The sequence below is a fragment of the Pantoea sp. E956-1 genome, from assembly GCF_982223955.1.
In genome coordinates this window covers 459,901-517,322 of record NZ_CEUYZP010000001.1, presented here as the reverse complement: position 1 = coordinate 517,322, position 57,422 = coordinate 459,901, and the positions used below count along the sequence as shown (strand labels likewise).

Below are 57,422 nucleotides of genomic sequence, written 5' to 3'. Positions count from 1 at the left end.
ACAACTTCACCCTGATGTGCCGCGATCTCTCTGAGCTGTCGGTCTATTCGCAGGTGGGCAACTCAGCGTTTCGCCTGCTGAAAAACAATACGCCAGGCAACTACACCTTTATTCTCAAGGCGACCAAAGAGGTGCCGCGCCGCCTGATGAATGAAAAACGTAAGACCATTGGTCTGCGCGTGCCCTCTAATCCCGTGGCGCTGGCGCTGCTGGAAGCACTGAATCAGCCGATGATGTCGACCTCATTAATCCTGCCGGGCAACGATTTCACCGAGTCCGATCCGGAAGAGATCCAGCACAGCATCGGCAAGCTGGTCGATCTGATTATCGACGGCGGCACGCTGGGCCAGCAGCCGACCACGGTGGTTGATCTGACCACCGATGCGCCGGAAATTGTGCGTGAAGGGGTGGGCGATACCCGCCCGTTCCTGTAAGCCCTCAGGCTCAGGCACCGCGTGTCGGTGTCTGGGCCAGATTCGACTCTAACCAGCTTTTGAACTGGCCGTAAGGAATATAAAGTGAGACATCTTTCAGGATCACTTTGTTATTACGCCCATTTTTAATTGAGTCAGAATAGCCAACAATCACGCCGCCCAGCGTATCATCACGGTTATAAACGCCGCCGCCCGACATTCCCTGAACAACGCCTGCATTGGAGGCCATGGCTATACAGGGACTTTTATTCCAGTTATTCCGAATTGCCGTGCGGGCTAAATTAACCCCGGTCGATTCAACCGGCATCGCTGAAATAAAACTGTAGCCATACATTTTAACCGGATCGCCGATGTCGCTACTGCGGAACTTAGTCAGCGTGCTGGCGTCATTCTTGTGATAAATAATCGCAAGGTCGCAATAAGGGTGATAAGACTTAACGCGCTGCACGGCGGTTTTGGCAACGTGCGCAGCCGTCAGGCTATATTCAGGCGTCAGAGGAATGCTGGTACCCAGTGTGCCGAGACCGAGGATCGTCGGAATGCCAGTCACGCTCATATCTACGTGCTGCATCGCCGTACGACTGTACTCAGTATGGCCCACGGAACACCCGCTCAGCACCAGTGCAGCAAGCACCGGACACAGCAACAGGTTTCTCATGATGGATTTCTTTATTCAGGCATGTCGGGAAATCCCTGGTGAAGATTTTTGACATGCAAGCAAGGTTCATCACTGAACCGTATTAACGCAACAACTCCGGATGCGCCGGTTTATTGGATTAATGTAAAAAAACTATTTTTTAAACGAATAACAAAAGCCAGACTTCAGTTTCGCAAGACCCCTCTATTGTGAGTCCTGCTTTTTATTGTGCTACAGGAATAAATTATATCAGCTTAATAGTGTCGTACAATTTATTAAAGCTAATAAGAATCAAATGTTATGGAAAATAAGGTTTTAAATAAATCCTCCTTAAGAATAATCTGACTTTTTTATATTTACCGACCTTTTGTGATGGATAAAATCAACCTGGCAGTCATTTATGCTGACTTTAATGTTTTTTAAAGAAGATTAAAAGCAAGGGTGAATCTGTGGAAGTGTAAGATAGTGTTATGGTTTTCATTACCAGAACATGATTTTGATCCGCCTGGAGTGGTAAGAAAATTTAATTGTCATCTGCTATAAAGTTTTCAATAGATGCATTTTATTAATCAAAGGTCTTGTCAGATGATCGCGCGTTATTCAGAAGCGTATTATGGATTAATAGAGTTAAGACTATTTGAGGCCAACTCTTCTTTATTGGCTATTAACCCATTCATAAAGCGCGTTACTTCAGGATTAAATGCCTGTATAATGGGCCCAAATTAATAGGATAACCTGTTGATTCAGAAAGAATTATCACCCTACCGTGACGCCTGGGAAGGCGACAAAGAGGAAGCTCAATGAGCGAAAAGTTACAGAAAGTTTTAGCGCGTGCTGGTCATGGCTCGCGTCGTGAAATCGAATCAATGATTGCCGCTGGCCGTGTCAGCGTCGACGGTAAAATCGCCACCCTTGGCGACCGCGTCGAAAGCAGCAAATCCCTGAAAATCCGTATTGATGGCCATCTGGTCTCGATTGCTGAATCAGCAACCGAAGTTTGCCGCGTGCTGGCTTACTATAAACCAGAAGGTGAACTCTGTACCCGCAGCGATCCTGAAGGGCGCCCAACGGTATTTGACCGTCTGCCGCGTCTGCGCGGTTCACGCTGGATTGCCGTGGGCCGTCTGGATGTGAACACCTGCGGTCTGATGCTCTTTACCACTGACGGTGAACTGGCGAACCGCCTGATGCATCCCAGCCGTGAAGTGGAACGTGAATATGCGGTGCGCGTGTTTGGTCAGGTCGACGATGATAAGATTCGTCAGCTGAGCAAGGGCGTTCAGCTGGAAGATGGCCCGGCTGCCTTTAAAACCCTGAAATTTGGCGGTGGAGAAGGCATTAACCAATGGTACAACGTGACCCTGACCGAAGGACGTAACCGTGAAGTGCGTCGTTTGTGGGAAGCGGTCGGCGTGCAGGTCAGTCGTCTGATGCGTGTTCGCTACGGCGATATCACCTTACCAAAAGGCCTGCCACGCGGTGGCTGGACCGAACTGGATCTTCCTGCGGTTAACTACCTGCGTAACCTGGTGGAAATGGATGATGAAACGGTCACCAAACTGGTGGTCGAGAAAGATCGTCGTCGCACCAAAGCGAACCAGATTCGTCGTGCCGTGAAACGTCACAGTAAAGTGAGCAGCACCCCACGTTCACCACGCCGCAATCCGGGCAGCAAACGTAACTCCGGTTAATCACGTTGCCCGATCGCTAAAAACGCAGCCCCAGGGCTGCGTTTTCTTTTTCTGTTACCAGTCAATTCCCTGCTGAGCCTGTATCCCGGCATCAAAAGCGTGCTTAACCGGCCGCATCTCAGTCACCGTATCCGCCATCTCAGTCAGGCTGCGATGACAGCCACGTCCGGTAATGATGACGCTCTGATGCGCCGGTCTCTGTTGCAGGGCCGCTATCAGCTCTTCCAGTGGCAGATAATCCATGCTGACCATATAGGTGATTTCGTCGAGCACCACCAGATCCAGCTGCTCATCGGCCAGCATCCGTTTTGCATGCTGCCACACCGCCAGACAGGCGGCGGTATCCGTTTCGCGGTTCTGGGTATCCCAGGTAAAGCCGGTTGCCATCACCTGAAACTCAACACCGTGCTGTTCCAGCAGGTTTCGCTCGCCATTTGGCCAGTCGCCTTTAATAAACTGGATAGCCGCCGCGCGTTTGCCATGACCGGTGGCGCGGAGTGCCGTGCCAAAGGCCGCAGTGGTTTTGCCTTTGCCATTGCCGGTAAAGACCATCAGGATGCCACGAACCTCCGTGGCTGCAGCAATACGCGCATCAACCTGTTCTTTTAACCGCTGCTGACGCTGTTGATGACGATCGTCAGCCATTACTCAGCGGCTCCCGGTTTTCTGCCTGGCTGGGCATCAAAGCTGATCCCGGTTTTGCGACGGCTGTCATCACCCATCAGATAAAGGTAGAGCGGCATCAGATCGGCAGGCGTTTTCAGCTTATTGGCATCTTCCTGCGGAAACGCGCTGGCACGCATTTTGGTTCGCGTCCCGCCCGGATTAATACAGTTCACCCGCAGCGACTGGTTCTTATACTCATCAGCCAGTACCTGCATCATGCCTTCAGTAGCAAATTTAGAAACGGCGTAAGCGCCCCAGCCCGCGCGTCCGGTGCGGCCCACGCTGGAGGTGGTAAACACCAGTGAACCGGCATCCGATTTTAACAGCAACGGCAACAGCGCCTGCGTCAGGAAGAAGGTGGCGTCCAGGTTGATGTTCATTACCTGCTGCCAGACCTGTGGGTCGAGTTCAGCCAGCGGCACAATCTCCCCGAGGATACCGGCGTTATGCAGCACGCCATCAAGGCGCGGGAACTGCTGTGCCAGTTGTTCTGCTATCTGCTGGCAACGTTCCGGTGCCGCGTCGGCCAGATCGAACACCAGAATGTGAGCAGGGTTTTGATTAAGTTGATTGATTGCCTGCTCGACCTGCTGAAGCTTCTCTGGATTACGGCCCATCAGGATCACTTCTGCGCCATAACGGGCATAAGTCAGCGCAGCTTCCCGGCCGATGCCATCTGAAGCGCCAGTGACCAGGATAATACGATGATGGAGCAGGTCACTTTTCGGTTGATAGTGCACGGTGGGGTCCTCCAGCGAAAACAGCATGATTCCGCTTTATGCCTGAATTTACGAATGGGTGCAATCGCCAACCTGCGCATTCTGTGCCAGCTGCTGGCATTTCAGGCGACGAAGCAGGGTAAAACGGCTAAACTGACCAACTGTTTTTGATTCTCTGTTTACTAAGGCGACCTATGGATTTTATTTCAACGTATGGACTGTTTTTAGCGAAAGTGGTGACACTGGTGGTTGCCGTCGCTGTGATTGTCATGATTGTGATGAATGCCGCGTTACGGAAACGGGCACAAAGCGGTCAGCTTCGTCTGACCCATCTGGATGATGACTATCAACAGATGAAAGAGGATTTGCAGCTGGCGAAAATGAAACCTCAGGCACAAAAAGTCTGGCTGAAAAATCATAAAAAAAGTGAAAAACTGAAAGCCAAAGCGGAAAAGCAGGCGGCGAAGCAGGGGCAGACAGACAGTGCGAAACCCACGCTCTATGTCCTCGATTTCAAAGGCAGCATGGACGCCAGTGAGGTGACCTCACTGCGTGAAGAGATTTCAGCCGTGCTGGCCGTAAAGCAGCCTGGTGATGAAGTGCTGCTACGTCTTGAAAGCCCTGGCGGCGTGGTCCATGGCTATGGTCTGGCGGCCTCGCAGTTGCAGCGTCTGCGCGACCAGGGGCTGCGCATTACTGCGGCCGTGGATAAAGTGGCCGCCAGCGGCGGTTACATGATGGCCTGTGTGGCCGATCGCATTGTGGCGGCACCGTTTTCGATCATTGGCTCCATCGGCGTGGTTGCGCAGATCCCCAATTTCAACCGCCTGTTGAAGCGTAATGATATTGATATAGAACTCCATACCGCCGGACAGTACAAGCGCACACTGACGCTGTTTGGTGAGAATACCGAAGAAGGACGTGAGAAATTTCAGGAAGATCTCGACGAAACGCACCTGCTGTTCAAGCAGTTTGTCCACCAGATGCGCCCGACGCTCGATATTGACCGGGTGGCAACCGGCGAACACTGGTATGGCCGTCAGGCGCTGGATCTCGGCCTGATTGACGAAATCGGCACCAGCGATGACCTGATCATCCGTCAGATGGATCAGTTCAGCGTGCTCGGCGTGCATTATGCCCGCCGCCGTAAAATGATGGATCGCTTTACGCAGAGCGCCGGCTCGGTGGCAGAGCGATTGCTGCTGAAACTCTGGCAGCGCGGCGAAAAGCCACTGCTCTGATGATGCGAAACCCGGCCTGCGCCGGGTTTTTTCATTCCAGGTGGTAGAGCGGCGACAGCACCACGGCAAGGTGTTTAAACACGTTAAACACCGCCGTGGTTTTTGCGGTCGGCAAGCCATCGGCGTCGAGAAAAAACGGTCCGCGAAAGACCAGCACATCCCCCTGCTGAATCACCTCATCCGCCTGCATTCCCGCTAAATAATCATCATGTTCTTTGATTAGCGAATTGGCCTTTTCCAGCAACACCTGGCGGGAAATAGCCTGAGTCGATCTCTGCATTTATTCACTCCTGTTTGACAGCACTCTCATCCTTTCTATATTACTGGCGAGCCATGCAGTGTGACAAATCGGTGTAATCGATGAAAACCTGGCGTAAGTCCGGGCTGAGTGCTAATTAAGTTGCGTAACAGATTTTATCAGGTAGAGTGTGGGCGATTCCGATTTCAGGGATTTTGCACCGGGATGTGCGATGAGTTCAGATGGAAAAAGCACTCTTTATCATGCAGTTGCATAACGCCACATCATCTGATCTGAGATTGACCCCTCCGCCTTGAAATGTTAAACAGGCGCAGCAATATTGAACCCAATGGGTTTTCGGGCATCCAATCCTCTCCCGTTAAGCAGGATGTTTTCATTAGATAAAGGTAAATATGGGTAAAGCACTCGTTATTGTTGAGTCCCCGGCAAAGGCTAAAACAATCAATAAATACCTGGGCAGTGACTACGTGGTTAAATCCAGCGTTGGTCACATCCGGGATCTGCCGACCAGTGGTTCAACCGCAAAGAAGAGTGCTGACGCCTCGACAGATAAGAAAGCCAAAGACGCTTCGACTGACAAGAAAGTCAAAAAAGTTAAAAAAGATGAGAAGGCCGCACTTGTCAGCCGCATGGGTGTAGACCCGTATCACGGCTGGGAAGCGGATTATCAGATTCTGCCTGGCAAAGAGAAAGTCGTTGCCGAACTGAAGGCGTTAGCCGCCAATGCTGACCACATCTATCTCGCAACCGACCTTGACCGCGAAGGGGAAGCCATTGCCTGGCACCTGCGGGAAGTGATTGGTGGCGATGACTCGCGCTTCAGCCGCGTCGTGTTTAACGAAATAACCAAGAATGCGATTCGTCAGGCGTTTGAAAAGCCGGGCGAACTGAATATTGATCGGGTGAATGCTCAGCAGGCGCGTCGCTTTATGGACCGCGTGGTGGGCTACATGGTTTCGCCACTGCTGTGGAAAAAGATCGCCCGTGGTCTTTCTGCCGGACGTGTGCAATCCGTTGCCGTTCGCCTGGTGGTGGAACGTGAACGTGAGATTAAAGCCTTTGTTCCCGAAGAGTACTGGGAAGTTAATGCCGCGCTGACCACGCCGAAAGGCGATGAGCTGTCGATGGACGTGACGCACAAAGGCGATAAGGCCTTCCGTCCGGTCAACCGCGACGAGACGTATGCTGCCGTCGCGCTGCTGGAAAAAGCGCGCTATGAGATCGTGGATCGTGAAGATAAGCCGACCAGCAGCAAGCCGGGAGCGCCTTATATCACCTCGACCCTGCAGCAGGCTGCCAGCACCCGTCTCGGCTTTGGCGTCAAGAAGACCATGATGATGGCCCAGCGGCTGTACGAAGCGGGCCACATTACCTATATGCGTACCGATTCTACCAACCTGAGTCAGGATGCGGTCGCCATGGCGCGTGGCTATATCGAAAGCAATTTCGGTAAAAGATATCTGCCTGAAAACGCCATAACTTACGCCAGCAAAGAGAACTCCCAGGAAGCGCACGAAGCGATTCGTCCTTCTGATGTGGAAGTGGTGGCGGAAAAGCTGAAAGATATGGAAGCGGATGCGCAGAAACTCTATCAGCTGATCTGGCGTCAGTTTGTTGCCTGTCAGATGACACCAGCAAAATATGACTCCAGCACTATTACCGCCGCCGCCGGTGATTTCCGGCTCAAAGCGAAAGGCCGTATTCTGCGTTTCGACGGCTGGACCAAAGTGATGCCTGCGCTGCGTAAGAATGATGAAGATCGTACGCTGCCTGCGGTCAGTGTGGGTGATGTTCTGGACCTGCAGCAACTGCTGCCTGGTCAGCACTTCACCAAGCCACCGGCGCGCTTCAGCGAAGCGTCACTGGTGCGTGAGCTGGAGAAGCGCGGAATTGGTCGTCCATCTACCTACGCCGCCATTACCTCGACGATTCAGGATCGTGGCTACGTACGGGTTGAAAACCGCCGTTTTTATGCGGAAAAAATGGGTGAAATCGTCACCGATCGTCTGGAAGAGAACTTCCGCGAACTGATGAATTATGATTTCACCGCCCGCATGGAAAGTAACCTTGACCAGGTTGCCAATAACCAGGCGCAATGGAAAGCGGTACTCGACCACTTCTTCACCGATTTTACCCAGCAGCTCGAACTGGCTGAGAAAGATCCTGAAGAGGGCGGGATGCAGCCGAACCAGATGGTGCTGACCTCGATTGACTGTCCGACCTGTAGCCGTCCGATGGGGATTCGAACGGCCAGCACCGGCGTTTTCCTGGGCTGCTCCGGCTATGCGCTGCCGCCTAAAGAGCGCTGCAAACAGACCATCAACCTGATCCCGGAAAATGAAGTTCTCAATATTCTGGAAGGGGATGATGCTGAAACCAACGCCCTGCGTGCCCGTCGTCGCTGCCAGAAGTGTGGCACGGCCATGGACAGCTACCTGATCGATAACGAACGTAAACTGCATGTCTGCGGTAATAACCCGGAGTGTGATGGTTACGAGATTGAGAAGGGCGAATTCCGCATCAAAGGCTATGACGGCCCGGTGGTGGAGTGCGAGAAGTGTGGTTCGGAGATGCACCTGAAGATGGGACGCTTTGGTAAGTACATGGCGTGTACCAATGAAGAGTGCAAAAACACCCGTAAGATTCTGCGTAGTGGAGAAGTCGCACCGCCGAAAGAAGATCCGGTTCCGCTGCCAGAGCTGGCATGTGAGAAGTCGGATGCTTACTTCGTGTTGCGTGACGGCGCGGCGGGTGTTTTCCTCGCGGCCAACACCTTCCCGAAATCACGCGAGACGCGTGCGCCGCTGGTGGAAGAGCTGCAGCGCTTCAAAGAGCGTCTGCCTGAGAAGCTGAAATATCTGGCCGACGCGCCAGCAGCCGATCCGGAAGGCAACAAAACGCTGGTGCGGTTTAGCCGCAAGACCAAACAGCAGTATGTCTCCTCAGAAAAAGAGGGCAAGGCAACCGGCTGGTCCGCCTTCTATATAGATGGCAAATGGCAGGAAGCGAAAAAGTAATCCCTGAAGGCCAGCGCTCGCTGGCCTTTTTCTGAGCCTTATATCAATCCGTTCTACTCTCTCTCTTAAACTGATATAGTTGTTATAGCATTTCCGACCTTTCCTGATGCATAGCCTTTTTTAACCTCGCGACTATACGTCAACCGGGGATGCGACTCTGTAACTTACCGGGATGGAATAGATATGAAATTACAGCAGTTGCGCTATATCGTTGAAGTGGTCAATCACAATCTCAACGTCTCTTCGACGGCGGAAGGTCTCTACACCTCTCAACCCGGCATCAGTAAACAGGTGCGCATGCTGGAAGATGAACTGGGCGTGCAAATCTTTGCCCGCAGCGGTAAACATCTCACCCAGGTCACGCCTGCAGGGGAAGAGATTATCCGTATAGCGCGAGAAGTTCTCTCCAAAGTGGATGCGATAAAATCGGTAGCCGGTGAACACACCTGGCCTGATAAAGGCTCTCTCTATGTCGCAACCACGCACACTCAGGCTCGCTACGCGCTGCCTGGGGTGATTAAAGGCTTTATTGAGCGCTATCCTCGCGTCTCTTTGCACATGCATCAGGGCTCTCCGACCCAGATCGCCGAAGCCGTCTCCAAAGGTAATGCGGATTTTGCCATCGCCACCGAAGCCCTGCATCTCTATGACGATTTAATCATGCTGCCGTGCTACCACTGGAACCGGGCGATTGTGGTGACTGCCGACCATCCGCTGGCTGGAAAAGGGCAGGTCACCATTGAGGAGCTGGCCGAATATCCGCTGGTGACCTACACCTTTGGCTTTACCGGACGTTCAGAGCTGGATACGGCCTTCAATCGTGCAGGATTAACGCCACGCATCGTCTTTACCGCGACCGACGCCGACGTGATCAAAACCTATGTCCGCTTAGGTCTGGGGGTTGGCGTTATCGCCAGCATGGCGGTGGATCCGGTAGCCGATCCTGACCTGATTCGCATTGAAGCCGCCGATATCTTTACCAACAGCACCACTAAGATTGGTTTCCGCCGCAGCACCTTCCTGCGCAGCTATATGTATGATTTTATCCAACGTTTTGCGCCACACCTGACGCGCGATGTGGTAGATACCGCGGTTGCGCTGCGCTCCAATGAAGACATTGAGGCGATGTTTAAAGATATCAAACTGCCGTTTAAATAGAATTTAACCTCCCCGCGTAAACATAAGGCTGCCTGGTGCAGCCTTTTTTGTCTCCTGGCTTTAGCGCCAAATGAGAATCAAAAGTTTTTATGATTTTTTTGTAAATGAAACATTGATCACATGTTTCTCCATCGGTCTTTCTTAAATGCGAATTACAACACATTTTTAACTATGTTACTTTGCGGCTTGCCAGGATTATTCCCATACTCCAGTTAAGAGCCGATGTGGGAAGCCAGTAAACATAAGGTTCTTAAGTTGTCTCTATAGTTTTAAGTGGATCTGTTTTTAAATTAACTCAAATTTTTAAGCGGGTCTTTTAATTAAATATTAGTTCCGGGATTAATGATTTCTTACGTTATCTGAGCTCATTGATTAATACCGTTAATCGTTTTACTCAATAAAAATAACTGGATTTTTGGCCTTAAGGCGTTTAGGATTCCTCCTAAATCTTAATCGATGTTATCAATCATTTTGTTGAGAGTGATTATCAAAAACTATGAATACACGACTGACTGTACAACCGGGTTTCCCGGCAAAAAGCACCAAGGTTGAGCGTACCGGCAACACGCGTCGCAAAGCCTGGTTAACCGTATTCGCTGCCTCTGCGCTGTTTTGGGTAGTTGTCGCGTTAATGATTTGGCGTATCTGGGGCTAAAGCCATGTGGGCAAATACACTCAGTCATAAACGTTCCCTGACCTCAGGTCAGCACAAGACGGTCTCCTGTAAAGGAAAAGAACCCCTTGCAAAGGACGAAAAAGTGTCTATCCCCGATTCGTGGGATTTGAGTGATAACCAGCGACTTTTTATTGAGTCATTTCTGGACCCTAAAAACAAATAACGTTGTCAGACCATATAATAGTCACTGTTCTTTTATAGCCGGATTTTCCGGTGGGCGTTTAAATGCCCTTCACCACATCCTGTACGACCAAAGGGTGTCGCCTCTATAAGGCGACCGCAAAAACTTTTACGCCCGATTCCGGCGAAGGAGTGAACCAAATGAATATCATTAAAATGTCCTGGCTCAGCGCGTATGCATTCTCCTTTGCGTTCTGGTCTGCGGCGGTGTGGATAACCCTGTAATTTGAATTAAAACACCTTTTTATGATGCCTCGTGACTTCACGGGGCATTTTCGTTTGCGAGCGATTGTAGCAATTTGTGTTGTAATCAAAACGTTAACGAATTTGTGGTCTATCTTTAACATAAACCTTTGTCTCTCTAAGGTTTAAAGACCATGAATGAAAGGAGGAGCTATGTCGTCTACCCTACGCGAGCAGAGTCAGGAAATACTGCAGGTCGACACCAAAAAATATCACATCTTCAGTCTTCCCCATGCTGCTCAACACCTTGGCAATATCGATCGCCTGCCAAAATCGCTTAAAGTCCTGCTGGAAAATTTATTGCGCTATCAGGATGGTGACTCTGTTACGGCGGAGGACATCCAGGCGCTGGTTGACTGGCAGAAAGATGCCCATGCCGATCGAGAAATTGCCTACCGGCCAGCCCGCGTACTGATGCAGGATTTTACAGGCGTGCCGGCGGTAGTTGACCTTGCTGCGATGCGAGAAGCCGTGAATCGGCTAGGCGGCGATGTGGCGAAAGTCAATCCGTTGTCACCGGTTGATCTGGTCATCGACCACTCGGTTACTGTTGATCATTTTGGCGATGATGACGCCTTTGAAGAGAACGTCCGGCTGGAGATGGAGCGAAACCATGAGCGCTATGTCTTTCTCCGCTGGGGCCAGAAAGCATTTGATAAATTCCGCGTCGTGCCGCCGGGTACCGGTATTTGCCATCAGGTGAATCTGGAGTATCTCGGCAAGGCGATCTGGCATGAAACTCTGAATGGTGAAGAGTACGCCTGGCCCGATACGCTGGTCGGAACTGACTCTCACACCACCATGATCAACGCGCTTGGCGTGCTGGGATGGGGAGTAGGGGGAATCGAAGCCGAAGCCGCCATGCTTGGTCAGCCTGTTTCAATGCTCATCCCGGATGTGGTGGGTTTCAAACTCACCGGCAAACTGCGGGCGGGCATTACCGCAACCGACCTCGTGTTGACCGTTACCCAGATGCTGCGTAAGCATGGTGTCGTCGGCAAATTCGTTGAGTTTTACGGTGATGGTCTGGCCGATCTGCCGCTGGCAGACCGCGCGACCATCGCTAATATGGCACCGGAATATGGCGCGACCTGCGGATTCTTCCCGGTCGATGATGTCACGCTGAGCTACATGACACTAACCGGACGCGATGCCGAACAGGTTGCATTAGTGGAAGCTTATGCCAAAGCACAGGGCCTGTGGCGCAATCCCGGTGATGAGCCGCGTTTTACCAGCACCCTGGCGCTGGATATGAACGAGGTAGAATCGAGCCTTGCCGGACCAAAACGTCCGCAGGATCGTGTCTCTCTGGGCGATGTGCCCGCCGCATTTGCTGCCAGCAACGAACTGGAAGTGAATCAGGCGCAGAAATCACATAAAAATGTTGAGTATACCGACAGTGATACCGGGCTGACGCATAAGCTGACCGATGGTGCGGTGGTGATCAGTGCGATTACCTCCTGTACTAACACCTCCAACCCCAGCGTCTTAATGGCGGCCGGTTTACTGGCGAAGAAAGCGGTGGAGCGGGGTCTGAAACGTCAGCCGTGGGTCAAAGCCTCACTGGCGCCTGGTTCTAAAGTGGTTTCAGACTACCTGGCCGTCGCGCAACTGACCTCCTATCTCGACGAACTGGGCTTCAATCTGGTTGGTTATGGCTGCACCACCTGTATCGGTAACTCCGGCCCGCTGAAAGATGAAATCGAGTCTGCGATTAAAGCAGGCGATCTTACAGTGGGTGCTGTGCTGTCCGGCAACCGCAACTTTGAAGGCCGTATTCATCCGCTGATTAAAACCAACTGGCTGGCGTCGCCGCCGCTGGTGGTGGCCTACGCGCTGGCGGGTAACATGAAGATCAACCTGCAGACCGAGCCGCTGGGCCACGATCGTCAGGGCCAGCCGGTCTATCTGAAAGATATCTGGCCGTCGCCGGAAGAGATCGCCACGGCTGTGCAGCAGGTCACCAGCGACATGTTCCATAAAGAGTACGCTGAAGTCTTCGACGGCACACCAGAGTGGCAGGAGATTAAGGTCAGTGAAGCGGCGACCTACGACTGGGATGAAGGATCGACTTATATCCGTCTGTCGCCTTTCTTTGATGATATGGAGAAAGAGCCTAAGCCAGTGCAGGATATTCGCGGGGCGCGAGTACTGGCCTTGCTGGGCGACTCGGTCACCACTGACCATATTTCACCGGCGGGCAGCATTAAAGCGGAAAGTCCGGCCGGGCGGTATCTGCTGTCACACGGCGTTGAGCGCACCGACTTTAACTCCTATGGTTCGCGTCGCGGTAATCATGAGGTGATGATGCGCGGCACCTTCGCCAACATCCGTATCCGCAACGAAATGGTGCCAGGCGTGGAGGGCGGTTATACCCGACACTACCCCAGCGGCGAACAGCTGGCCATCTATGATGCAGCGATGAAATATCAGGCGGAGGGCGTGCCGCTGGCAGTGATTGCCGGGAAAGAGTACGGCTCCGGCTCAAGCCGCGACTGGGCGGCTAAAGGGCCACGTCTGCAGGGCGTCAGGGTAGTGATTGCGGAATCTTTTGAGCGTATTCACCGCTCAAACCTGATTGGGATGGGCATTCTGCCCCTGGAGTTCCCGCAGGGCGTGACCCGCAAAACCCTGGGACTGACCGGTGAGGAAAGTATTGACGTAGAAAATCTTCAGGCACTGACGCCAGGCTGCAGCGTTAAAGTCACGCTGACCCGTTCTGACGGCAGTAAGGAAGAGCTGGACACCCGCTGTCGCATCGATACCGGTAATGAGCTGACCTATTACCGCAATGACGGCATCCTGCACTATGTTATCCGCAATATGCTGGACTGAAAAAAGCCGGGGAAACCCGGCTTTTTTATGTCGTTTACAAAGTCTGTAATAAGACGCTGTGAGACCATGGCTGCACAGGGAACACGGTGAGATCGGAAAGACGCTAAAGCCGTCATCCATGACATGCCCGGCCCGCGCAATTACGCACCTTATTCCTGAGGTGCGCCCGTACCGGGCCAACGCTTTGCGTTGTTCAAAAACGCTCCCGGCGTTTTTATCCGGGCGGCGGGACGCTTTCCTCTTCTGATCGTGCACCCTGCGCGTTGAGCTAATCCGTTGCTTCAGGATTCTCTCAGATTTGGCTTCTTTAAGGGTCAGATGCCAGTGTGTCCCAGCTTATTTATGACTTCGGCAACAGATGCCCCATCTTTTCCGCTTTGGTATCCAGATAGTGCGCATTCTTCGGATTACGTCCCACTACCAGCGGCACGCGTTCAACAATGTTGATCCCGGCTTCGCTGAGGATCTCCACTTTACGCGGGTTATTGGTCAGCAGGCGCACTTCATTGACGCCCAGCAGTTTGAACATATCCGCGCACAGCGTGAAGTCGCGTTCATCGGCGGCAAAGCCCAACTGATGGTTCGCTTCTACCGTGTCATACCCTTTGTCCTGCAACGCATAGGCGCGAATCTTATTCAGCAGACCGATGTTACGGCCTTCCTGACGGTGATAAAGCAGTGCGCCGCGACCCTCTTCTGCGATGGCATTGAGGGCGGCTTCCAGCTGAAAACCACAGTCGCAACGCAGGCTGAAGAGGGCATCGCCAGTCAGGCATTCGGAGTGAACGCGCGCCAGGACCGGCTCGTTATCGTTAATATCGCCAAAAACCAGTGCAACGTGGTCATGTCCGGTTGCCAGTTCTTCAAAACCAACCATCAGGAAATCTCCCCATGGCGTGGGCAGTTTGGCTTCTGCCACCCGTTTAAGCTGCATGTGACTCTCCAGAACCTTCAGAGGATGCACTATCATCATGATAGTGCACAGGCCAGTGTGGCCCGACAAACGTGCAATATTGTGCCACAACCCGCGAGCGGGCTGGTAATCTCTGATACCAATTGCAGTGATAAAGCACAATTATCCAATCGGCAATGGTTATGTTATTCTTTTTTAAGCTAAAGTTATGCAATTGTTGTCTTTTGACGCCGGGATAAGGGAAGAGGATGTTTAAGATTTCACGTCGTACCACCTTTGGAATGCTGCTGCTGCTCATTATGCCGGTTGCGGTCTGGCTGAGCGGCTGGCGCTGGCAACCGGGCGAAAGCAATGCACTGCTTAAAGGTCTCTTCTGGATGACCGAAACCGTTACCAACCCCTGGGGCATTGTTACCAGCATTGTGCTGAGTGCCTGGATGCTCTGGTGCCTGCGCTTTCGCCTGAAACCGGCCATCTTACTGCTGCTGATCATGAACGCCACCATTCTGGCAGGGCAATACACCAAATCCTTTATCAAAGAGCAGATTCAGGAGCCGCGTCCCTATGTGATCTGGCTGGAACAGCATCACGGGCTGGATGAAAAGACCTTCTACGAGCTGAAGCGCAAACAGCGTGGCGAAATGGTGACCTCACTGATTGCCGATGAGACTCAGATCCCTGGCTGGCTGAAACGGCACTGGGCGTTTGAAACGGGTTTTGCCTTTCCGTCGGGACATACGATGTTTGCCGCCAGCTGGGCACTGCTGGCATTGGGTCTGCTCTGGCCGCGTCGGCACTATAAAACCGTGGTGGTAATCTTTATATGGGCCACCGGCGTGATGGCAAGTCGTCTGCTGCTGGGCATGCACTGGCCACGCGATCTGGCGATGGCAACGGTACTCTCCTGGCTACTGGTCACCATTGCCACCTGGCTGGCGCAGCGCTTCTGTGGCCCGCTGACGCTGCCGCCAGAAGAGCAAAAAGAGGTGGCCCAGCGGGAGCCCTGATTGTAATTGACCCGTAAGACCCCATATTATTAGACAGGCCTGCGCAAAAGCGACTCGCCCGATGCTGCTGGGAGCAGCATTTTTGCTGGAGTTTTGGCATAATTCTACCCGACAACCTCACAACAGGATGCACTGTGAAATATTTGCTGATTTTTTTAGTGGTACTGGTCATTTTCATTATTTCCGTCACCCTGGGTGCGCATAACGATCAGGTCATTACTTTTAACTATCTGCTGGCGCAGGGTGAGTTCAGCATCTCGACCTTACTGGCATCACTGTTTGGCGCAGGTTTCGTGCTTGGCTGGATTATCTGCGGTCTGTTCTGGTTACGGACCCGTGTTTCCCTGGCGAATGCCAACCGGAAAATAAAGCGTATGCAGACCCAAATCGAGCAGAGTACTGCCCTGGCGACCACGCCATCTTCTCCGGCTGGCCGGGAATAATCTCCGATGCATGAATTGCTGTTTCTGTTACTGCCTGTGGCGGCGGCGTATGGCTGGTATATGGGCCGTCGCAGCGCGCATCAGGATAAGCAACAGGAAGCCAACCGACTGTCTCGTGAATATGTCGCTGGCGTTAACTTCCTGCTCTCTAATCAGCAGGACAAAGCGGTCGACCTGTTCCTCGATATGCTGAAAGAGGACAGCGGCACGGTAGAAGCGCACCTGACGCTGGGTAATCTGTTCCGATCGCGCGGGGAAGTCGACCGCGCTATCCGTATCCATCAGGCGTTAATGGAAAGCGCCTCCCTGAGCTACGAGCAGCGTCTGCTCGCCGTGCAACAGCTGGGTCGTGACTACATGGCGGCGGGCTTATATGACCGCGCTGAAGATATGTTTAAGCAGCTCACCGATGAAACTGACTTTCGTGTCGGCGCGCTGCAACAGCTGCTGCTGATCCATCAGGCCACCAGCGACTGGCAACAGGCGATTGAAGTCGCAGAACGGCTGGTCAGGCTCGGCAAAGAGAAGCAGAAAGGCGAAATTGCCCACTTCTACTGTGAACTGGCGTTACAGGCGATGAGCAGCGACGATCTGGATCGTGCGATGAGCCTGCTGAAGAAAGGCGAGGCGGCCGATCGTAATAGCGCACGCATCTCTATCATGATGGGTCGTATTCTGATGGAGAAAGAAGATTTCGCCAAAGCGGTGGGGCATCTGCAACGGGTGCTGGATCAGGATAAAGAGCTGGTGAGTGAAACACTGGGGATGCTGGAAACCTGTTTCCAGCGGCTCAATCAGCCAGAAGCCTGGTCCGATTTCCTGCAGCGCTGTGTCGAAGAGAACACCGGTGCGGCTGCGGAACTCTATCTGTCTGACATCCTGGAGCAGCAGCAGGGACCCGACGCGGCCCAGAATTACATCAGCCGTCAGTTGCAGCGTCATCCTACCATGCGTGTGTTCCACCGCCTGATGGATTTGAATCTGCATGAGGCGGAAGATGGCCGCGCGAAAGAGAGCCTGATGGTATTGCGCGACATGGTGGGCGAACAGATTCGCACCAAGCCGCGCTATCGCTGCCAGAAGTGCGGCTTTACCGCTCACGCACTCTACTGGCACTGCCCATCCTGCCGCACCTGGTCTTCGGTTAAACCCATTCGCGGCCTCGACGGCCAGTAAACCGGCCATTACTGACAACGTGACGGTAACTCAATTTAGTTACAACATACTATAAGGATGATTTGCCAGCAGACCTCAGCAACAGTGCATAAATTGCCTGACAGGGGGCAATGCCGATTGTGATGGTCAGACACCACAGGTAGAATGCTTGCCGTTTGTCTATTGCGCCTGCGGGTGCCTGTTGCAGAGGAAATGCCATGCCTTCACCCCACAACGTGACCGCTTCGCCGATTCTGGTAGCCCTGGATTATCATGACCTCGACAGCGCACTGCGATTCGTCGACCAGATCGATCCCCGCAGTTGCCGCCTTAAAGTAGGCAAAGAAATGTTCACGCTATTTGGCCCGTCGCTGGTTAAAACTTTGCAGCAGCGCGGCTTTGAAATCTTCCTCGATCTTAAATTTCACGATATTCCCAATACGACCGCTCATGCCGTGGCGGCGGCTGCCGACCTCGGGGTCTGGATGGTCAACGTTCATGCCAGCGGCGGGGCGCGGATGATGAACGCGGCGCGTGAGGCGCTGCTACCCTTTGGTAAAGATGCGCCGCTGCTGATTGCGGTCACCGTACTGACCAGCATGGATGCAGGCGATCTCAAAGGGCTGGGCATCACGCTTTCGCCTGCTGAACAGGCCGAGCGGCTGGCGCAGCTGACGCAGTCATGCGGACTGGATGGTGTGGTCTGTTCCGCACATGAAGCTGTCCGCTTCAAACAGGTTATGGGCCAGGACTTTGCACTCGTCACGCCGGGGATCCGCCCGGCAGGTAGTGATGCAGGGGATCAGCGCCGCATCATGACACCTCAGCAGGCGAAGCAGGCGGGCGTCGACTACATGGTGATCGGGCGTCCTATCACCCAATCCGCCGATCCCGCTGCCACCCTGCAGGCGATCCTTCACAGTCTGGAGACCCAATAATGGCGAAGGATAATCCACTGGTTTACTCAACCGACAGCGGGCGCATTACCCAGCCGGAGCCAGCGAAGGAGCGGCCAAAAGGGGATGGTATTGTGCGTATCCAGCGTCAGACCAGCGGTCGCAAGGGAAAAGGCGTCTGCCTGATTACCGGTATCGACCTGGACGACGAGGCATTGGCCCTGCTGGCGGCCGAACTGAAAAAGAAGTGCGGCTGCGGGGGTTCGGTGAAAGAGGGCATCATCGAGATTCAGGGGGATAAACGCGATTTACTGAAAAGCCTGCTGGAAGCCAAAGGTATGAAGGTCAAACTGGCGGGCGGCTGAATAAAAAATCGGGCTACTGAAGTAGCCCGATTGTCATGTAGATGCTTAGCGTAGCCGATTATTCTTTTAATGAGGTCTTTAGTGGACCTGATGACCGATAATACCACCGACAGCGGCGCCACCGACTGTGCCGAGTGCGCTACCATTGGTCAATACTGAACCCCCAATCGCACCCGCGCCCGCGCCAATGGCGGTATTGCGGTCACGCTTAGACCAGTTAGAACAGCCGCTCAGTGCAACAGCTAACGTGGTCGCCAGTACAACGGCAGTGATTCTTTTCATTGTTGTTGTCATACACTTCTCCTTTGATGTGCTCACAGAGGCAACACTCTTAGTATAGCTCCGATATTTCCTCAGCCCGCTTGTGTCGCATCATTGCCGCCTCCGTGTCGGCATGGAAATGTGATCACCATGGACAAACCGTTTGTAGCGAGTGAGCCACAATGCAAACCCTACAGGTCCACGCATTGCCTGAGAGGATATTAAGCGTTCTGGTTAAATTACGAAGATAGAAAATTCTGAAATCACCACACATTTTTGCATTCACAGCCATTCCTTCTGCGTTTATAGCCATTTGCTCCATAACGCTTTCGTGTCCGACTCCGCAAAATTCAGGGACGATTGTCAGCAGGAGAAAAGGCATGCTGGAACACCTTAAACAACAGGTTCTGGAAGCGAATCTGGATCTACCTAAATACAACCTGGTGACCTTCACCTGGGGCAATGTCAGCGCTGTTGATCGCGAACAGGGTTTGCTGGTGATTAAACCTTCCGGCGTGCGCTATGAAGTGATGAAGCGTGACGACATGGTCGTGGTCGATCTGGCGAGTGGCGATGTGGTGGAAGGCGATAAACGCCCCTCATCGGACACGGCGACCCATCGTGCGCTTTATCTCGCCTGGCCGGAAGTCGGTGGCATTGTTCATACCCATTCGCGCCATGCGACCATCTGGGCGCAGGCAGGACGCCCGATTCCTGCCTGGGGAACCACCCACGCCGATGATTTCTATGGTGAGATCCCCTGTACCCGCTCGATGCGCAATGAAGAGATTCAGCGCGACTACGAGTGGAACACCGGTGAGGTGATTATCGAGACTTTTGCACAACGCGGATTGTCACCCTCGGCGATCCCGGCGGTGCTGGTCAACTCCCACGGTCCGTTTGCCTGGGGGAAAGATGCCCACGCCGCTGTGCACAGCGCGGTCGTACTGGAGGAGGTGGCGTATATGGGCCTGTTCAGTCAGCAGCTAACCGCTAATCTGCCGCCGATCCAGCAGCCGCTACTTGACCTGCACTACCTGCGAAAGCATGGCGAGAACGCCTGGTACGGACAAAAATAGCGAGCGGGACGCCACGGCGTCCCGTTTTTTTTGGTCTCATCTGAGACTGGTATGGCGATCTGTATCATAGTTATCAAAACAACTAACCAATAAAATTAAAACAGCGTTTCATTTTATCGAGGCGATCACTGTTTTACACTTCCTGAGTCCCTATTTTGCTTGCATCGCCTTCGGGCACTTCCTGCTCCACCCTCTGGCATAGCAAAGGTGACATCCATATGCATATCAAACGTGCAATAGACAAAATTCCGGGCGGTATGATGCTTATTCCGCTTTTTATCGGCGCACTCTGTCATACGTTTTCCCCAGGCGCCGGGAAATACTTCGGTTCTTTCACCAACGGTCTGATGACCGGCACGGTGCCTATACTGGCCGTCTGGTTTTTCTGCATGGGCGCATCGATAAAACTCAGCGCCACCGGAACGGTTCTGCGTAAATCGGGCACGCTGGTGCTTACCAAGATTGCCGTTGCCTGGGTTGTGGCCGCCATTGCCTCACGGGTGATGCCGGAGAATGGCGTAGAAGTGGGAATGTTTGCCGGGTTATCGACGCTGGCGCTGGTGGCTGCCATGGATATGACCAATGGCGGCCTTTATGCCTCAATCATGCAGCAATATGGTTCCAAAGAGGAGGCAGGTGCGTTTGTGCTGATGTCTCTGGAGTCCGGGCCATTAATGACCATGGTTATCCTGGGCACCGCCGGCATCGCCTCATTCGAGCCGCACGTGTTTGTCGGGGCAGTCCTGCCGTTTATAGTGGGATTTGCATTAGGGAATCTTGATCCGGAGCTGCGCGAGTTCTTCGGAAAAGCCGTCCATACGCTGATTCCTTTCTTCGCTTTTGCTCTGGGTAACACCATTAACCTGGGGGTCATTGCGGAAACCGGACTGCTGGGCATCATGCTGGGCGTGTCGGTGATCATCATCACAGGTATCCCACTCATTCTGACCGATCGGCTGATTGGCGGCGGGGATGGCACAGCTGGTGTGGCCGCATCCAGTACGGCAGGTGCGGCGGTGGCGACGCCAGTGCTGATTGCCGAGATGCTGCCGCAGTTTAAACCGATTGCCCCTGCTGCTACAGCGCTTGTGGCGACTTCCGTTATTGTGACCTCCGTGCTGGTGCCGATCATCACGGCCATCTATTCAAAACGCGTTAAGCGTCTTCATGTTGCCGTGGAGCAGCGTGCCGCTATTAAGTAACCCGCCTAATCAATCCCCGACGCGCCAGTCGGGGATCACTCTGGATTTTGTGTTGTAAATCAATCTCTCATTTGGTCTGGCCTCACTCTGCATTACGCTGATGTGGCGTATTTAACGCATCAAATATAAACAGAGGATGAGACAATGACAGTTATTAACCAAGCAACGTGCAGATTGTTTACCGAAGTCGGCAACACCACGCAGTTAGTCGCTTATTACGAAGAAGGGCGTCGTACTATGTGGATGATGTTGCGTGCACAGCCCCGTCCGAGCTTCAACCATGAACTGATTGAGGAGATCATGAATCTGAGCTACGCCGCTCAGCGTTCCGGTCTGCCGATCGACTTCTGGGTTACCGGCTCTCTGGTGCCACAGATGTTTAACGCCGGTGGCGATCTGCGCTTCTTCGTCGAGTGCATTCGCAATAACCGGCGTGAGGCGCTGCGGGCCTATGCCCGTGCCTGCGTTGACTGCATCCATTCGGCAGCGCGGGGTTTTGATACCGGCGCGGTGACGCTGGCGATGATTGAGGGCAGTGCATTAGGCGGCGGATTCGAAGCGGCGCTGGCGCATCACTTTATTCTGGCGCAGAACAATGCGCGGATGGGTTTTCCGGAAATCGCGTTTAACCTCTTTCCCGGCATGGGCGGCTACTCACTGGTGGCGCGTCGTTCCGGCATGAAACTGGCAGAAGAGTTGATTTGTGAAGGAGAGTCCCACAGCGCAGAGTGGTATGAAACGCGCGGACTGGTAGATAAAGTCTTCCAGCCTGGTGACAGTTACCGCGCCACCCGTACCTTTATCGATACGTTACGACCTAAACTCAACGGCGTGCGGGCGATGCTGAAAGCGCGCCAGCGCGTGCTGCAACTGTCACGCGCTGAGCTGATGGATATCACCGAAGATTGGGTCGATTACGCCTTTACCATTGAACCCAAAGATATTGCTTACATGGAACGCCTGGTACAGTTACAAAACCGCCACAGCGCATCTCTGCGTAAAGCGGGTTAATCTGAACTAGCGTTAAACGCGGGCAGGATGCTTAGCCAGCCAATGCCCAAATTGTTCCGCGGGCATTGGTTTTGCGTAATAGTAGCCCTGACGCCCATCGACACCACTATTAAGGACAAACTTCTCTTCATCCGGGGTCTCAATACCCTCTGCAATCACCTGCAAATCGAGCGCCTTGGCGACGGCGACGATGGCACGCACCAGCGATTGTGAAACCGGCTGTTTATTAATATTGCGGATAAAACTTTGATCAAGCTTGATGGCGTTGATCGGCACACGTGCGAGCTGAGAAAGCGACGAGTAACCGGTGCCAAAGTCATCCAGATGAACCTGTGCGCCCAGCTCCTGAAACTGCTTCATCAGCCGCAGGGCTTCAGCTTCATTCTCTATCAGACAGCTCTCTGTGAGCTCAATATCGATAGGACAGTCGGTGATGTTCGCCTCATGCAGTGCCTGTTTCAGGTCAGTATAGATGCTTTGATCAATCAGTTGACGTGCCGACACGTTGACGGCGACGCGCAGAAAAATGCCCTGCTGGCGCCAGGCGATAATCTGTTTCAGCACATTGAGCATGACCCAGCGTCCGAGCGGCACAATCAGCCCCGACTCTTCGGCATAGGGAATGAAATCAGCGGGGGAGACAAGCCCACGCTCGGGTGAGTTCCAGCGCACCAGCGCTTCGGCGCTGCGGACTTCGCCATCACTGTCGATTTTCGGCTGGTAATGCACCAGCAGATGATCCAGTTCCAGCGCCTTACGCAGATTGGTGTCCAGCCACAGGTACTCAAAGACCCGCTGATTCATCTCTGCTGCAAAGACGCAGAACTTGCCGCGACCGTTCTCTTTGGCGTGATACATCGCGGTGTCAGCATTACGAATCAGGCTCTCGCGATCTTCACCATGCAACGGCGCGAAAGCGATCCCGATAGAGCAACCGCTGTACACTTCGATCAGTCCGATACGGAAAGGCTGACGCAGGCGCTCAAGAATGCGGGAGGACATCGCCTCCAGCGCAGCCTGGCTGGTGTGCTCAGCCAGCACCACGAATTCATCGCCACCCAGCCGGCCCAAAGTCTGGTCTTTGCCCAGACAGCTGAGAATCGCCAGTGAGACCGCCTGCAGTAACTGATCGCCGAACATATGACCGTAGGCGTCGTTCACTTTTTTGAAATTATCGAGATCGAGGTAGACCACGCCGGTCTCATCGCGCTCAGATCGCTCCAGCGCCAGGCTAATCTGTTGATGAATTGCGTTGCGATTAGGCAAGCCGGTCACCGTATCGGTGTTTGCCAGCACCCGGAGACGTTCCTGGGCGCGTCGCTCCTCGGTTATGTCGGTGCCAGAACAGATGAGGAAAATTTCATTTTTGCCACTGCCGCTGTGAACAAACTTATTACGAAACAGAAACAGTCGCTGACCTTTTTTGGTTTTAACCCAGCGCTCAACCTCATAGGAGTTGCCGTCACGGAAGAAGCCCGCAATATTGCGTCGTGACTGAGAGGCTTCCTGCTTAGTCATAAAGAGCTGAAAGACGTTACGGCCAATAACCTCATGCTCATTCAGACCGGTATATTCTTCACTCAGGCGGTTAAAACGCTGAATATTGCCGCGCTGATCGAGGATCACAATCACCGAGTTAGCTTCAGAAACCACCTGTTCGGCGAATGAAAGACCCAGGGTTAAGTCGCGGGCGACGGCTGAGGTATCGCCCCAGGCAGAAGCGGTTCCCGCCCAGGACGCCTGGTTCACTTTGCGTCCGACAAAATGCATCGGAACATCAATGCTCTGCAGCGTCATAGTCAGATTGATGCTTGAGGTGATGACCGGCATCGCACGTATCATGGCGGCCTGGCCGGGGGTCAGCGGCAGGGCGATATTAGTTTGTGACGACTCATCTTCGGCAAAATGCAACGCATCGCTGTCCGCGGTCAGACGCCAATGAGGGCTGGTTGTACCGAAAAGGGTGTACAACAACGTTTGCCCTTGTTCATCGGTCATGGAAACTTCCTCCGGGAAGTGCTCTGCAGGCGTTATCTCATTATTTTAGCAACAGTATTCATCATCTGACGCCAGCACAAGATGCAAACCGAATATATTTTCCCATCCAGATAAGAATGGCACAAAAAAGCCCCGGCGATTCGGGGCTGTTGAGTACGGTCAGCAGGGACATTTGCCCAGTTTGCCCGCCTGGCTGGGGAAGCGGGCATCCAGACAATAACGGTGGAAATCGCGCTCATTCATCGGCGGCTGATCGGGATGATGCAGCTGCATATGCTGCAGATATTTTTGATAATCCTGCACCCCGACCATTAAGCGAAAGCACTGTTGCAGGCCGCGCCAGAATCCCCGCCAGCTAAACGGCGGGGAAAGTGAGGAGGGCGCCGGCTGGCAGCGAATAATCTGCCACTCGCCCTGCGGACGGTGGGCCTGATGAATAGCATCAGACATGACGCACCTCCTTGTTGCGCAGCGTTACAGCTGACTCATGCGTGGTAGGAAGATCGCTGCGCAGCGCCCGGCGAATGACAAAGAACGCAGAGATGAGCATCGTGACCGCGACCAGCATAAAAAAGGCACACAGCGCGGCGTTAATCTGATTGCTGAACACGATGGTCTGCATATCCGCGACGCTTTTGGCCGGGGCGATGATCACCCCTTCATCCAGCCCTTTACGAAACTTATTCGCCTGCGCCAGGAAGCCGATAGACGGTTTTTCGTGGAAGATTTTCTGCCAGCCGGCAGTCATCGAGGTGATAAACAGCCAGATGGTCGGCAGGATAGTCACCCAGGCGTAACGCTGCTTTTTCATTTTGAACAGCACGACGGTGCCGAGGATCAGCGCCATGGACGCCAGCATCTGATTGCCGATACCAAACAGCGGCCACAGGGTGTTAATGCCGCCCAGCGGATCGACCACGCCCTGATAGACAAAGAAGCCCCAGCCCGCGACCGCCACGGTCGTGCCGGCCATATTGCCCAGCCAGGAGCGGTTATTCGCCATAGAAGGCACCACCGTGCCCACCAGGTCCTGCACCATAAAACGACAGGCGCGGGTACCGGCATCGACGGCTGTCAGAATGAACAGCGCTTCAAACAGGATGGCGAAGTGATACCAGAATGCCATCATCGCCCGGCTGTTAAAGATCTCGGTAATGATGTGGGCCATCCCCACGGCGAAGGTGGGCGCACCGCCTGCACGTGACAGAATCGAGCCTTCACCCACGTCACGGGCGATGCCGCTCAGCATTTCTGGCGTCACGACAAAGCCCCAGCCGTTGATCACCTGAGAGGCGCTTTCAACGGTGGTACCAATCAGCGCCGCCGGGGAGTTCATGGCAAAGTAGACGCCCGGATCCAGCACCGAGGCACAAATCAGCGCCATGATCGCCACAAAGGACTCCATCAGCATCGCGCCATAGCCAATAAAGCGGATGTGACTTTCCCGTTCTACCAGTTTTGGCGTGGTGCCGCTGGAGACCAGCGCATGGAAGCCGGAGATGGCGCCGCAGGCAATAGTAATAAACAGGAACGGGAACATTGCGCCGGAGAAGACCGGGCCGGTGCCGTCGATAAATTTGGTGACCGCCGGCATTTTCATCTCTGGCATGGCAAAGACGATGCCCACCGCCAGCCCGACAATTACGCCGATTTTAAGAAAAGTTGAAAGGTAGTCACGCGGAGCCAGCAGCAGCCAGACCGGCAGCACGGAGGCAATAAAGCCGTAGATCACCAGCACCCAGGTCAGTGAGGTGCCTTTCAGGGTAAAGAAGGGCCCCCAGTAAGGGTGCTGGGCTACGTCACCGCCATAGATAATCGCCGCCATCATCAGCACAAAACCAATCAGTGACACTTCGGCGATTTTACCGGGCCGGATAAAGCGCATGTAGACGCCCATAAACAGCGCAATCGGAATGGTGGCCGCGATGGTAAACAGTCCCCATGGGCTGTTCGCCAGCGCCTTGACCACCACCAGCGCCAGCGCCGACAGGATAATGATCATGACGCCCAGCGCGCCGAGCATGGTCACCACACCGGCAAACGCACCCAGCTCCTGCCGCGCCATCTCGCCCAGTGAACGGCCATCACGGCGGGTTGAGATAAACAGGATCAGGAAATCCTGTACCGCACCCGCCAGCATCACCCCGACCAGAATCCAGATGGTGCCCGGCAGAAAGCCCATCTGCGCCGCCAGAATCGGACCCACCAGCGGGCCGGCACCGGCGATAGCCGCAAAGTGGTGGCCAAACAGCACCCATTTATTGGTCGGGACATAATCGAGCCCGTCGCTCAGCCGCTCGGCAGGCGTCATCCGGCGGTCGTCCAGTTCAAAAATATTGCGGGCAATAAACAGGCTGTAGAAGCGATAAGCGATGCTGTAACAGGCGACAGCGGCTATCACCAGCCAGACTGCGTTGACGTGTTCGCCGCGGCTGAGGGCCAGCATGGCGAAAGCGCCTGCGCCGATTAACGCCACCACTAACCAGATCGCACTGGTTTTGACGTTTTTCATGACTAACTCCTTGTGAGGACCGAGAGGAAAGCGATCGAAAACAACGAGTTAAACTTAATGTAATGGAATGTAAGTGAAAGTTAATCAGTGGAGAAGTGTGAAGCGGGGTACAAATTTAACTTTTTTGCAACGCGGGAAGGGTGGAAACAGGCGGGATACCCGAGTTATCCCGCCAGATTGACTGCTCAGAACATTACTACTCAGACGGCGGGACGCGCCACGACGCTGCGGGTTTCCATGCGGACTTCGGCGATGGTGACATCAATCACATCGGTCACACGGTAAACCACTTCACCTTTGATCTGTACGCTGCCATTTTCCTGGCTGAGAACCAGCTCATCACGCACCGCGTGAATAAACGGCGCCGGGATAAAGGCGACCGCGCCAAACTCCAGCAGGCGAACACGCATGCCGCCGCGCGACACATCGATAATCTCGGCGCTGAAGCGACGGTCGGTGGCGGCAAACGGCGCCAGATAGCGGGCATAGAGCCAGTCGCCGACATCACGTTCCGCCATGCGGTTCAGGCGGCGGCGTTCACTCATCGTCACCGTCACCGCATCATCCGGACGAGCAATCTCCTCACCGCGAATAATCGCTTTCAGCAGGCGATGGTTGATCATGTCGCCGAACTTACGAATCGGTGAGGTCCAGGTGGCGTAAGCCTCAAGTCCCAGGCCAAAGTGCGGGCCAGGCTCGGTGCTGATCTCAGCGAAGGTCTGAAAACGACGGATCCGACTGTCGAGGAACTGGGTCGGCTGGGCATCAAGCTCACGACGCAGCACGCGGAAGCCTTCCAGCGTGGTGATTGCCTGCGCATCCACGGTAATACCATGGTTTGCCAGCACGGCGGCGGCCTGTTCAGCATTGGTGGCATCAAAACCGGCATGGACGTTGTAGATACCAAAACCGAGACGGTCACGCAGCACTTTCGCCGCGCAGACGTTGGCCAGAATCATAGACTCTTCGACAATGCGGTTAGCGATGCGGCGCGGTTCAGCCACGATCTCCAGCACTTCACCTTTTTCACCCAGCAGGAAGCGGTAATCCGGGCGATCTTTAAACACCAGCGCGTGGGTCTGACGCCATTCGCTGCGCGCCAGGCAGAGGCGGTGCAGCAGGCGAATCTGTTCAGCAATCGCCTCACTTTCCGGCTGCCATGCGCCGCTGTTTTCCAGCCAGTCAGAGACGTCGTCATACGCCAGCTTGGCTTTGGATTCGATCCAGGCGGCAAAGAACGCAACGTCATCACCTAAGCTGCCATCGGCTGCCACGGTCACGCGGCAGGCCAGGGCCGGACGGCGCACATTCGGGCGCAACGAGCAGACATCATCAGAGAGTTCGCGCGGCAGCATCGGGATGTTAAAGCCCGGCAGGTAGTTGGTAAACGCACGCTGCGCCGCCAGCTTATCGAGCTGACTGCCTTCCGGCACATAGGCGGTAGGGTCGGCGATAGCGATAGTCAGACGCAGGGCGCCATCGTCCAGGGCTTCCGCAAAGAGCGCATCATCCATATCCTGGGTGCTGGCGCTATCGATGGTAACGAAATCCAGCGCGGTCAGATCTTCACGCGTCAGATTTTCATCCAGCATCTCGCCAAAACTGACATCGGGCGCTTCACGCTCAAGGTTATGACGCGACAGCGTCACCCACCACGGCGCCAGATGGTCATCAGCTTTGACAATAAAATCGGTGAGTTCGGCATAAAAGCCGCGATCGCCTTTCAGCGGGTGGCGACGCATCTCCGCTACGGCCCAGTCACCATTTTCAAACGCATGGCTGACATCGCGCGCAGGGCGACACTGGATCGCATCCTTCAGCAGGGGATGATCCGGCACAATCGACAGGCGATCGTCTTTCTTCTGCACCCGGCCAACAAAGCGGCTCAGGAACGGCTCAACCAGGGTTTCCGGCTCAGCGCTTTCGCGATCTTTTTCGCTGTGGATCACGGCGGTGATACGATCGCCGTGCATCACTTTCTTCATCTGCGGAGGCGGAATGAAGTAACTTTTTTGCGCATCGACTTCCAGAAAGCCGAAGCCTTTTTCAGTGCCTTTTACGACGCCTTCAGCACGAGGCGTTTGCGAATGGAGCTTCTCTTTCAGCTGCGCGAGCAGCGGGTTATCCTGGAACATAATTTTTACGTTTCGTTGGCTGATTGCGGCTGACAGTTTTACGCGAATCGACGTCGCGCGGCAAGGCAAAAAGCCGGACGAGCCGGCTTTTTAGGGGACGTGAAAGGGCTGTCAGGCGATGCGCTGATCGGCCAGTGCCTCAGAGAGTTCCAGCTTCACTGGCACCGATTTAGAGGTCGGTGTACCACTGTCATCACCAAAGCTGTTCAGCGGCACCAGCGGGTTGGTTTCCGGGTAATAGGCCGCCAGGTTACCGCGCGGAATATTGTAGGGAACCAGTTTGAATCCGCTGACGCGACGGGTAATGCCATCATTCCACAGCGTTTCGATATCGACATTCTGGCCTTCGGTAAAGCCCAGGTCTGCCATATCGTCCGGGTTGATGAACACCACTTCACGCTGACCAAACACGCCACGGTAACGGTCATCAAGGCCGTAAATGGTGGTGTTGTACTGGTCGTGCGAACGCAGCGTCTGCAGGGTAAAAGGCACGTCCTGATCAAGATTCGGGAACAGTGAGGCCGGCAGCGCTGAGGCGTTGAACTCCGCTTTCTGGCTCGGGGTATTGAAGCGCAACTCGGCTGCTGCGTTGCCCAGATAGAAACCGCCCGGGATATCGCATTTGGCGTTAAAGTCGGCAAAGCCCGGGATCGTCGCGGCGATGTGCTCACGGATCAGGTTGTAATCACCCGCCAGTTCGCGCCATTTCACTTTCTCATCACCCAGCACCGCCTGCGCGATACCGGCAACAATCCAGGTCTCAGAGCGTTGTGTTTCCGCCAGCGGAATACCGATCCCTTCGGAGGCGTGCACCATGCTGAAGGAGTCTTCCACGGTAATAAACTGATTGCCGGTGGCCTGCAAATCGCGCTCGGTGCGGCCCAGCGTCGGCAGAATCAACCCTTCGTGACCCGGCACCAAATGGCTGCGGTTCAGTTTGGTGCTGATATGCACGGTCAGACCACAGCGTGACATCGCCTCTTCGGTGCGCGGTGAATCGGGTGCAGCGGCTGCCAGGTTGCCACCCAGCGCGATCAGCACTTTCACTTCATCACGCAGCATCGCGTTCAGTGCTTCCACGGTGTTGTGGCCTGCCGCACGCGGGGGCTCGAAATTGAAATGATTACCCAGCGCATCCAGGAAGGCTTTAGCCGGTTTCTCATCAATGCCCATAGTGCGGTTACCCTGCACGTTGCTGTGACCGCGCACCGGGCAGAGGCCAGCACCTTTTTTGCCCAGCTGGCCAAACAGCAGCTGCAGGTTGGTGATCTCGCGCACCGTGTCGACAGAGTGTTTGTGTTGGGTGATACCCATCGCCCAGGTACAGATCACCCGGTCGGCGCTCTGATAGATCGCTGCGGCTTCACGGATCTGCGCCTGCGTCAGGCCCGACTGCGCCACAATCTGCATCCAGCTGGTGTTATCCACGGCGTCGAGATATGCCTCAATGCCGTTGGTTTTAGCATTGATAAAGGTCTGATCAAACAGGCCGCTTTCACCGGCTGCCAGACGCGCGCGGTGGGTTTCCAGCAGGGATTTCACCATGCCGCGCACCGCCGCCATATCACCGCCCAGGTTCGGCTGATAATAAGAGGAGCTGATGTTACCCGCTTTCGAGGTCACCACTTCCAGCGGTTTCTGCGGATCGGCAAAACGTTCCAGACCGCGCTCGCGCAGGGTATTAAAGGTAACGATTTTCGCACCGTGATCGGCGGCATGACGCAGGCTGTGCAGCATACGCGGATGGTTAGTGCCGGGGTTCTGACCAAAGACAAAAATGGCATCTGCATGGTCGAAATCATCCAGACGAATGGTGCCTTTACCGACGCCAATGCTGCGCTTCAGGCCGGTGCCGCTGGCTTCGTGGCACATATTGGAGCAGTCAGGGAAGTTATTGGTCCCCATCAGGCGACCAAACAGCTGATAGAGCCAGGAGGCTTCATTGCTGGCGCGACCGGAGGTGTAGAGTTCCATCTGATCCGGATGATCCATCGCCTTGATGTGCTGCGCGATCAGCGCAAACGCATCATCCCAGCTGATCGGCTCGTAATGGTCGGTTTCCGCGTTGTAGCGCAGCGGATGAGTCAGACGTCCCTGATACTCCAGGAAGTAGTCACTCTGCGTATAGAGCGTGGTCACGCTGTGCTTAGCGAAAAAGTCCGTGTCGACCATGCGGCGTGTCGCTTCCCAGGTCACCGCTTTGGCGCCGTTCTCGCAGAAGCTAAAGGTACTTTTATTGTCATCACCCCAGGCGCAGCCCGGACAGTCAAAACCGCGTGCTTTGTTCATGCGCATCAGGTTGCGCATATTTTTCAGGGCCGCTTTGCTGTCAAGAACGAAACGCGTGGTGGCTTCCAGTGAACCCCAGCCGCCCGCTGCCGCGCGATAGGGTTTGATTTGGCGTTTAAATTTCATATTGAGTGCAGGCTTTTTATAGTAGGAATTATTGTTTGGTGTTTGTTATCAGGTTATAGCCTGATGGTGAAATGAAGTCTGCAGTTATCCTCAGACCTTGTCTAATTGATTGACTTAATGGTGCGATAGCTGGCGTTTATCGTACAAAAGCCGGAAATGTGATGCTGGTCAGATTTTACCCGCCTTTAACTTGCTGATAACGGGAGTTCTCCCGACAACAGGCTAATACTTGCTGTTCACAATCAGAGAGGGCCAACTCCATGAAACAGCTGACCAGCCAGATCCATGCGTTTGGCAAAGCGTTGATGATGCCAATCTCGGTCATCGCTGCCGCAGGTATTTTCCTTGGGCTGGCGGCGGCCATGCAGAATCCGGCGGTCACCGGCGATGCCTTTGCGCAGATGCAGGTGCCGCAGTTAATCATCGGCTTTATTCGCAAGGTCGCCGGGGCGCTGTTCGCTAATCTGCCGGTCTTCTTTGCGGTAGCGAGTGCCATCGGACTGGCGAAAGCGGAAAAACCCACCGCTGCCTTTGCCGCGGTGATTGGCTATATCGTGATGAACGTCGGTATCAGCGCGACGCTGGCGGCTAAAGGGATTACCGCCACCACCACCACACCAGCAGCCCTGCAGCAGGCGGGGATGGATCAGACCACCGCCATGATGACCTCGGCGGAATATATCAACATGCTGGGCGTCTTTACTTACAACATGAGCGTGCTGGGCGGGGTGATTGCCGGGCTGGTAACGGTGGCGCTGCACAATCGCTTTTATACCCAGCAACTGCCTACCGCGATCAGCTTCTTTGGCGGACGGCGTTTTGTGCCGATTGTAACCGTGATCTGTCTGCCACTGATTGGGGTATTGCTGGCGCTGATCTGGCCGACCATTGGCAACGGTATCGCCTGGATTGGCCAGATGATTGGCAAAAGCGGGCAGTATGGCGCTTTTCTGCTGGGGGCCTTTGAACGCATCCTGATCCCCACCGGCCTGCATCACATCCTGAACGAAACCGTGCGTTTCACACCGATTGGCGGCATGGCAGTGGTCGATGGTCAGACCGTTGTTGGCGCACTGAACATCTTCAACGCGTCGCTGACTCATCCGGGATCCATCCCCGATGAGACGCTGCGCACCGCCACGCAGTTTCTGGCGCAGGGCAAGATTCCGGTGATGATGTTCGGTCTGCCCGCTGCGGCGCTGGCGATCTATCACACCGCCCGGCCCGAACACAAACAGCGAGTCAAAGCGCTGGTGATGGCGGGGGCGCTGACCTCCTTCACCACCGGCATCACCGAACCGCTGGAGTTCTGCTTTATCTTTGTCTCACCGGTGCTCTATCTGCTGCACGCTTTCCTGACCGGCCTGTCGTTTATGCTGATGTCGATGCTGCATCTGATGATTGGCAACGTGCAGGGCGGTGTTATCGACCTGGTGGTATTCGGCATGCTGGGCGGGGCAAAAACTCACTGGTGGTGGACGCTGGCGCTGGGTGTGATCTATGCGCCGATCTACTACTACGCTTTCCGGCTGGTGATCACCCGGATGAATGTCGAAACGCCGGGCCGTGAATCAGAGGATGAGAAACCGCAACAGGTCGCCGCGGATGAGCGGACGCAGGTGATTATCAGCGGGCTGGGCGGGCAGGCCAATATTGAAGATGTCGATTGCTGCTTTACCCGGCTGCGGGTGCGGGTGAAAGAGATGAATCAGGTGGTCGATCAGACGCTGATGAGCACCGGTGCCAACGGTGTTAATCGCGTCAGCGAACACGACATTCAGGTGATTTACGGCCCGCAGGTCGAGAAGATCGCTAACGAGGTGAAAATGGCGCTGGGTGTTGCTTAACAGCAGCCTGTTTCAGGCTTAATCACGACGCTAACCGCCCGACGCTCACGGCGGTTAGCGCCTGTTCCCCGGATCAGTCTGGCCACTGCCGTTCCGCTTATTGTAACTAAAAAAAGTCCAGCCCTAATGGGCGGCACCTTTCTGCCGATATAGCGACTAATTCTCCTGATTATTGGACCTCAGTAATGTCGTTAAAAAAATCCTCCCTGATTATCTTCTCCTTCCTGCTGGCGTTATTTCTCACCAGTGTGGCAATCAGTACCTGGCTGCTGGTTCAGAGCAATCACTCTCTGAACGCGGTTAACAAAGAGATCCGCGTGGTGCTCTCGGTCATTGACCCCATCAACCACAGCCGCACGCTGCGTGTGCGTCTGATGGAGTACATGAAGGAGATTGAGGGCAGTGACGCAAGCCATCCCGCCACGCTGGACAGCGTTCGGACCGTGGCCAGCAAAGCGGATGCTGCATTTCAGGCCTATATGAACGCGCCGCGTCTGCCGGGCGAAGAGGCGGAAGCTGATGCTTACAGCCAGGCTTATCAGGCCTATCGTCAGCAGGGTTTACAGCCGTTGATTGAGGCGGCAGAGGCGCACGATCAGGTGCGCTTTAAAAATCAGATCGCCACCGTAGTTCGCCTTGACCGTCAGTATGAGATCATTCTGGACCGGGTGCTGGCTCAGCATGAAACCTATGCCAAAAAGCTTAACAGCGATGCACAGAGTCACTTCACCTCCGGCATTACCCTGCTGGGGCTGTTTGGCGTGCTGTTTTTCGCCATCATCGTCGCCATTTACATCTTCATGAAGCGCTATGTACTTTCGCCAATCAATGATGCGCAGGAACACTGCAAGCTGATTGCGGCGGGCGCCCTGGATACCACGGTGCCGGTCAAAGCCGGTTCGCGCAGTGAAATTCAGTTGCTGATGGGATCGCTGGAGCAGATGCGCAGCGCGCTGACCGCCATTATTCTCCAGGTGCGCGATTCAACCCGCTCAGTCTCCACCGCCTCGCAGGAGATTGCAGCGGGCAACATCGACCTTGCCTCGCGTACCGAACAGCAGGCCGCCGCGCTGACGGAAACCGCTGCCAGCATGGAGCAACTGGGCGCAACCGTGAAACAGAACACTGAAAACGTTTTTGAAGCCTGCCGCCTGACCAGTGAAGCGGTGAAGAACGCGGAAAGTGGCGAAAAAGTCTCGCAGGAAGTGGTGACATCGATGGCGCTGATTAATGCCAGCTCGAAGAAGATCGAGGAGATCACCACCGTTATCGACAGCATCGCCTTCCAGACCAATATTCTGGCACTGAACGCGGCAGTCGAAGCCGCCAGGGCGGGTGAACAGGGTCGCGGCTTTGCGGTGGTGGCGGGGGAAGTCCGTAATCTGGCCCAGCGCAGCGCCACCGCAGCTAAAGAGATTGAGGGGCTGATTGCGGAATCTGTCTCGATCATTCACGCCGGTTCCGATCAGGTCAGCCGGACCGGGGAGGCGATGAGCGCCATTATCTCCTCTGTCAGCCGTGTGAATCTGCTGATGGAGCACATCTCAACCGCTTCTGATGAACAGAGTCGCGGTATCGGTCAGATTGAGCAGGCGGTTACCGAGATGGACAGCGTTACACAACAGAACTCGGCGCTGGTGCAGGAGTCTGCCGCGGCCTCTGCCTCGCTGGAAGAGCAGGTTCAGTATCTGACACAGTCGGTCTCCACTTTCCGTCTGGCAAACAGTTAATCAGGGCTCTCCGCGCTGAGTTTATGCAGCGCGGAGGCCAGAGCTCCGATGCTGAGTAATGCCCGGCAGAGAAGGGAGAGTTTGATTCAGTGCCTTGTGGCGCAGGGCTAATCGGCGGATTATAAGGCTTTCTAGTAAATATGGGGTGGTCATGCTAATCAGCACGGAAAGTGCCCGCAGCAACAGCGCGGATACCCGACTGGCCTGTACGCTTGCCGCTGCCGCAGGCGCACTCAATACCGCAGCCTTTGAGATCGTCGGTTTCTTTTCAGCCAACATGACCGGGAATGTCTCGCTGCTGTCCGATCATCTGGCCAAAGCGAACCTGGGGCCTGGCCTGTTTTTTCTGTCGATCGTGCTTCTGTTTATTGCGGGTTCCATGTGTTCAACGCTGATCATTAATGCCGGGCACCGCAGAAATATCCGCACCATCTATGCCTTTGTCATCCTGATTGAGGGCAGCGCGCTGATTGCTCTGGGGGTGATTGAAAATCACTTTCCGCCGCGATCACCGGGGGTCGTGTTAATCATGAGCCTGAGTTTTTTAATGGGATTGCAGAATGCGGTGGTGACGCGGATCTCCAATGCCCGCGTTCGCACCACCCATATCTCCGGCACGGCGACCGATATCGGGATTGAGCTGGCAATGCTGTTTGAGGTGCTGCGGCGCAAAGCGTCACCGAAAGAGGCGCCGCTCTATCTGAGCCGGCTGCGACTGCACTGCCTGACCCTGCTTTCTTTCCTTGCAGGGGGGATCGCCGGAATCGGACTTTACAGAGTGCTTAGTTACGATTTTCTGCTGCCTGTAGGCTTCGGGTTAATCTGCCTGGCGCTGAATGCCATCTTTACTAAGCCAGCAAAACAACAGGGCGCAATGATTTAAGTGCACAACCCTCACTGATGCTTAAACCAGGGCGGCGCGGAGTCCTGATTTCATCGATCCGCCTGTGCAAATGAACCGTGCGGTTAAAACATCCGAGCCTGCGCGGGGTAACATTCAGCCTTATACTCTGGTTGATCCTGCGAACGAGACCGTAATGCGAACAGCCTTCAACCTGCTGATGGATAATTAACATCGACATTAAACAACTCATTTACTTGTGTAACCTGGAGCGTGAACGCCATTTCGGGCGGGCCGCGGAAGCCAGTTTTGTTACACAGCCAACCCTCTCTATGCGCCTGAAAAATCTTGAGCGCGAGCTGGGCCTGCCGCTGATTAACCGCAGCAATAACTTTGCCGGATTTACCCCAGAGGGCGACCGTGTGCTGGCGTGGGCGCGGGAAATTGTTTCGGTTTATCAGGGACTGAAGCTGGAAGTGGAATCGCTGAAGCATGGGGTGAACGGCACGCTGCGGGTTGGCGTGGTGCCGCAGTGCAGCATGGCACTGCCGCTGCTGCTGAAAGCGGTGCAGGCGCGTTATCCTCAGCTCGACTACCGCATTGCGGTACTCAGTGCTGACCAGCTGCTGGAGGCGCTAAACAGTCACACCGTGGACGTTGGGATCGGTTTTTTCGAGATGGCAACCCTGCGTGAACTCCATTTTCAGACCGAGATGCTGGCCGACCGGGGGGTTGAAGCGGTGTTCCATCCCGACCATTTTCCTGAGCTGGTGGGGGAAACCCCGCTGACGCTTGATGAAGTGGCACAACAACCGCTCTGCCTGGCGGAGCCGACACGTTATTTCCGGCGTTATCTTGATATGGCTTTTCGCGAGGCAGCGCTGGTGCCGCGTGTGATTGTGGAGAGCGCCTCTGTCATGCAGTTGATGCAGTGCGCGCAGGTCGGCCTGGGGCTGCTGGTATCGCCGGTCGGTCATCTGCTGGCCGCATCACTCCAGGGACTGCAGCAGCGCGCCATCACGCTGCCGCCGATGGCGCGCCAGGCGGCGCTGGTCATCGCTGAGCCTGGTCGTGCCACCCCGCTGGCACAGCACTTTTTCGACGAAGCGCGTGGTCTGCTGCCGGTTTAGCCCGGAGACTGCGATTCGCCCAGGGCGTAAAACAGGCGGCTGTTCCAGTTGCCTATAGCAACACTCTGCATCAGCGCGAACAGCGCATCCCGCTTCCAGCCTGTCTCCATTAGCGGTTGCAGATGGGCCGCGCTGAAACGCTCTGGCGAACGGGTCAGCTGCGCCGCCAGCGCAATAATCTGTTGTTCTTCCTCTTTTGCGCCCGCGTCATCCACGCCCTTTATCAAAATCTCATTTCCGGCCAGCAGCCGGAACGCCCAGCGACTGCCCAGAATCCGGGCGGCCGTCGCCTCTGCCAGGGTATTGTCCTGAGTGAGATGCTGACGCAGTTGCGCCCAGCCATAGAGCACCGAGGGATCGTGTGCCAGCAGCCATACCGCATCCTGCATTCCCGGCAGTGACTGACAGCGGGTAATAGCAGCGAGCTGCTCAGCACTGGCATAACGTAACTCCAGTGGTTTCAGTACCGGCTGCCAGCGGGCAGGCTGATCAAAACCTGCGGCCTCAGCATCCGGTGGTGCAGTGCTGCCGGGCAGCCAGCGTACCGGCTGGGCCTGCAGCGCCTGTAAACCGGCGACCACCCGCGCCTGATAACTAACAAAGCCGATCACCTGATTCAGCGTCACAATATCAGGCTCTGTCAGGCCGACCGCATCCAGGGCGGTGATTGCGCTGGCGCTGATCAGCTCAGGCTGCATCGCCAGCTGGCGTGCATACTGCGTAATCTGGGTGAGGCGATTATTACTCTCGCGTGAGGAGTCGGGCCCGGGCAACGGATTGAGGCGGGCAGAGTAGTGATTACACAATCGCTGCACACCCGCTACCTGTGCCACCGTCAGCGCCGTGCTGAGGCGATCGTAAAGCGTTAAGGTGTGTGTGAGCGTGGTGACGACGCGATCGGGGAACAGCAACTGTGCCAGATCGCGCGCCGCCAGCAGGGCGGGCTGGTTCGTGCGCAGCAGTGACTGCACCACGTTGTCATCGGCGTAACATCCCAGCAAAAAGCGGTCATCGATATGGGCGGCCTCTGGCACCAGCGGTGCGGCCTGTGAGGTACGTGGACTGGTCTGGCTCTCGTAAAACCAGTGGTTATGGCCCGGATAGCGGCGTTGTTCCATGATCAATCCTTTTGCAAATTCGGGTTCGGTATGCAGGCGGCAGAATCTGAAAATGTGCATAAACCGAAGGGCAGGCTTATCGTCGCTGATGGCCAGTCCGGGGCAAAAGATTGATCGGTGATAATTAATAGCGTTACGGTATAACGGCTGTGAAATCAGGCAGGAAGGGCGAGGCGGGAGCAAAGAGGAGGGCGAGCCAGGCTCGCCCTTGCAGAACTTATTTCAGTTCCAGTTCGTTCATTGCGGCGATGCTGAAGCCACCATCAACGTGAACTACTTCACCGGTGATGCCGCCAGCCAGGTCAGAGCAGAGGAATGCTGCTGAGTTGCCGACATCTTCGATGGTAACGGTACGGCGAATCGGGGTGACCGCTTCGCAATGTGCCAGCATCTTACGGAAATCTTTGATGCCTGATGCTGCCAGGGTGCGGATTGGACCGGCAGAAACGGCGTTAACACGCACGCCTTCCGGGCCCATGGCGTTTGCCATGTAACGCACGTTGGCTTCCAGCGACGCTTTCGCCAGACCCATCACGTTGTAGTTCGGGATCGCGCGCTCAGCACCCAGGTAAGAGAGGGTCAGCAGCGCAGAGTGTGGATTCAGCATCTCGCGGCACTCTTTGGCCATCGCGACGAAGCTGTAAGCACTGATGTCATGCGCGATTTTAAAGCCTTCGCGGGTAACGGCGTTCACGTAGTCGCCAACCAGCTGCTCGCCAGGGGCGAAACCGATAGAGTGAACGAAACCGTCAAATTTCGGCCAGGTTTTTGCCAGTTCAGTGAACAGAGATTTGATGCTCTCATCTTCGGCTACGTCACATGGCAGCACGATGTCTGAACCCAAATCTTTGGCAAACTCTTCCACACGACCTTTTAATTTGTCGTTCTGGTAGGTGAAAGCCAGTTCTGCGCCCTGTTTGTGCATCGCCTGTGCAATACCGTAGGCGATGGAAAGTTTACTGGCAACGCCAGTAATCAGAATGCGCTTACCGGAAAGAAAACCCATAGCTGTAATCCTTATGGTCATTGTAGTTGGCGGCCGCATGGTTAAAAAGTAAGCGACCGACGTTAATCGACGTGCGGATTCTAGCACGTCTCTCATAAATCAGGTAAATCGCCCCGCAATTTCCGCGATATGCAGCAAAAATCAACGCTCGCGTCGCCAGGCTTCGGCACTCAGTGCTTCGCCAAAATGGCTGCTGATCAGTCGTCGGGTCAGATCGTGCAGCGGGGAGGCCAGCACATCAGCGGTGCCGCCGCGCTCGACCACTTCGCCCTGATGCATCACCAGTACTTTATCGCTGATGTGCTTCATCATCCCCAGATGCTGGGTAACATAAATGTAAGCGATCCCATGCTTCTCCTGCAGTTCCAGCATCAGATTCACCAGCTGGGAACGCATGGTCATATCCAGCGAGGCCAGCGCTTCATCGGCCACAATCACTTTGGGTTGCAGTATCAACGCGCGGGCCAGACCCAGTCGCTGCTTCTGACCGGGTGCCAGCATGTGCGGATAATACCCGGCGTGATCGCGCAGTAATCCCACCTGACGCAGGGTGGCGATAATGCGCTTTTCGCGTTCCTCCGCGCTGAGATCGGTATTGAGCCGCAGCGGGAACTCCAGGATCTGACTGATGCGCTGACGCGGATTCAGTGAGGTTGAGGGATCCTGAAAAATCATGCGGATGCGCTGACTGCGATAGCCATAATCGCCAAAGGTCAGCGGATGATCGTCAATCAGAATCTCCCCTTCGGTGGGGGCGACCATGCCGCTGAGCATCTTCGCCAGCGTGGACTTGCCAGAACCGTTTTCGCCGATAATCGCCAGCGTCTGTTTTTCACGCAGGGTAAAGCTGACCGACTTCACCGCCTCCACGTGCTGACGGCGGAACAGGCCCGTGCGATAGCGAAAGGTTTTACTCAGGTTGCGCACTTCCAGCAGGGTCTCCATGCTACTGGCCCTCCATATTCAGCGGGAAATGACAGGCGTAGAGATGCGTTTTGCTGCCGGTGAGCCGCGGTGTTTCAATACATTTGCGCTGCGCATAGGGGCAACGTGGCCCCAGACGACAGCCAATCGGCAGGCTCTCCAGCGACGGGATCGCCCCGGACAGGGTATTGAGACGGCTTTTGTGCGGCAGGGATCGTCCAAAATCGGGCATCGCCCGAATCAGCGCCTGAGTATACGGATGATGCGGCGTACTCATTAAATCTTCGCTCTGGGCGGTTTCCACCGTCTGACCACAGTACATCACGTTGATACGGTCCGCCCACTGGCTCATGGTGCGCAGGTCATGACTGATCAGCAGAATGGTGGTGTTGTTGTTCTGGTTCAGACGGCTCAGCAGGCGGAAAATCTGCGCCTGCGTCGTGGGTTCCATGGCGTTCGTCGGCTCATCGGCGATCAGCAGACGCGGCTGGTTAGCCAGCGCAATCGCGATCATCACTTTCTGGCATTCCCCTTCGGTCAGCTCATAGGGGAAGCTGCGCATAATATCTTTGTGATCTTTAATGCCGACGCGATGCAGCAGTTCGATGGCGCGGGTTTTGCGCCAGAACCAGAAGCGTTTCAGCCATGGGCCTTTATACGTCCAGCGTGGGATCACCTGCATCAGCTGACGACCGATGCTTTCAGAGGGATCCAGACAGGATTGCGGCTCCTGAAAAATCATCGAGACGTTATGCCCGATAATGCGGCGGCGCTCGCGCGGCGACAGGCGCAGCAGGTCGACATCATCAAACACCATGCGATCGGCGGTCACACGCCAGTTATCGTTGGTCACGCCGCAGATCGCCTTGGCAACCAGGCTCTTACCGGAGCCGGACTCACCGACCAGGCCACGGATTTCACCTTCGCCCAGCGTCAGATTGACGCGATCGACCGCCTTGACCGGCCCGTCTGCGGTCATAAATTCAATGGTCAGATTACGGATATCGAGTAACGGCATTTATTCCACTCCCGCTTCGACGGCGCGACGGATGCCGTCACCGAGCAGGTTAACAATTAATACGCTGACCATCAGCGCCACACCCGGCAGCATAACGGTCCAGGGGGCGACATAGATCAGCTCCAGCGAATCCCCCAGCATCGCTCCCCATTCCGGCGAAGGCAGCTGCGCGCCGAGGTCGAGGAATCCGAGTGCGGCAATATCCAGAATCGCCATCGACAGCGCGCGGGTAATTTCGGTGATCAGCAACGGTAAAATGTTAGGCAAAATAGCGTAGCGCAGGATATTGCGGCTTCGGGCACCGTCCAGACGAGCCGCCACCACATACTCTTTTTCCAGCTCATCATGCACGGCACTGTAAATCTCGCGCACCAGACGGGGTATCAGCGCCAGCCAGACGGCCAGCAGTGCATGTTCAAGTCGCGGCCCGAGAAACGCCACCACAATAATTGCCAGTAACAGCGACGGAATGGAGAGCAGGGTGTCCAGCACGTGGTTCATCACCGCCGAGCGTATACCATGCGTCATACCCGCCAGTACGCCCAGCACCAGCGCGCCGAGCGTGGCGAACAGCGTCACCAGAATCGCCGAGCCCACCGTTGGGCCTGCACCGCTCAGCAGGCGGCTCAGCACATCCCGACCCAGATCGTCGGTGCCAAGAAAGAAGGAGACATCGCCGTAGTGTGACCAGGAGGGCGGCAGCAACTGATAACCCAGGAACTGCTGATCGATATTGTAGGGCGCTATCAGCCCGCCAGACAGGCAGAGCAACAGCAGTGCGCCAAATCCATACAGGCCGACCATCGAAATCGGGTTGCTATAAAAATGATGCCAGCTCTGACGAAACGCGCTGGGCAGGCGTTTTTCGGCGTAGATATTATCGGTGGGCATACGCTTTCACTTTACTCTGCTTAACTTCGGGCAACGTTGCTGTATAAAAATCATTCATATCAGGTGCTTGCCCCGCTCGTATGCATTATGTTGCTTTGTCATTGATGACTCTGAATAGCGTTAAATTATGTGTGTTGTGCAGATCTCTGCGTCTTAGCAAAGGGTCTCTGCACATTGCTGACCGACACCAGACTCAGGAAAGCGCAGAGTTAGCGTCGCGATGAAAAAGAGGATATCTCCGACGCGCACGTCCTGAATGTCAGGCACTCCCTTTAAGGCAGGACATTTTTCTACCGTTATCGCTGGGAGGATAAGCCCGTTCAGCTGACTATAGGTGATTATCCGACGATATCCCTGTTGCAGGCAAGGGAACGGCGTCAGCAATTTCGGCTCTGGATTACAGAGGGTTACGATTTGCGTCGGGGGAGGGGCCTGAACAGACTGAAAAAAGTCCTATTCACTACCAGATAGCAGGCAAGAAAAAGCCGCCTCACTGGGCGGCTGATTCACGCTTAGCGAATGCTACGCTGGCCGCACCCTGGCCTTTGTTGGATGTCCATCGCGCCCATCGTCGTGGGTGTGGTCAGGATCCGGCTCAATGATCACGATATAATCTTTACCTACTCCATCGCGCATTAACGTCACTAAATCTCCGGCAACAGGTTTGGTGTCAAACTCATGTTCCTCTTCAACGCCGGTATCTTCAAAAATTACAGCGAATTTCATTTTTCGTCCTCTTCCTGATAAACCGCGTCGTAACCGCGAGCTTTTTTACTGACGCTTACTCAAAGAATTTTAGCCTATCCTGAAAATTGTTCGCATCTCAGTGGATAACTTCATGCCGATATTATGCAGGGTTACCGGCTGGTTTAAGGTGATCCTGAGGTTCAGACCGCTGTAAAAGCATGGCCGTGCGATGGTGCCAGCCAACGGCTGATGCGAGTGGAAGCGAGCTGGCGATAATAAACTGGAGCAGAGGCGTTTGTGCTTGCAACCTCAGCGAACAACAAGCAAGGGGTGGATATCCATGTTCGCCCCCCGCTGTTTTGAGGTGCAGAGGGTGTACGCGAATGGCCCTGTACGGAAACCAGGCCGGAATGTGCACAGTAAATTGCGCATGATGCTGAATGAGTAATACACCGTAAATCATCCACAGAAGACGGATAATCCAACACCTAAGGCGTTTACCTCAACAGAAGTAACTCTTTTTTGTATAGCGTTGACAGATTCTTCATCATTTCCTGATTGTTCATTGATGACGTTGAGAGATAGTCGCGTCCTGAGAGCGGACGCTATGTTCAGGGAGATAAATGAATGGCGTAAATAAAGAAAAGAGCTTAGAGAAGCACGATGTAACCGTTTGGTTTGTCATTAAATTTAGTGCGGTAATGAGTTTAAATTTAAAGGCATTGCAAAAAACGCAATAGGGGGATGGCATGATAGATAAAAATTTCTTTAATGCATTAATAGAATGGATGGATGATCATGCGGATGAAAAGATAAATCTGGATAAAATTGCTCAGAAAAGTGGATATTCGAAATGGCACCTCAACAGAATGTTCACAAAACATCGTGGAGTCAGCCTTGGGAAGTATATTAATAACCAGAGAATGCAGGCTGCCTCACGCAGTTTAAGGTTTACTGAAGCCACTATTGCAGAGGTGGCTGACCAGTTTCACTACGACTCTCAGCAAACGTTCACTCGCGCCTTCTCACGACATTTTGGTATGCCTCCTGGCATCTGGCGAATCAGAGATGCTGCAAAAAAATCAGATAAAAATGCGCTCTGTTTCCCAAACGATGACGCCATTTTCAGGCAGAGGTTGATCGCATACATATTGCCGTAAGTTTACCTGATCGTATCGATAACGAATTAGTATCTGACAGACGGCGCGGATAAGAACAGTGATTCATCAAAATCCTGTTGCTCCTGGATTAATAATTTATACCTTTAAACACCATTGATTGGTAACGGGCGCTTGACGAGTGGGCTAGGTTATATTTATTTCAAATAATCTGTTGCAGACAATAGCGCTGTCTTCCCTGAAAGATTAAAAAATCGTTTTTCCTGTGGGATGCGCATCTGCCCAGCGAAGTTTATATGTCCATTCTTTATCAAGTGAACCGATTGAAAGTCTCATCTCCTTGCCCGTTTGCTTACAATATTCCCGTGCCGCACCAATATTTTTCCACATAAGTAAACTACCCGGACTGAGTTCCGTATATTTCATGTTGACGCCACCGTTTGGCACATCAAAATAGATAACGTGTTCACTCTCAGCCATGAAGAGCAAATCCATCGCGCACGGCTCGTTCCCGATAAAAAGAATATAACCGAAAAGCATCTTTTTCATGGCAATAATAAGTGTGATCAGGTTCTCCCTGGAATAACACGTTATGCTGTCAGAAAAACGGGACTTAAAAAGGAAAATGTAATGGTCTGCCAGTTCTTCAGGGCTGAATTGATTTATTTCACAGCAGCGACCCCCCGCACGTATGAAGCGATTGTATTCGTTGCGGCGATTTTTCTCAGTTTTAACTGAATAGCTCTCTTTTACAAAGCACACTTTATTTTTTCGGGCAAAGTAAAAGTTAAAATTTATGAAGTTGTGCTTGTTGAAATGTGACATTTTATTTGTTTTTTCAGGGAAAAACATCGTGGCATCTTTAGCCGCCGGCACCATGATTTCATCATAGGATAGCGGAAATTTTTTCCATTGCTCGACACCTACCCGTGAGTTATCCAGCAAGGCATATGCGGCAATATAATCCCCTTTGTTTTCTTTATGAAAATACGTTGCATTGTGTCCTGTACGGGAGGAGAAAAAACTGATCACGTCAGGATGCATATTGACACTCCCACCAAAGCGGTTAAAACAGTGTTCATAAATGCCAGCGTCAGACTTTTCCCAGCCGTAGAGTATTCTTTTGATGTGGCTCATATAAGTTGTTAAACCTGATAGTTTTCCTGATAAATCGAGTTAAACAGAAGGCGCCTGAATGCTCACCGTCCTATGCCATTGAGTTACCTGTCAGTAACTCCGGACAGATGACCTCTGCTAAGGCATTTAATCAGGGCAGTATGCATTTTTTTTATCAATATAAAGGCAAGGAAATATCAAGAATCTATCAAGCGGGGTAATTATCATGGCCTAACATGCGTGATGGATGCCTGGCATTAATAGCAACTTTACCTTAGCCGCCAGGGTGATAGTCAGCACCAGGGGTGCCCGATTATTATTCACTGCCGATAAAGAGAGTCAGCTATTATAAAAAACCAACATGCACCCTCGTTATATATACATCGATCTGACCTGGTTGAGCCATGACAGCGGTTATTTCTGCTGCCAGACTGAATGGCTCCTCTTTTGTTAACGTGCCCGCCCGTGAGTGCCATTCGCCGGGGAGGAAATGAACAGGAAACGTTATTCAAAGGCGCTTCAGGTTCAGGGGGGAAAGCGCCTGAGGTCTGCATGGTTGTCATTCATGTTGGGTACTGACTGCCGGACAGATTCACGCCATCGAGCGGGCTAACGCCGGCGTCATTAAGGGGCAGCGCTTTTCGCATCACTATCCCGACCGCTAAATCAGTAACCTTACAGGTGCCGCTGATCGGGCAGCATAGGCCATCGCACTTCGCGTTTTAGTCTGACCGGGATAGGGTGACGTCATTCTGGCGCTTAATTAATCCGCTGGCTCTGCTCACGGCGATGCTTGTGATAATCCTCATCGCACTCGGCTGAACAGAACGCCGTTTCAGCCACGACAGGCTCGTCTTTACACCAGATGCATAAGCCATTTGGGCTTTTAGGTTTGGTCTTACGCGCTGCAAGAGAGGCTGCGAGATGCGCTTCTTCGCGCGCCTGTGCCAGATCAACGTCATCCATAAATGTTCATCACCTCATCAATTTTTTACGATTTGAACATCAATCGGTTTCTGCAGAAAAATTATGTGGGTACACGAATGCCTGCTCTGAAAACGACTTAAGAAAGACAAAATCACCTGTTTATTTCGTGTTTTGCCTTAGCGCCCTGAGCATTATCGGACGGCATACCATTCCTTATGTTTGAGCGGGTTCATGGCCGCGCCAATCACATCAGAAATTACATTAACCAGAATTACCAGCCCGCCAATCACCATCACACCAGCGGAGATCGCCGCGTAATCCTGCTGGCGAATCGCATTAATTAACCAGCGTCCCAGACCCGGCCAGTTAAAGACCATCTCGGTGATCATCGCCAGCGTCAGCATGGTGGAAAATTGCAGACCCAGACGCGGGATTACCGGCGGCAGCGCATTATGCAGCACGTGGCGGCGGATCACCGTAAAGGGCGAAAGACCCCGCGTGGCCGCTGCTTTGACATAATTTTTGTCCATAACGTCGCTGGTGCTGTTGCGCAGCAGGCGGATCACTTCCGTCGTAGGTGCCATCGCCAGCACCAGCACCGGTAAAATCAGGTGGTTCAGGACGCTGATAATCATCTCATGCCGCCAGGGCGAAGGACTCATCCAGGCGTCAATCAGCGCAAAGCCAGTGACACTCTGCACCGGATAGAGCAGGTCGTGACGACCGGACACCGGCAGCCAGCCCAGCGTCAGCGAGAAGAATAGCGTCAGCAGCAGCGCCAGCCAGAAAATTGGCGCAGAAAAGCCAATCAGCGCCAGCGCACTGATGGTTTTGTCCTGCCATTTATTGCGCATTACGCCGGCACAAATCCCCAGCGGGATCCCGACCAGCAGCGCGAACAGAAACGCCAGGATACACAACTCCATGGTGGCCGGGAAAACCTCACGCAGTTGCAGGCCAATCTCCTGACCGTTGGTGCTGGAGACGCCGAAATCAAACTGCAGCATCCCTTTAAACCAGAACCACCAGGCGTCCGAGAGCGCCGCGCCTTCCAGCGGGGCGTTAGGCGTAAAGTAGCTCAGACTGAAGCTCACCAGCGACAGCAGAAACAGGGTAATAATCAGTAGCAGCAGGCGCCGCAAGATATAGATAATCACTTACTTTTCCTTATCGCGTTCACGATAAACCCCGGCAAACGAGGCGTTGCCAAACGGACTCAGGACCAGCCCTTTAATATCATGACGAAACGCCTGCAGTCGCAGAGAGGATGCCAGCGGCAGCACCGGCAACTCCTGCGCCAGAATCTGCTGCGCTTTGTCATAACTGTCGATGCGGCCAGAGAGTTGTTGTGATAACAGGGCATTCTGCAGCGTTTCGTCAAAGGCCGGCGAGCACCAGTGCGCGTAATTGGTCTGCGAGCGAATCGCCGCACAACTGAGCAGTGGCCGGAAGAAACTGTCCGGATCGTTACTGTCGGTGGCCCAGCCTGACAGTGTCAGATCATGATTCATCGCCATCAGTTGCGCCTCCTGAAAACGGCCCTCAACCGGCACAATGGTCAGCCGGACGCCGACCTGCGCCAGATCCGCCTGCAACAGTTCGGCGGTTTTCAGCGGGCTGGGATTCCAGGACTGCGATGCGACAGGCACCACCAGCCGCAGATGTAGATCGCTGATGCCCAGAGCCGCCAGCGCGGCACGCGACTTCTCCGGATCATAGCTGGTGATGCGTGCATCATTATCATATGCCCAGGAGGCGCGAGGTAATATCGAAGCAGCGGTTTCGGCGGTGCCGTAATAGATTGACTCCATCAACCGCTCATTGTTGATCGCCAGTGCCAGCGCGTGACGTACCTCAGGGCGGTCGAGCGGCGGTTTGCGTGTATTAAAGGCCAGATAGGCGATGTTCATGCCGGGACGCAGCGTCATCCGCAGGCGCGGGTCATCGCGCAGGATACTGAGCTGGCTGGCCGCGGGATAGGCCAGTACGTCACATTCGCCGGTTAACAATTTGGAGAGCCGCCCGGTGCCGCCCGAGCCGAGATCGATCACCGCCTGTTGCAGACGCGGCACTCCTTTCCAGTAGTGGGGATTGCGCGCCAGGCGGATGTACTGACCGGTGCGGTATTCGCTGAGCTGATAAGGACCGGTGCCAACCGGTTGTCTGTCCATCTCTTCCTGTCGGCCCTGCGCGGTGAGCTGATCGGCATACTCTTTCGACAGCACTGGCGCATAGTGGGTCGCCATGTGCCACAGGAACGACGCATCCGGGCTGTTCAGTCTGAACTCAACCGTCCTGTTGTCGATTTTTTTCACGCTCTGCACTGAATCAGCAAATTGCAGGCTGTCAAAGTAGGGATAGTTGCCGCCATTAACGTTGTGCCAGGGATGATTGCGATCAAACATCCGGGCGAAGCTAAAGACCACATCGTCGGCGTTCAGCGCCCGGGTGGGGCGGAACTGATTCGTCTGCTGAAACTGCACGCCGCTGCGCAGGTGAAAGCGATACGTTGCGCCGTTATCGCGCACTTCCCAGCTGGAGGCCAGATCGGGCTTGAGACGATAGGTGTAAGGATCGACATCCAGCAGGCGGTCATACAGTTGTGCCGCCAGCGTATCGACAGTCAGCCCGCTGCTGGCCATCTGCGGATTAAAGGTGTTCAGCGTGCCGCTGACGCAATAGACGAAGCCGGTCTGGCGGATATCACCCGCAGGCGCTGACCACGCAGGGGCACTCAACACGCTGAGGCTCAGCAACAGCGAACATAATAGTTTTGACATAGAACTCAACGATTTTGAGGCATTAAACAGAGTGTATCGCAAAGCGGGCATTGTCCCAAAACCTGCAACCGCTGCCAGCCTGATTTTCATCATTGCGGCGGTAAAAAAAGCGCACAGAAGGTGTGGTAATGAGAAAAATTCTCAATAACCTGTTTACAGATGATAATAAGAATGATTATTATTCATCTGCGCTTCGACGGTGGCTCTGCCGTAGAAGAGCACGACATTGCTCACATTGCTTCCAGTATTGTTGCCCGCCGGTTGGCGGGCTTTTTTTTGGCTTATATAGAGTGGCATGCCTGCCTGGACGGGGAAGTGAAAGCTGCTAAAAGCGCCGGCGCTTTGAATGCGGTGTGGCGATGAAAAAAACGGGAGAGAAAAGTGAGTTAATGCTGATGTTATCTCTGCTGGCCTCCCGTTTAGCTAAGCGGGTCCTGAATTAAACCGCACTTAACTATTACAAAAACGCAGGTACTATAAGCTCATCTTCTGGTCACCCACTCCCTGGCAATGAATAAATTCCAAAAAAACGTTCAGGCTTTTCAGCATACATCCTTTCGCTATCTCTTTTTTGGACGTCTGTTCACCGTGCTGGGCAATGGGATTGCACCCATTGCGCTGGCTTTTGCGGTACTGGATATTGGCGGCTCTGCCTCTGATTTAGGGATAGTGGTTGCGTCCCGTTCACTGTGTAACGTGCTTTTCCTGCTGGTGGGCGGTGTTGTCGCCGATCGCTACTCTCGCAGTCGGGTATTAGTTTCATCGGCAGTGGTTGCCGCTGTTTCACAGGCTATCGTCGCCTGGTCTGTACTCGATGGCTCAGCAACTGTAATTAGCCTGACTTTGCTGGGTGCCCTGAATGGTGCGGCGGCAGGCATCGCACTACCTGCATCGTCTGCGCTGGTTCCGCAGGTGGTTCCTGCAACGGATTTGCGTCAGGCTAACGCATTAATCCAGCTCGGGATTTATGGCGGTACGGTGATGGGGGCATCGCTGGGGGGAATTATCACCAGCGCTGTCGGGCCGGGCTGGGGGCTGGCAATTGATGCGCTGGGTTTTGCCGTTTCCGCGCCGCTCTATTTCCTGATCCGTGTGAAATCGAGTAAAGCCGCGGCTTCGCAAGGCAATATCCTGCGCGACATCAAAGAGGGATGGGCAGAGTTCGCCGGACGAAGCTGGATTTGGTCGATAGTCCTTCAGTTCGCCATTATCAACGTCGCCTTTAATGGCATTGTGGTGGTACTTGGCCCGATGATTGCCGATGCCTCTTTCGGACGGGCGCAGTGGGGAATTATCGTGGCTGCCCACAGCGTGGGTTTAATTGCTGGTTCATTTCTGGCTATGAGATGGCATCCACGTCGTGATCTCTTTATTGGCGCGATGCTGGCAGGTCTTTACGCACTTCCGCTGTTTATGCTGAGCCAGAATGCGTCAGCAGCATTGCTGATAGTGGGTTTCTTCATTGCTGGCATGTCACTGGGCCTGTTCGGCGTAACCTGGGCGCACTCATTACAGACTCATATCCCACCGGATAAGCTGGCTCGCGTGTACGCTTATGATGCGATGGGTTCCTTTATCGCCATTCCCTTTGGACAACTGGTCGCGGGGCCGCTGGCAACACACTTTGGTATGAGCACTGTATTGCTGATATCAGCGCTGGCCGTGGTGGTGGTTACCGCTGGCGTCGGTCTGGTTCCTGCTATCCGGCAACCTGAAAAAATGGGGACTAAGACGCACAACACGTAATGGGCAGGCGGCTTAACGTGAAAAACAGCCCGGTTTATACCGGGTTGTTAATTCACAAGGCCGAGAGAATTATAGGATTGGTGGCGTTAATTAACTCTCTGCTTTTATATCGTGCTTCTTCATCATCGCGCGCAACTGATGATAGGTGACACCTAATAAGCCCGCAGCACGGCGCTGGTTATAACGAGCCCGCTGCAGGCTGGCTTCCACCAGCTCCCGCTCCTGCTGATTCTGCCATTGACGCAGATCCAGCGGCAGGGCAGGCAGTGCGCTGCTACCCGCCTCCTGACTGGTCCGGATGACAGCAATCGGTTCAGGGCGCGTAGCAAACGGGTTGATGATGACATTATCCAGTGGCTGCTCGCTGCTGTTATGACGATAAACCGAACGCTCCACCACATTTTTAAGCTCGCGAACGTTGCCAGGCCAGTGGTAATCAAGCAGAACCTGCTGCGCCCGTCGGGTAAATCCGGGAAACAGTAACAGGCTGAGTTCGCGGCACATCTGGATAGCGAAATGCTCGGCCATCACCAGTATATCGCTGCGTCGTTCGCGCAGGGGCGGTAACTGCACCACATCAAAGGCCAGACGATCCAGCAGATCGGCGCGGAATTTTCCCGCCGCCGCCAGCGCGGGCAGGTCTTCGTTGGTCGCACAGACCAGTCGCACATTTACCTGCAGGGAGTGATTGCCGCCGACCCGCTCCAGCTGTCCATATTCAATTACCCTGAGCAGCTTTTCCTGAACCAGCATCGGTGCCGTTGCCAGCTCATCCAGAAACAGCGTGCCGCCGTCAGCACGTTCAAACCGGCCAAGATGGCGCTTCTGCGCGCCAGTAAAGGCGCCAGCCTCATGACCGAACAGTTCAGAATCGAGCAGATTTTCATTCAGCGCGGCGCAGTTGAGCGAGATAAACGGCCCCTGCCAGCGATCAGAGAGATAGTGTAGTCGGCTGGCGATCAACTCTTTGCCCGTCCCACGCTCGCCAATCACCAGTACCGGTTTCTCAAGGGGGGCCAGTTTGGAAACCTGTTCCAGCACCTCAAGAAAATTGTTCGACTCACCCAGGAGATTATCGCTATTGCCTGTCATGATGAATTTCGCCACCCCTTAATCATTTTGACTATCTTAAAACAAGCGGGAAGGGCTGTAAAATTTAAAACATGATAAAAATCAATTGAATATAAAATTGGCACGCATTTTGTATTAACTCAGCAGGACTTCACGTTTTAAAACATTTAAAGAGGAACATCATTATGGGTATTTTTTCTCGTTTCGCCGACATCGTTAATGCCAACATTAATTCCCTGCTGGAGCGTGCGGAAGATCCGCAGAAACTGGTCCGGCTGATGATTCAGGAAATGGAAGACACCTTAGTTGAAGTGCGCTCCACCTCTGCGCGGGCGCTGGCTGAAAAGAAACAGTTGTCACGCCGTATTGAGCAGGCGGAGATTCAGCAGGCTGAGTGGCAGGAAAAAGCGGAGCTGGCGCTGCGCAAAGATAAAGATGATCTGGCCCGTTCCGCGCTGATTGAAAAACAGAAACTTACCGATCTTATCGCCTCACTGAAACAGGAAGTGGGCCAGGTTGAAGAGACGCTGGAGCGCATGAAAGGCGAAATCAGCGAGCTGGAGAAAAAACTGAGTGAGACACGTGCCCGTCAGCAGGCGTTAACCCTGCGTCATCAGGCAGCCTCTTCATCACGCGACGTTCGTCGTCAGCTGGATAGCGGTAAAATCGACGAAGCGATGGCACGGTTCGAATCTTTTGAACGTCGTATCGACCATATGGAAGCGGAAGCAGAAAGTCACGGTTTTGGTAAACCAAAAACCCTGGACCAGCAGTTTACTGACCTGAAAGCAGACGATGAAATCAGCCAGCAGCTTAATGCGCTGAAAGCCAGCATGAACCGCAGTGAGTAATCATCGACGTTGCGATAAGTGATTAAGGAGAGTCAATGAGCGCACTTTTTCTCGCCATACCGCTAACGATTTTCGTGCTGTTTGTCGCACCGATCTGGTTATGGTTGCATTACAACGGCAAACGCAACGGCGGTTCGGAACTGTCGCAAGGCGAAATCCAGCGCCTGCAGCGCGTCACCCAGGATGCGCAACGGATGCGCGAACGCATCGACGCGCTGGAAGCGATTCTGGACGCCGAACATCCCAACTGGAGGCAACCATGATGAAAGGCCGCAAGTTGTGGCGCAAGCCTGACGAAGGAAAGTTGATGGGCGTCTGCGCTGGCCTGGCAGAGTATCTCGATATTCCGGTTCGTCTGCTGCGTGTCATCGTGGTGTTATCACTGTTCTTTGGTCTGTTTCTCTTTACGGTGATCGCCTACTTTGTATTGGGTTTTGTGCTGGATGTGAAACCCGCCTCTGCCTCCCGGACTGAGCGCCAGCCCACCGCCAGCGAGTTGCTGGATCAACTGGAGAACGCCCTGCAGCAGGATGAACGCAGTGTGCGTGACGTGGAACGCTATGTAACGTCTGAAACCTTCAGCGTGCGCAGCCGATTCCGCCAGATTTGATTATTCTATCGCCGGGCCGTTTCAGGCCCGTTCGCTTACTCAATGGAGGTGTTGATGTCTTTTTCGCGATCCACTGGTTTTCGTCACCGCGCGGCACCTGCATTGAAGTCGGCCGCCAGATTCATCATTATTAATGCTGTTACCTACGGTCCCGCCGGTGTTACTGGCTGGGCAGTGAAATCGGTAGCGCGTCGCCCCTTACGTCTGCTGCTGGCTGTGGCGCTTGAGCCATTACTGAAACGCGTGATGAACCGGGTGGCATCGCGCTTCATCAGGGAGAAAGATGAAAAGACTGCAAACTGAATTAATGGCGTTAATGAACCGTGGCGTTGATCGCCACCTGCGGCTGGCGGTCACCGGATTAAGCCGCAGCGGTAAAACCGCCTTTATAACCTCACTGGTTAATCAGCTTTTAACGGTTCACAGCGGTGCGCGTTTGCCGCTGTTTTCCGTGGTGCGGGATGAGCGCCTGTTAGGCGTAAAGCGGGTGCCCCAGCGTGATATGGGCACCGCCCGTTTCACCTATGACGAAGGGCTGGCACAGCTATACAGCACCCCGCCTGCCTGGCCCACACCCACCCGCGGCGTCAGCGAAATGCGTCTGGCGCTGCGTTACCGTCCCAATGATTCGCTGCTGCGTCACCTGAAAGAGACCGCGACGCTCTATCTGGAGATTGTCGACTATCCTGGTGAATGGTTGCTGGATCTGCCGATGCTGGCGCAGGATTACCTCGCCTGGTCCCGGCAGATGAACGGTCTGCTTCAGGGCGATCGTGCTGAGTGGGCTAAGCCCTGGCGTACCCTCTGCGAAAAACTTGATCCGCTGGCCCCCGCAGATGAAACCCAACTGGCTGAGATTGCCGCTGCCTGGACCGACTACCTTCATCGCTGTAAATCGGAAGGCTTACACTTTATTCAGCCTGGTCGCTTCGTGCTGCCTGGGGATATGGCAGGCGCGCCCGCGCTGCAGTTCTTCCCCTGGCCGACGGCTGATGAAGCGCAACTCACTAAACTGGCGCAGGCAGACAAGGGCAGTAACTTCAGCATGCTGCAGCAGCGGTTTAACTACTACTGTCAGCATGTGGTAAAAGGCTTCTACAAAAATCACTTCCTGCGTTTTGACCGCCAGATTGTGCTGGTTGACTGCCTGCAGCCATTGAACAGCGGGCCCCAGGCGTTTAACGATATGCGCCTGGCGCTGACGCAGCTGATGCAGAGTTTTCATTACGGTCAGCGAACCCTGTTTCGACGTTTGTTCTCGCCGGTGATCGATAAATTGCTGTTTGCCGCCACCAAGGCGGATCACATCACCAGCGATCAGCACGGCAATATGGTGTCACTGTTGCAGCAGCTGGTGCAGGATGCCTGGCAGAACGCGGCGTTTGAAGGGATCAGCATGGATTGCATCGGGCTGGCGTCGGTACAGGCGACGCAGAGCGGGCTGGTCGATCACCGTGGCGAGAAGATTCCGGCCCTGCGCGGCCATCGGCTGGATGATGGTGAGCCACTCACGGTCTATCCGGGCGAAGTCCCGCCGCGCCTGCCCGGTAATGCTTTCTGGCAGCAGCAGGGTTTTCAGTTTGAACAGTTCCGGCCGCAGCAGCTTGACGTCGATCGTCCGCTGCCACATATCCGCATGGATGCCGCGCTGGAATTTTTATTGGGAGATAAATTGCGATGAATGATCCGCTGAAGCCGCGTATCGATTTTGCCCGTCCGCTGGATGAGAGCAGCACCTCGCCGCTACGCCCGGCGCAGACTTTTGAAGCGGAAGCGCAGGCGGCGTTTCTGGCGGTGCAGGATGAAGAGGTCGCTGTCGAAGAGGAGGGCGCTGGTGAACGGGCGGTAGAAGCGGCGCTGAAACCTAAGCGCAGCCTGTGGCGCAAACTGGTGACCGCTGGCGTGCTGCTGTTTGGCGTCAGCGTGATTGCGCAGGGTGTGCAGTGGACACATGACGCCTGGCTGGCCCGCGACTGGTTTTCGCTGGGCAGCGGCGTGGCGGGTGGTCTGATCGTCCTGGCTGGTGTGGGCACACTGACCACCGAGTGGCGTCGTCTTTATCAGCTGCGTCAGCGCGCCGGGGAGCGGGATGTGGGCCGTGAGTTGCTGCACAGTCATGGCATCGGTAAAGGCCGGGCCTTCTGCGAAAAACTGGCGCAGCAGGCAGAGCTGGATCAGGCGCATCCGGCCCTGCAGCGCTGGCATGCCTCGCTGCACGAAACCCACAATGACAGTGAAATTGTCCGCTTATATGCGCAGCTGGTGCAGCCGGTGCTGGATCGGCAGGCGCGGCGCGAAATCAGCCGTCATGCTGCTGAAGCCACGCTGATGATTGCGGTCAGCCCGCTGGCGCTGGTGGATATGGCGTTTATCGCCTGGCGTAATCTGCGGCTGGTCAATCGCATCGCGGCTATTTACGGCATTGAGCTGGGCTACTTCAGCCGCATCCGGCTGTTCCGACTGGTGCTGCTCAACATGGCCTTTGCCGGGGCTTCCGAACTGGTGCGGGAAGTGGGTATGGACTGGATGTCGCAGGATATCGCCGCCCGGCTTTCCACGCGCGCCGCGCAGGGCATTGGCGCGGGTTTGCTGACCGCAAGGCTGGGCATCAAAGCGATGGAGCTGTGCCGTCCACTGCCGTGGCTGGAGCAGGATAAGCCACGGCTCGGCGATTTCCGTCGTGAGCTGCTGGGCCAGTTAAAAGAGGCGCTGCAGAAGGGCGGCAATAAGTCAGCCTGACGCTCTCGTGACAAATTAAAGGCGGCATTGCCGCCTTTATTCATTAGTGTGCCTGACGCAGCACCTGTCGGGAGTCGATGACCAGACACTCACCCGGACAGCCCGACTCATCAGTGATCACCGGATCCGCTGGCAGCGTGTAGGCCATCCCATTTTTCTCCCTGATAAAATGCGCCATCCCGCCGAATGTCCATGACATGCTTAACCCCAGTCCGCCGAAGTCGTCATATTTTCTTAACGTCGCAACTTTCGGCAGATACTCGCCGGTCAGCCGATAATAGAGCGCACCCTGAAAATCTTTAGGTACCTGCTGAGTGATTGCCTGCTCAAGCAGGGCAAATTCTTTGCGGGCGGGTACCGAGTAGCCATTAATCAGGTGACTGATCGACAGCGAGGCGGCAGCGATCACCAGCAGGGCATAAAAGGCATTTTTCCATTTTAACTTTTTGCTGATTTCAAACAGGCCCAAAATAAACGCGCTGGTGGTGAGCAGCGCACCGGCAATCAGGGTCCGGTAGGCCGCCATACTTTCACTGACGATAAGATTAGGCAGCGCGGCAATCAGCAGTAAGATAAACATCAGATAAAATTTGTCATTGCCCGCTGCTTTAATTTTCTTCAATCCAAAACCAATGATGACGGATGAGATTATCACCGACACCGTTTTAGCGCCGAGGTCAAAATTACAGATAACGTTCTTAAGGTATTCGCTGAAAAACCATTTCAGCTTAACCGGGACGTCGTAGCTGAACGCGGAACGCGGCAGTGAATGGCCATAAAGCTGGACGGGCAGGACCTTCGAGGCAATGAGTGCTGCGAACATTCCTGCGCCCAGCACCATCAGAGAGATTACCGCACGCTTCTTATCGATTTTCCGCTCTGAAAGGCACAAATCCAGTGCGGCAAAGAAGGTGAAGGTCATCGCGGCCGGTTGATAAAGACAGAAGGCAATGGTCAGCAGGCAGACCGCTATAATGCGTCCTGTAATGCCCGGTTTTATCGAGAAGCGGTAGCTGGCACCTGCCAGCAGAATTGCAGCGATATAGGGAAAGCAGGATGCCCATGCAATATAAACCTGGAATGAGGGCAGCAGGCAAAGCAATAACGCAAAGGTGATCCGCTGAGCCTGGTTCTCCAGCAGCGCATATTTCTCACACAGGGTATAGATGTAGTTTCCGGTAAAGATGAGCAGAACAATTGCGACACAACGCAGCAGCGCCAGGCGTTCGACGCTCTCCACCAGAAAAGAGGCGCTGTACTGAATAATGCCATATACCGGCCTGCCGGATAACGTGTCCCAGTTTAAAATACTCAGCTTGTCAAAGTTAGCCCAGTAGAGGTTCGTCCAGTCATCGGTATAGGCGTAAAGGGTTAAATAAGCGGGACTGTATGCAATCAGAAAAACTACTACAAAAAGCAAAAAGACCTGACGGCGGGTCAGTCCGGTATCAGTGGCTATCATCAGTCATCCTTTTTAATCTGGCCATCTTCTCTGCCCCTGAACGGGCAATTTAATCGGTGTTCTGAGGTGAGTTGATTTTTGTCGGCGCGGATTTTCGCAAAATATAGCGAGGCCGGTTTTTGGTTTCCATATAAATGCGACCAATATATTCACCCAACACGCCAATGCCAATAAGCTGCACGCCACCAAGAAACAGCACGGAAACCAGGATAGAGGGGTAGCCTGGTACAGGGTTACCGAACAGCAATTTATCTACGATCATCCAGAGTCCATACAGGAAGGCTAGCGAGGCGACCAGGAAGCCCAGATAGGACCAGATGCGCAGTGGAACGGTAGAAAATGAGGTCAGCCCCTCCAGCGCAAGATTCCACAGCTTCCAGCCGCCGAATTTGCTGTGGCCCGCGATCCGCTCAGTACGCACATATTCCACGATATCAGTCTTTCCGCCGACCCAGCTCAGAATCCCCTTCATAAAGAGATTCTTCTCGGGCAGCAGCTTAATGTTTTCGACGACTTCACGCGACATTAGCCGGAAATCACCGACGTTCTCCTCTATCTGCGGATGACTGATACTGTTATGCAGTTTGTAAAACCAGCGAGCGGTTTTGCGTTTGAGGTGGCCATCGGCACGTCTGTCAATCCGTTTGGCCAGAACGATATCA

General features: G+C 54.3%; 52 protein-coding genes and 1 pseudogene (2 of these 53 only partly in view). 29 read left to right on the top strand and 24 right to left on the bottom strand.

Annotated elements, in window-relative coordinates:
* Nucleotides 1–434: the 3' portion of an L-threonylcarbamoyladenylate synthase gene (locus tag AC0T7J_RS02490; protein WP_003853883.1), read on the top strand. 187 nt of this gene lie to the left of the window's left edge; 434 of the gene's 621 nt are visible here — the last part of the coding sequence; the start codon falls outside the window, past its left edge; the stop codon is at nt 432–434.
* Between the two features lie 10 nt (nt 435–444).
* On the opposite strand, the gene AC0T7J_RS02485 is transcribed toward AC0T7J_RS02490, so the two are convergent.
* Nucleotides 445–1,092, bottom strand: a complete 648-nt coding sequence (locus AC0T7J_RS02485) for a serine protease (protein WP_473791941.1) — start codon at nt 1,090–1,092, stop codon at nt 445–447.
* A gap of 779 nt (nt 1,093–1,871) precedes the next feature.
* On the opposite strand from AC0T7J_RS02485, the gene rluB reads away from it, so the two are divergent.
* Nucleotides 1,872–2,762, top strand: coding sequence for a 23S rRNA pseudouridine(2605) synthase RluB (gene rluB / locus AC0T7J_RS02480; protein ID WP_473791940.1), 891 nt, complete (start codon nt 1,872–1,874; stop codon nt 2,760–2,762).
* A 54-nt stretch (nt 2,763–2,816) separates the two neighbouring features.
* On the opposite strand, the gene cobO is transcribed toward rluB, so the two are convergent.
* Nucleotides 2,817–3,407 (bottom strand): cob(I)yrinic acid a,c-diamide adenosyltransferase, encoded by a 591-nt coding sequence (gene cobO / locus AC0T7J_RS02475; protein ID WP_163843686.1) that lies wholly within the window; start codon nt 3,405–3,407, stop codon nt 2,817–2,819.
* Nucleotides 3,407–4,168 (bottom strand): YciK family oxidoreductase, encoded by a 762-nt coding sequence (locus AC0T7J_RS02470; protein WP_473791938.1) that lies wholly within the window; start codon nt 4,166–4,168, stop codon nt 3,407–3,409. The genes cobO and AC0T7J_RS02470 overlap by 1 nt, the downstream gene beginning before the upstream one ends.
* Before the next feature lie 173 nt (nt 4,169–4,341).
* On the opposite strand from AC0T7J_RS02470, the gene sohB reads away from it, so the two are divergent.
* Nucleotides 4,342–5,388, top strand: coding sequence for a protease SohB (gene sohB, locus AC0T7J_RS02465; protein WP_473791936.1), 1,047 nt, complete (start codon nt 4,342–4,344; stop codon nt 5,386–5,388).
* Between the two features lie 31 nt (nt 5,389–5,419).
* On the opposite strand, the gene AC0T7J_RS02460 is transcribed toward sohB, so the two are convergent.
* A complete protein-coding gene (locus AC0T7J_RS02460; RefSeq protein ID WP_473791934.1) occupies nt 5,420–5,668 on the bottom strand; it encodes a YciN family protein in 249 nt (82 codons plus the stop codon).
* A gap of 371 nt (nt 5,669–6,039) precedes the next feature.
* Here AC0T7J_RS02460 and topA point away from each other — a divergent pair, with 371 nt between their 5' ends.
* The 4 genes from topA to acnA all read left to right on the top strand — a co-directional run bounded on the left by topA (nt 6,040) and on the right by acnA (nt 13,756).
* Nucleotides 6,040–8,664: a type I DNA topoisomerase gene (gene topA, locus AC0T7J_RS02455; RefSeq protein ID WP_473791932.1), complete on the top strand. Its 2,625-nt coding sequence runs from the start codon at nt 6,040–6,042 to the stop codon at nt 8,662–8,664.
* A gap of 183 nt (nt 8,665–8,847) precedes the next feature.
* Nucleotides 8,848–9,822, top strand: coding sequence for an HTH-type transcriptional regulator CysB (gene cysB / locus AC0T7J_RS02450; protein WP_003853865.1), 975 nt, complete (start codon nt 8,848–8,850; stop codon nt 9,820–9,822).
* A gap of 496 nt (nt 9,823–10,318) precedes the next feature.
* Nucleotides 10,319–10,477: a YmiA family putative membrane protein gene (locus AC0T7J_RS02445; protein ID WP_071778593.1), complete on the top strand. Its 159-nt coding sequence runs from the start codon at nt 10,319–10,321 to the stop codon at nt 10,475–10,477.
* A 597-nt stretch (nt 10,478–11,074) separates the two neighbouring features.
* Nucleotides 11,075–13,756, top strand: coding sequence for an aconitate hydratase AcnA (acnA, locus tag AC0T7J_RS02440; protein WP_473791930.1), 2,682 nt, complete (start codon nt 11,075–11,077; stop codon nt 13,754–13,756).
* A 340-nt stretch (nt 13,757–14,096) separates the two neighbouring features.
* On the opposite strand, the gene ribA is transcribed toward acnA, so the two are convergent.
* The gene (ribA, locus tag AC0T7J_RS02435) at nt 14,097–14,690 is read right to left on the bottom strand and encodes a GTP cyclohydrolase II (RefSeq protein WP_010244482.1); all 594 of its coding nucleotides are present in this window, start codon (nt 14,688–14,690) and stop codon (nt 14,097–14,099) included.
* 227 nt (nt 14,691–14,917) lie between these two features.
* Here ribA and pgpB point away from each other — a divergent pair, with 227 nt between their 5' ends.
* The 5 genes from pgpB to yciH all read left to right on the top strand — a co-directional run bounded on the left by pgpB (nt 14,918) and on the right by yciH (nt 18,535).
* Nucleotides 14,918–15,676 carry a phosphatidylglycerophosphatase B gene (pgpB, locus tag AC0T7J_RS02430; RefSeq protein ID WP_473791928.1) on the top strand — a complete coding sequence of 253 codons (759 nt, stop codon included), beginning with the start codon at nt 14,918–14,920 and terminating at the stop codon, nt 15,674–15,676.
* Between the two features lie 134 nt (nt 15,677–15,810).
* Nucleotides 15,811–16,119, top strand: coding sequence for a LapA family protein (locus AC0T7J_RS02425; RefSeq protein ID WP_010244487.1), 309 nt, complete (start codon nt 15,811–15,813; stop codon nt 16,117–16,119).
* Nucleotides 16,120–16,125: 6 nt separating this feature from the next.
* Nucleotides 16,126–17,295, top strand: coding sequence for a lipopolysaccharide assembly protein LapB (gene lapB / locus AC0T7J_RS02420; RefSeq protein WP_473791926.1), 1,170 nt, complete (start codon nt 16,126–16,128; stop codon nt 17,293–17,295).
* Nucleotides 17,296–17,492: 197 nt separating this feature from the next.
* Nucleotides 17,493–18,212: an orotidine-5'-phosphate decarboxylase gene (gene pyrF, locus AC0T7J_RS02415; protein WP_473791924.1), complete on the top strand. Its 720-nt coding sequence runs from the start codon at nt 17,493–17,495 to the stop codon at nt 18,210–18,212.
* Nucleotides 18,212–18,535 carry a stress response translation initiation inhibitor YciH gene (gene yciH, locus AC0T7J_RS02410; RefSeq protein ID WP_473791923.1) on the top strand — a complete coding sequence of 108 codons (324 nt, stop codon included), beginning with the start codon at nt 18,212–18,214 and terminating at the stop codon, nt 18,533–18,535. The genes pyrF and yciH overlap by 1 nt, the downstream gene beginning before the upstream one ends.
* 78 nt (nt 18,536–18,613) lie before the next feature.
* Here the strand turns inward: yciH and osmB are convergent, their stop codons facing one another.
* Entirely contained in the window at nt 18,614–18,829 is a 216-nt protein-coding gene (gene osmB, locus AC0T7J_RS02405; protein ID WP_003853848.1) for an osmotically-inducible lipoprotein OsmB, read from the bottom strand.
* Nucleotides 18,830–19,176: 347 nt separating this feature from the next.
* Here osmB and araD point away from each other — a divergent pair, with 347 nt between their 5' ends.
* The 3 genes from araD (at nt 19,177) to AC0T7J_RS02390 (ending at nt 22,088) form a co-directional block, all read left to right on the top strand.
* Complete coding sequence (araD, locus tag AC0T7J_RS02400) at nt 19,177–19,875, top strand: L-ribulose-5-phosphate 4-epimerase (protein WP_473791920.1); 699 nt, start codon at nt 19,177–19,179, stop codon at nt 19,873–19,875.
* 218 nt (nt 19,876–20,093) lie between these two features.
* Complete coding sequence (gene kdgT / locus AC0T7J_RS02395) at nt 20,094–21,077, top strand: 2-keto-3-deoxygluconate transporter (protein WP_473791918.1); 984 nt, start codon at nt 20,094–20,096, stop codon at nt 21,075–21,077.
* 144 nt (nt 21,078–21,221) lie between these two features.
* Nucleotides 21,222–22,088, top strand: coding sequence for a crotonase/enoyl-CoA hydratase family protein (locus AC0T7J_RS02390; protein ID WP_003853843.1), 867 nt, complete (start codon nt 21,222–21,224; stop codon nt 22,086–22,088).
* Between the two features lie 12 nt (nt 22,089–22,100).
* On the opposite strand, the gene pdeR is transcribed toward AC0T7J_RS02390, so the two are convergent.
* From pdeR to AC0T7J_RS02365, 5 genes are all read right to left on the bottom strand, one after another.
* A complete protein-coding gene (gene pdeR, locus AC0T7J_RS02385) occupies nt 22,101–24,086 on the bottom strand; it encodes a cyclic di-GMP phosphodiesterase (RefSeq protein ID WP_473791916.1) in 1,986 nt (661 codons plus the stop codon).
* 159 nt (nt 24,087–24,245) lie between these two features.
* Nucleotides 24,246–24,536 carry a YbdD/YjiX family protein gene (locus tag AC0T7J_RS02380; RefSeq protein WP_473791914.1) on the bottom strand — a complete coding sequence of 97 codons (291 nt, stop codon included), beginning with the start codon at nt 24,534–24,536 and terminating at the stop codon, nt 24,246–24,248.
* On the bottom strand, nt 24,529–26,598 hold the full coding sequence (locus AC0T7J_RS02375; protein WP_473791912.1) for a carbon starvation CstA family protein: 2,070 nt from the start codon (nt 26,596–26,598) through the stop codon (nt 24,529–24,531). Before AC0T7J_RS02375 ends, AC0T7J_RS02380 begins: the two co-directional genes overlap by 8 nt.
* A gap of 200 nt (nt 26,599–26,798) precedes the next feature.
* The gene (locus AC0T7J_RS02370) at nt 26,799–28,733 is read right to left on the bottom strand and encodes an exoribonuclease II (protein ID WP_473791910.1); all 1,935 of its coding nucleotides are present in this window, start codon (nt 28,731–28,733) and stop codon (nt 26,799–26,801) included.
* Nucleotides 28,734–28,844: 111 nt separating this feature from the next.
* Nucleotides 28,845–31,148 carry an FdhF/YdeP family oxidoreductase gene (locus tag AC0T7J_RS02365; RefSeq protein ID WP_473791909.1) on the bottom strand — a complete coding sequence of 768 codons (2,304 nt, stop codon included), beginning with the start codon at nt 31,146–31,148 and terminating at the stop codon, nt 28,845–28,847.
* 260 nt (nt 31,149–31,408) lie between these two features.
* On the opposite strand from AC0T7J_RS02365, the gene AC0T7J_RS02360 reads away from it, so the two are divergent.
* The 4 genes from AC0T7J_RS02360 (at nt 31,409) to AC0T7J_RS02345 (ending at nt 36,696) form a co-directional block, all read left to right on the top strand.
* On the top strand, nt 31,409–32,995 hold the full coding sequence (locus AC0T7J_RS02360) for a PTS transporter subunit EIIC (protein ID WP_473791907.1): 1,587 nt from the start codon (nt 31,409–31,411) through the stop codon (nt 32,993–32,995).
* A gap of 185 nt (nt 32,996–33,180) precedes the next feature.
* The gene (locus AC0T7J_RS02355; protein ID WP_473791905.1) at nt 33,181–34,725 is read left to right on the top strand and encodes a methyl-accepting chemotaxis protein; all 1,545 of its coding nucleotides are present in this window, start codon (nt 33,181–33,183) and stop codon (nt 34,723–34,725) included.
* A gap of 151 nt (nt 34,726–34,876) precedes the next feature.
* A complete protein-coding gene (locus AC0T7J_RS02350) occupies nt 34,877–35,608 on the top strand; it encodes a YoaK family protein (RefSeq protein ID WP_473791904.1) in 732 nt (243 codons plus the stop codon).
* 191 nt (nt 35,609–35,799) lie between these two features.
* Nucleotides 35,800–36,696: a LysR family transcriptional regulator gene (locus tag AC0T7J_RS02345; protein ID WP_473793168.1), complete on the top strand. Its 897-nt coding sequence runs from the start codon at nt 35,800–35,802 to the stop codon at nt 36,694–36,696.
* On the opposite strand, the gene AC0T7J_RS02340 is transcribed toward AC0T7J_RS02345, so the two are convergent.
* From AC0T7J_RS02340 to sapC, 5 genes are all read right to left on the bottom strand, one after another.
* Nucleotides 36,693–37,814 (bottom strand): CMD domain-containing protein, encoded by a 1,122-nt coding sequence (locus AC0T7J_RS02340; protein ID WP_473791902.1) that lies wholly within the window; start codon nt 37,812–37,814, stop codon nt 36,693–36,695. The two genes, AC0T7J_RS02345 and AC0T7J_RS02340, sit on opposite strands and share 4 nt — an antisense overlap.
* A gap of 217 nt (nt 37,815–38,031) precedes the next feature.
* Complete coding sequence (gene fabI, locus AC0T7J_RS02335) at nt 38,032–38,820, bottom strand: enoyl-ACP reductase FabI (RefSeq protein ID WP_010244547.1); 789 nt, start codon at nt 38,818–38,820, stop codon at nt 38,032–38,034.
* A 141-nt stretch (nt 38,821–38,961) separates the two neighbouring features.
* The gene (gene sapF / locus AC0T7J_RS02330; RefSeq protein ID WP_473791899.1) at nt 38,962–39,765 is read right to left on the bottom strand and encodes a putrescine export ABC transporter ATP-binding protein SapF; all 804 of its coding nucleotides are present in this window, start codon (nt 39,763–39,765) and stop codon (nt 38,962–38,964) included.
* Nucleotide 39,766: 1 nt separating this feature from the next.
* The gene (gene sapD, locus AC0T7J_RS02325) at nt 39,767–40,762 is read right to left on the bottom strand and encodes a putrescine export ABC transporter ATP-binding protein SapD (RefSeq protein WP_473791898.1); all 996 of its coding nucleotides are present in this window, start codon (nt 40,760–40,762) and stop codon (nt 39,767–39,769) included.
* Nucleotides 40,763–41,653: a putrescine export ABC transporter permease SapC gene (gene sapC, locus AC0T7J_RS02320; protein ID WP_473791896.1), complete on the bottom strand. Its 891-nt coding sequence runs from the start codon at nt 41,651–41,653 to the stop codon at nt 40,763–40,765. It abuts the gene before it with no gap.
* Nucleotides 41,654–41,887: 234 nt separating this feature from the next.
* Between sapC and AC0T7J_RS02315 the strand changes: the two are divergent.
* A pseudogene (locus tag AC0T7J_RS02315) lies at nt 41,888–42,106 on the top strand (Arm DNA-binding domain-containing protein); the annotation flags it as partial.
* A gap of 69 nt (nt 42,107–42,175) precedes the next feature.
* On the opposite strand, the gene AC0T7J_RS02310 reads toward AC0T7J_RS02315, so the two are convergent.
* Nucleotides 42,176–42,379, bottom strand: coding sequence for a hypothetical protein (locus AC0T7J_RS02310; protein WP_473791894.1), 204 nt, complete (start codon nt 42,377–42,379; stop codon nt 42,176–42,178).
* Nucleotides 42,380–43,089: 710 nt separating this feature from the next.
* Here AC0T7J_RS02310 and AC0T7J_RS02305 point away from each other — a divergent pair.
* On the top strand, nt 43,090–43,500 hold the full coding sequence (locus AC0T7J_RS02305) for a helix-turn-helix domain-containing protein (protein ID WP_473791892.1): 411 nt from the start codon (nt 43,090–43,092) through the stop codon (nt 43,498–43,500).
* A gap of 204 nt (nt 43,501–43,704) precedes the next feature.
* Here the strand turns inward: AC0T7J_RS02305 and AC0T7J_RS02300 are convergent, their stop codons facing one another.
* The 4 genes from AC0T7J_RS02300 to sapA all read right to left on the bottom strand — a co-directional run bounded on the left by AC0T7J_RS02300 (nt 43,705) and on the right by sapA (nt 48,281).
* On the bottom strand, nt 43,705–44,595 hold the full coding sequence (locus AC0T7J_RS02300) for a GNAT family protein (protein ID WP_473791890.1): 891 nt from the start codon (nt 44,593–44,595) through the stop codon (nt 43,705–43,707).
* Between the two features lie 738 nt (nt 44,596–45,333).
* Complete coding sequence (locus AC0T7J_RS02295) at nt 45,334–45,540, bottom strand: TraR/DksA C4-type zinc finger protein (protein WP_473791888.1); 207 nt, start codon at nt 45,538–45,540, stop codon at nt 45,334–45,336.
* A gap of 152 nt (nt 45,541–45,692) precedes the next feature.
* Complete coding sequence (gene sapB, locus AC0T7J_RS02290; RefSeq protein ID WP_473791886.1) at nt 45,693–46,658, bottom strand: putrescine export ABC transporter permease SapB; 966 nt, start codon at nt 46,656–46,658, stop codon at nt 45,693–45,695.
* Nucleotides 46,659–48,281, bottom strand: coding sequence for an ABC transporter substrate-binding protein SapA (gene sapA, locus AC0T7J_RS02285; protein ID WP_473791884.1), 1,623 nt, complete (start codon nt 48,279–48,281; stop codon nt 46,659–46,661).
* A 171-nt stretch (nt 48,282–48,452) separates the two neighbouring features.
* Between sapA and AC0T7J_RS02280 the strand changes: the two genes are divergently transcribed.
* The gene (locus AC0T7J_RS02280; protein ID WP_473791882.1) at nt 48,453–48,644 is read left to right on the top strand and encodes a hypothetical protein; all 192 of its coding nucleotides are present in this window, start codon (nt 48,453–48,455) and stop codon (nt 48,642–48,644) included.
* Between the two features lie 147 nt (nt 48,645–48,791).
* A complete protein-coding gene (locus AC0T7J_RS02275; protein WP_473791880.1) occupies nt 48,792–50,027 on the top strand; it encodes an MFS transporter in 1,236 nt (411 codons plus the stop codon).
* Between the two features lie 90 nt (nt 50,028–50,117).
* Here AC0T7J_RS02275 and pspF read toward each other — a convergent pair whose 3' ends face one another.
* The gene (gene pspF / locus AC0T7J_RS02270) at nt 50,118–51,119 is read right to left on the bottom strand and encodes a phage shock protein operon transcriptional activator (protein WP_473793166.1); all 1,002 of its coding nucleotides are present in this window, start codon (nt 51,117–51,119) and stop codon (nt 50,118–50,120) included.
* A gap of 164 nt (nt 51,120–51,283) precedes the next feature.
* On the opposite strand from pspF, the gene pspA reads away from it, so the two are divergent.
* The 6 genes from pspA to AC0T7J_RS02240 are packed head-to-tail and all read left to right on the top strand — an operon-like array spanning nt 51,284 to nt 55,298.
* The gene (gene pspA / locus AC0T7J_RS02265; protein ID WP_473791878.1) at nt 51,284–51,949 is read left to right on the top strand and encodes a phage shock protein PspA; all 666 of its coding nucleotides are present in this window, start codon (nt 51,284–51,286) and stop codon (nt 51,947–51,949) included.
* 35 nt (nt 51,950–51,984) lie between these two features.
* Nucleotides 51,985–52,212: an envelope stress response membrane protein PspB gene (gene pspB / locus AC0T7J_RS02260; RefSeq protein WP_473791876.1), complete on the top strand. Its 228-nt coding sequence runs from the start codon at nt 51,985–51,987 to the stop codon at nt 52,210–52,212.
* Nucleotides 52,209–52,559, top strand: a complete 351-nt coding sequence (gene pspC, locus AC0T7J_RS02255; RefSeq protein WP_473791874.1) for an envelope stress response membrane protein PspC — start codon at nt 52,209–52,211, stop codon at nt 52,557–52,559. Before pspB ends, pspC begins: the two co-directional genes overlap by 4 nt.
* A gap of 54 nt (nt 52,560–52,613) precedes the next feature.
* Nucleotides 52,614–52,862, top strand: a complete 249-nt coding sequence (pspD, locus tag AC0T7J_RS02250) for a phage shock protein PspD (protein WP_473791872.1) — start codon at nt 52,614–52,616, stop codon at nt 52,860–52,862.
* Entirely contained in the window at nt 52,843–54,240 is a 1,398-nt protein-coding gene (locus AC0T7J_RS02245; protein ID WP_008925258.1) for a YcjX family GTP-binding protein, read from the top strand. The genes pspD and AC0T7J_RS02245 overlap by 20 nt, the downstream gene beginning before the upstream one ends.
* On the top strand, nt 54,237–55,298 hold the full coding sequence (locus AC0T7J_RS02240) for a YcjF family protein (protein WP_473791870.1): 1,062 nt from the start codon (nt 54,237–54,239) through the stop codon (nt 55,296–55,298). The genes AC0T7J_RS02245 and AC0T7J_RS02240 overlap by 4 nt, the downstream gene beginning before the upstream one ends.
* Before the next feature lie 43 nt (nt 55,299–55,341).
* Here AC0T7J_RS02240 and AC0T7J_RS02235 read toward each other — a convergent pair whose 3' ends face one another.
* Together AC0T7J_RS02235 and AC0T7J_RS02230 are read right to left on the bottom strand one after the other, a co-directional pair.
* On the bottom strand, nt 55,342–56,760 hold the full coding sequence (locus tag AC0T7J_RS02235; protein WP_473791868.1) for a hypothetical protein: 1,419 nt from the start codon (nt 56,758–56,760) through the stop codon (nt 55,342–55,344).
* 49 nt (nt 56,761–56,809) lie between these two features.
* On the bottom strand, nt 56,810–57,422 hold the 3' portion of the coding sequence (locus tag AC0T7J_RS02230; RefSeq protein WP_473791866.1) for a glycosyltransferase family 2 protein. Its footprint extends 338 nt past the window's final position; the window shows 613 of its 951 coding nt (coding positions 339–951); its start codon lies beyond the right edge, outside the window — the gene reads right to left on this strand; its stop codon occupies nt 56,810–56,812.

Excerpts from the sequence above, each read along its gene's own strand:
- AC0T7J_RS02485 (WP_473791941.1), bottom strand. The coding sequence starts at position 1,092 with ATGAGAAACCTGTTGCTGTGTCCGGTGCTTGCTGCACTGGTGCTGAGC.
- AC0T7J_RS02275 (WP_473791880.1), top strand. The coding sequence starts at position 48,792 with ATGAATAAATTCCAAAAAAACGTTCAGGCTTTTCAGCATACATCCTTT.
- pspA (WP_473791878.1), top strand. The coding sequence starts at position 51,284 with ATGGGTATTTTTTCTCGTTTCGCCGACATCGTTAATGCCAACATTAAT.
- AC0T7J_RS02340 (WP_473791902.1), bottom strand. The coding sequence starts at position 37,814 with ATGGAACAACGCCGCTATCCGGGCCATAACCACTGGTTTTACGAGAGC.
- AC0T7J_RS02380 (WP_473791914.1), bottom strand. The coding sequence starts at position 24,536 with ATGTCTGATGCTATTCATCAGGCCCACCGTCCGCAGGGCGAGTGGCAG.
- kdgT (WP_473791918.1), top strand. The coding sequence starts at position 20,094 with ATGCATATCAAACGTGCAATAGACAAAATTCCGGGCGGTATGATGCTT.
- fabI (WP_010244547.1), bottom strand. The coding sequence starts at position 38,820 with ATGGGTTTTCTTTCCGGTAAGCGCATTCTGATTACTGGCGTTGCCAGT.
- AC0T7J_RS02370 (WP_473791910.1), bottom strand. The coding sequence starts at position 28,733 with ATGTTCCAGGATAACCCGCTGCTCGCGCAGCTGAAAGAGAAGCTCCAT.
- AC0T7J_RS02390 (WP_003853843.1), top strand. The coding sequence starts at position 21,222 with ATGACAGTTATTAACCAAGCAACGTGCAGATTGTTTACCGAAGTCGGC.
- AC0T7J_RS02295 (WP_473791888.1), bottom strand. The coding sequence starts at position 45,540 with ATGGATGACGTTGATCTGGCACAGGCGCGCGAAGAAGCGCATCTCGCA.
- AC0T7J_RS02460 (WP_473791934.1), bottom strand. The coding sequence starts at position 5,668 with ATGCAGAGATCGACTCAGGCTATTTCCCGCCAGGTGTTGCTGGAAAAG.
- AC0T7J_RS02375 (WP_473791912.1), bottom strand. The coding sequence starts at position 26,598 with ATGAAAAACGTCAAAACCAGTGCGATCTGGTTAGTGGTGGCGTTAATC.
- pspD (WP_473791872.1), top strand. The coding sequence starts at position 52,614 with ATGTCTTTTTCGCGATCCACTGGTTTTCGTCACCGCGCGGCACCTGCA.
- sohB (WP_473791936.1), top strand. The coding sequence starts at position 4,342 with ATGGATTTTATTTCAACGTATGGACTGTTTTTAGCGAAAGTGGTGACA.
- sapA (WP_473791884.1), bottom strand. The coding sequence starts at position 48,281 with ATGTCAAAACTATTATGTTCGCTGTTGCTGAGCCTCAGCGTGTTGAGT.
- AC0T7J_RS02350 (WP_473791904.1), top strand. The coding sequence starts at position 34,877 with ATGCTAATCAGCACGGAAAGTGCCCGCAGCAACAGCGCGGATACCCGA.
- acnA (WP_473791930.1), top strand. The coding sequence starts at position 11,075 with ATGTCGTCTACCCTACGCGAGCAGAGTCAGGAAATACTGCAGGTCGAC.
- cobO (WP_163843686.1), bottom strand. The coding sequence starts at position 3,407 with ATGGCTGACGATCGTCATCAACAGCGTCAGCAGCGGTTAAAAGAACAG.
- sapF (WP_473791899.1), bottom strand. The coding sequence starts at position 39,765 with ATGGAGACCCTGCTGGAAGTGCGCAACCTGAGTAAAACCTTTCGCTAT.
- pdeR (WP_473791916.1), bottom strand. The coding sequence starts at position 24,086 with ATGACCGATGAACAAGGGCAAACGTTGTTGTACACCCTTTTCGGTACA.
- cysB (WP_003853865.1), top strand. The coding sequence starts at position 8,848 with ATGAAATTACAGCAGTTGCGCTATATCGTTGAAGTGGTCAATCACAAT.
- pspB (WP_473791876.1), top strand. The coding sequence starts at position 51,985 with ATGAGCGCACTTTTTCTCGCCATACCGCTAACGATTTTCGTGCTGTTT.
- AC0T7J_RS02445 (WP_071778593.1), top strand. The coding sequence starts at position 10,319 with ATGAATACACGACTGACTGTACAACCGGGTTTCCCGGCAAAAAGCACC.
- osmB (WP_003853848.1), bottom strand. The coding sequence starts at position 18,829 with ATGACAACAACAATGAAAAGAATCACTGCCGTTGTACTGGCGACCACG.
- AC0T7J_RS02360 (WP_473791907.1), top strand. The coding sequence starts at position 31,409 with ATGAAACAGCTGACCAGCCAGATCCATGCGTTTGGCAAAGCGTTGATG.
- sapD (WP_473791898.1), bottom strand. The coding sequence starts at position 40,762 with ATGCCGTTACTCGATATCCGTAATCTGACCATTGAATTTATGACCGCA.
- AC0T7J_RS02245 (WP_008925258.1), top strand. The coding sequence starts at position 52,843 with ATGAAAAGACTGCAAACTGAATTAATGGCGTTAATGAACCGTGGCGTT.
- AC0T7J_RS02310 (WP_473791894.1), bottom strand. The coding sequence starts at position 42,379 with ATGAAATTCGCTGTAATTTTTGAAGATACCGGCGTTGAAGAGGAACAT.
- sapC (WP_473791896.1), bottom strand. The coding sequence starts at position 41,653 with ATGCCCACCGATAATATCTACGCCGAAAAACGCCTGCCCAGCGCGTTT.
- AC0T7J_RS02280 (WP_473791882.1), top strand. The coding sequence starts at position 48,453 with ATGATTATTATTCATCTGCGCTTCGACGGTGGCTCTGCCGTAGAAGAG.
- araD (WP_473791920.1), top strand. The coding sequence starts at position 19,177 with ATGCTGGAACACCTTAAACAACAGGTTCTGGAAGCGAATCTGGATCTA.
- lapB (WP_473791926.1), top strand. The coding sequence starts at position 16,126 with ATGCATGAATTGCTGTTTCTGTTACTGCCTGTGGCGGCGGCGTATGGC.
- ribA (WP_010244482.1), bottom strand. The coding sequence starts at position 14,690 with ATGCAGCTTAAACGGGTGGCAGAAGCCAAACTGCCCACGCCATGGGGA.
- pspF (WP_473793166.1), bottom strand. The coding sequence starts at position 51,119 with ATGACAGGCAATAGCGATAATCTCCTGGGTGAGTCGAACAATTTTCTT.
- pgpB (WP_473791928.1), top strand. The coding sequence starts at position 14,918 with ATGTTTAAGATTTCACGTCGTACCACCTTTGGAATGCTGCTGCTGCTC.
- AC0T7J_RS02365 (WP_473791909.1), bottom strand. The coding sequence starts at position 31,148 with ATGAAATTTAAACGCCAAATCAAACCCTATCGCGCGGCAGCGGGCGGC.
- AC0T7J_RS02355 (WP_473791905.1), top strand. The coding sequence starts at position 33,181 with ATGTCGTTAAAAAAATCCTCCCTGATTATCTTCTCCTTCCTGCTGGCG.
- AC0T7J_RS02240 (WP_473791870.1), top strand. The coding sequence starts at position 54,237 with ATGAATGATCCGCTGAAGCCGCGTATCGATTTTGCCCGTCCGCTGGAT.
- pyrF (WP_473791924.1), top strand. The coding sequence starts at position 17,493 with ATGCCTTCACCCCACAACGTGACCGCTTCGCCGATTCTGGTAGCCCTG.
- yciH (WP_473791923.1), top strand. The coding sequence starts at position 18,212 with ATGGCGAAGGATAATCCACTGGTTTACTCAACCGACAGCGGGCGCATT.
- topA (WP_473791932.1), top strand. The coding sequence starts at position 6,040 with ATGGGTAAAGCACTCGTTATTGTTGAGTCCCCGGCAAAGGCTAAAACA.
- AC0T7J_RS02305 (WP_473791892.1), top strand. The coding sequence starts at position 43,090 with ATGATAGATAAAAATTTCTTTAATGCATTAATAGAATGGATGGATGAT.
- AC0T7J_RS02235 (WP_473791868.1), bottom strand. The coding sequence starts at position 56,760 with ATGATAGCCACTGATACCGGACTGACCCGCCGTCAGGTCTTTTTGCTT.
- AC0T7J_RS02300 (WP_473791890.1), bottom strand. The coding sequence starts at position 44,595 with ATGAGCCACATCAAAAGAATACTCTACGGCTGGGAAAAGTCTGACGCT.
- pspC (WP_473791874.1), top strand. The coding sequence starts at position 52,209 with ATGATGAAAGGCCGCAAGTTGTGGCGCAAGCCTGACGAAGGAAAGTTG.
- rluB (WP_473791940.1), top strand. The coding sequence starts at position 1,872 with ATGAGCGAAAAGTTACAGAAAGTTTTAGCGCGTGCTGGTCATGGCTCG.